The sequence below is a fragment of the Streptomyces sp. NBC_00016 genome (genome assembly GCF_045040885.1).
GTDB classification, from domain to species: domain Bacteria; phylum Actinomycetota; class Actinomycetes; order Streptomycetales; family Streptomycetaceae; genus Streptomyces; species Streptomyces coriariae.
On the sequence record NZ_CP108304.1, the window covers coordinates 7,723,555 to 7,780,453 of the forward strand.

Genomic DNA, 56,899 nt, shown 5'->3' on the forward strand with positions numbered 1-56,899 from the left:
TCATGGGCCCATCCAAGCAGGCCCGCCCCCGGCGCCGGCGGCTACTGGGGCTGGAGGTCCGGCACCCGTTCGCGCGGCGCCGTGCCGCGCGGCATCGCCGGGTGCAGCCCGAGGAGCACGATGCCCGCCACGATCGCCGCGAGCCCCGCCGCCTCCCAGGCCAGCGCGCCGGTGTCGGTGCGCAACTGGTCGCCGAGGAAGCCGACCCCGCAGATGATCCCCGCGAGGGGCTGCGCCGCGGTCAGCGCGGGCAGCGACATCCGCAGGGGTGCCGTCTCGAACGCGCTCTGGACCAGCACGAGGCCGGTCACGCCGAGCGCGAGCACCGCGTACGGCTGCCAGCCGGTCATCAGCTCGCCGAGGCCACCGGCGGAGAAACGCTGCCCGCTGACCCGGGTCAGCGCGTCCTGGACGCCGTACAGCAGGCCGGCCGCGAGGGCCAGCAGCACCGGGCCGGAGCTGAGCCGGGAGTGTTTGGCGTAGGTGGTGAGCAGCAGCGCAAGCCCGACCATCACCCCGATGATCAGCCAGTGCCGCAGCGGATCCGTGACCGCGGTGCCGCCGCGCGGCTCGCCCGCCACGATGAAGGTGGTCACCCCGCCGGCGAGCAGGAGCAGGCCCGCCCAGCCCTGGCGGCCGAGGGGCTGTTTCGTCTGGTGCCGGGAGAGCGCGAGGGCGAACAGCAGATTGGTCGCGAGCAGCGGCTCCACCAGGGAGATCTCGCCCTGTCCGAGCGCGATCGCACCCAGCGCCATGCCCGCCACCATGAGACCGATGCCGCCCAGCCAGCGCGGCACCTTCATCAGGTCGAGCAGCAACCGCGGCGAGAGGAAGTCGCCGAGCGGCGCACGCTGGGCCGCGTTCTGCTGGAGGACGAACCCGAAGCCCAGGCAGCAGGCGGCGCTCACGGCGAGAACCAGAACCAGAACCGACACGCTGCCTACCTCGATCATCCGGTCGGACCACGGACGGGATGCGTAGTGGCCGACTGTAGCGTCCCAGCGCCCTCGGCGCCCCGAGTACCCGGAACCGGGCGGTTGACCCGACCGCGGCACCCGGGAACGGGGTCGGGGATGCGGGGCGGCCCTACGGCCATGGTGTGGGCTCCGGCCGGGCCGCGCCATGGCGTACGCCACACCGGCCGCCGGGACACCCGGCGGCGGGGGGTCCCACCAGCGGCGCTCCCCCACCGGATTCCCTGCCACCGGGGAGCGGCCGGCGCCTGTGGCACCTCTTCGTCCCTCCCCGACCCTTGACGGTGAGTGTTCCCTAGGGATTGGCTGTGCGTGATCGGCCGATCGCGGGCCGATGTCGGATCCGCCGCCGAGGAGTATGAGGAAGTCCCGCGGTGCCCTTACCCCCGCCCCCTCCCGGCCGTGATCACGAGCGCGTTCGCCGGACCCCCGACCCGGCCCTGGACGACACCGAGCTCGGCCTCGCCCGCGCCGCGCTGGCCCAGGGCCGCAGACAGCCCGTCCGCTCCCTGCTGGCCCGTACCGGCGCCGACTGGGACCGCCGCGCCCACCGCACGGCGGTCCTCGCCCTCGAGCCCTGCGCGGTCGCCCGGGCCCACGAATGGCTGCTCGCCGAACCGGGCAGCGCCGACGCCGCCGTGCTGCTCGCCCTGGCCCAGGTCCGCCGGACCCTGCGCGGCAAGGAGGACGCGGCAGTCGCCCGGCCGCCTGCCGGTCCGCCGCGGCGCTCGCGCCCGCCGACCCCACCCCCTGGCTCGGCCTGCTCCAGCTGGAACGGGACGGCGGGGCGGCGGCCGTGCGGATCTTCGAGGAGATCCGGTCCCGGCACCGCGACCACCATCACGCGCACCACCTCATGGTCGCCCGGCTCGCCGAGCGCCGGGCGGACGGCGGCCCGGACCCGCTGCACGAGGTCCACGACTTCGCCGCCTGGGCCGCCGAACAGGCGCCCGCCGACTCCCCGCTGGCGATCCTCCCGGTCGTCGCGCACGCCGAGCGCTACCGCGTCCTGGCCGCCCACGGTTTCGCGCCCGCCGACCCCGCCGCCTCCGGGCACTGGCGGGACGGCCGGGCCCGGGGCGTGACGAAGGCCGCCTTCGACTGGTGGCTGGAGTGGGAGCACGACGACCACCCCCGCCACCTGATCGACCTGAACTTCCTCGCCCACGCCAAAGTTCTGGAGGGACAGGGCGCCGAGGCCGCCGCCCTCTTCCACCGCATCGGCCGGCACGCCACCTCCGAGCCCTGGTCCTACCCGGACCGCGACCCCCACCAGGCCTTCCACAGGGCCCGTGCCGCCGCGCTCGGTCTGAGAGGCGGGTAAGAAGTGATGACGGAAGTCTGACGGCCGCCCGGGATCCCTGGCCCCGGCAGGCCCCCGAGTGCTCGAATGGAAGGGTGAACCCCGAACCATCCGAGCCGGCCGAACCATCCGAGGCAGCCGGCCCGGACGCAGCGCCCGCGGAACGCGGCACACCCGTCGGCCGCCGGGTCTTCCTCGGCACGCTCGCCCTCGGCGCCCTGGGGGTCGTCGCGGCGCCCCCGCTCCAGCGCGGTATGGAGGCCTTCCTCGGCAGCGCCGCCGACAAGGACCCCACCGGCCTCACCGGTCTGCTCCCGAACGGCGGCGGCTTCCGCTACTACTCGGTGACGTCCTCGGTCCCGCACAGGAACGCCACGAACTACCGCCTCACCGTGGACGGCCTGGTCGACCGGCCCGCCACCTACACGCTGGCCGACCTCAGGGCCCTGCCCCAGACCCGGATGGTCAAGGACGTCCAGTGCGTCACCGGCTGGCGGGTGCCGGGCACGCCCTTCGAGGGCGTCCGGCTGTCCGCCCTCCTCGACGCGGCCGGAGTCCGCGCCGAGGCCGGCGCGATCCGCTTCACCTGTTTCGACGGTGCCTACACCGAGAGCCTCACCCTCGCCCAGGCCCGCCGCGCCGACGTCCTGGTCGCGCTGCGCATGCAGGACAAGGACCTCGGCCACGACCACGGCGGCCCCGTCCGCCTCTACGTGGCGCCCATGTACTTCTACAAGTCCGCCAAGTGGCTCTCCGGCATCACCGTCACCGAGAAGGTGAGGCCCGGCTACTGGGAGGAGCGTGGCTACGACGTCGACGCCTGGGTCGGCCGCTCGAACGGACGGGACGATGAGCCTACGAGCTGAGGCGCCACCGGCGACCACGCAGATCCCCCGCTTCACCCGCGCCGAGCGATGGGTGCACCGCACCACGGCCCTGCTGATGGGCGTGTGCGTGGTGACGGCGGCCTTCCTGTACATCCCCGAGTTCGCCCAGCTCGTGGGCCGGCGCGAGCTGGTGGTCCGGGTCCACGAATGGGCCGGCCTGGCCCTGCCCGTCCCGGTCCTGGCGGGCCTCGCCTCCCGCGCGTTCCGCGCCGACCTGCGCCACCTCAACCGCTTCGGCCCGCACGACCGTCGCTGGCTCGGGGCCGCCCTGCGCCGGGACAAGCGCCGGCAGTCGCGTCCGGCGGCCAAGTTCAACGCCGGACAGAAGATCTACGCGGCCTGGATCGCCGGGGCGACCCTCGTGATGGTCGGCACCGGACTGCTCATGTGGTTCACCCACCTCACCCCGATCATGTGGCGCACCAGCGCGACCTTCGTCCACGACTGGCTCGCCCTGACGATCGGCGTCGTCCTGGCCGGCCACATCGGCATGGCCCTGGGCAACCCGGAGGCCCGCCGAGGGATGCGCACGGGCTCGGTGAGCCGGGAATGGGCCCGCCGGGAACACCGCCTGTGGCGCCCCTGACCGACCCCCTCAACCGCTCTCCTCACCCGGCCTCTCGGCTCCCGAAGTCCAGCAGCACCTTGCAGGAGCGGTCCCGGTCCGCGGCGAGCGCGAACGCCGACTCCGCTTCCCGCACCGGGACCACCGCGCTGATCAGCGCGTCGAAGGCGGGCTCGGCCGCGAGCAGGCGCAGCGCCGCGTCGAACTCCGTGTCGAAGCGGAACGCCCCGCGCAGCTCGATCTCCCGGCTGACCACCAGGTTCCCGGCGAACGGGCTCTGCCCCGGCGGCAGCATGCCCAGCTGCACGACGACCCCGCCACGGCGCACCAGCCGCAGGCAGCTGTCGAGACCGGCGGCCACCCCGGACGCCTCGACGGCCACGTCCACCTCCGACGGCCACCCGGGATCCGCCGGATCGTCGGCCCGTACGACGGTGTCGGCGCCCATGGCGCGGGCATGGCCGAGGGCGGTGGGCAGCAGGTCGGTCGCGGTCACCCGGGCCGCGCCGGCCGCCTTCGCCGCCGCGACCACCAGAGCGCCGATCGGTCCGGCACCGGTGACCAGGACGTGCCGCCCGGACACCGCCCCGGCCCGCCGCACCGCGTGCAACGCCACCGACAGCGGCTCGGCGAGCGCGGCCCGACGCGGCCGAAGCCCTTCCGGGAGCGGCCGCACCTGCCCGACGGGGACGACGATCTCGCCCGCGAACCCGCCCTGCACGTGCGGCGTCCGGGCCGCGCTGCCGAGGTAGCGGGTGTCCCGGCAGACATGGCGCCGCCCGTCCGCGCACTCCGGGCACACCCCGCACGCGGTGGCCGGGTGCACGGCGACCGGCGTACCGGCAGCGGGACCCGCGGGGGAGGGGGAGCCGTACGCGACGACCGTCCCCACCACCTCGTGTCCCAGCACCATCGGCTCCTTCAGGCGGAAGTCACCGACCCCGCCGTGCCGCCAGTAGTGCAGGTCGGAGCCGCAGACCCCGCCGTAGCGGACGGCGACGAGGACCTCGCCCGGTCCGGGCACCGGCGACGCCAGCTCCTCGACGCGCAGGTCGCCCCGACCGTGGATCACACAACCGAGCATCCCTCGTCACGCCCCTTCAGAGCACACTCGTCATACCGCCGTCGACGTACAGCACCTGTCCGCCGACGAAGTCCGCCGCGGGAGAGGCGAGGAACAGCACCCCGCCCACCAGGTCCTCGGTGCGGCCCCACCGCCCGGCCGGGGTACGGCGCCGCACCCACGCGCTGAACTCCTCGTCCCGGACCAGGGGCTCGGTCAGCTCGGTCTCGATGTAGCCCGGACCGAGCCCGTTGACCTGGACGCCGTAGGGCCCCCAGTCCGCGCACATGCCCTTGGTGAGCATCTTCAGCGCGCCCTTGGTGGCCGCGTAGGGCGCGATGCCCGGGCGGACCACCTCGCTCTGGAGCGAGCAGATGTTGATGATCTTTCCGTGGCCGCGTTCCGTCATCCCGCGGGCGGCCGCCCGGCCCACCAGGAACGCGCTGGTGAGGTTGGTGTCCAGCAGCCGGTGCCAGTCGGAGTCGGCGAACTCCAGGAGCGGGGCGCGCAGTTGCACACCCGCGTCGTTGACCAGGATGTCGAGCGGACCGACCCGGTCCTCGATCCCGGCGATCCCGGCATCCACGGAGGAGCCGTCGGTGACGTCGAACACGCTCGTGTGCACCTCGCCGGGCAGTGAGGCGGCCGCCCGCTCGAGACGGCCCGCGTCCCGCCCGTTGAGGACCACCGTGCAGCCGGCCTCCGCGAGGCCCCGGGCCAGGGCCAGCCCGATGCCCCGGCTGGAGCCGGTGACCAGGGCGGTCCGGCCGCTGATGTCGAACAGGGGATGACTCATGCCCGTACTCCTTCTCCTTCCCCTCCCGGCGTACCGCTATATGACCAGGGAGAGGAGCAGGACCAGGCCACCGGCGACCACGGAGATGATGGTCTCCATGACCGACCAGGTCTTGATGTTCTGGCCGACGGTGAGCCCGAAGTACTCCTTCACCAGCCAGAATCCCGCGTCGTTGACATGGCTGAAGAACAGCGAGCCGGCGCCGATGGCCAGGACCAGCAGGGCGGTGTGCGTGGTCGACATGTCGGCCGCGAGCGGCGCGACCAGGCCGGCCGCCGAGATCGTCGCCACGGTCGCCGAACCGGTCGCCAGCCGGATGGTCACCGCGATCAGCCAGGCCAGCAGCAGCGCCGGGATCGACCAGTCCTTGGAGATGTCCAGGACCATCTGGCCCACGCCGCAGTCGATCAGCGTCTGCTTGAAGCCGCCGCCCGCGCCGACGATCAGCAGGATGCCCGCGATGGGCGCGAGGCCCTTCTCGACCAGCCCGGAGACCCGGTCCTTGGCGAACCCGGCGGGCCGGAGCAGGGTGAAGATGCCGACGAGTACGGCGGTGAGCAGCGCGATCAGCGGGGATCCGACGACGTCGAAGACGCGCTGCACGGTGTGCTCGGGGTCGTCCACCACGATGTCGACCAGCGCCTTGGACAGCATGAGGACGACGGGCAGCAGGATCGTCGCGAGCGTGGCGCCGAAGCCGGGCCGCTTCTCCAGGTCCTCGGAGGGCCGCTGCGGAATCATGCGGTCGGGAGCGGGGACGTCGACCCAGCGGGCGGCGACCCGCGAGAACAGCGGACCCGCGACGACGACCGTCGGGATGGCGATGAGCACGCCGAGCGCCAGGGTGACGCCCAGGTTGGCGCCGACCGCGTCGATCGCGACCAGCGGGCCGGGGTGCGGCGGGACGAGACCGTGCATCACCGACAGACCGGCCAGCGCCGGGATGCCGATCCGCATGAGCGAGTAGTTGCCCCGCTTGGCGACCATCAGCACGACGGGGATCAGCAGCACCACGCCGACCTCGAAGAACAGCGGCAGACCGATCACGGAGGCGATCAGCACCATCGCCCACGGCATCGAGCGGCCGCCCGCCTTGGCGAGGATCGTGTCCACGATCTGATCGGCGCCGCCGGAGTCCGCGAGCATCTTGCCGAGGATCGCGCCCAGCGCGATCAGCACACCCACCCCGGCGACGGTGGCGCCGAGTCCGGTGGTGAACGAGGCGATGGCCTCGTCCAGCGGCGCCCCGGCGAACGCGCCCAGCGCGAGCGAGCCGATGGTCAGCGCCAGGAAGGCGTGGAGCTTGAACTGGGTGATGAGCAGGACGATCACGGCGATGCCCGCCAGAACGGCGATGCCCAGCTGCGCGTGGCCGGCCGAGGTGATCGGCTCGACGGTGTCCGCTGCCAGCATCTCGACACTGAGTCTGGTCACGGGTGATTCCCTTGCAGGTGACGGGGACGGGGGAGGGAAGTACGGGGTGGAACTGGAAGGTCAGGCAGGCTGAGGGAGCGCGTCGAGCGCGGTCACGGCCCGCCCGGTGATGGCCTCCGGGCTGCCGGAGACGTCGACGACGACGCCCGTCTCGTCCGCCTGGAGGGGCTGGAGCGTGGCGAACTGGGAGTCGAGCAGCGCGGTCGGCATGAAGTGGCCCTGCCGGTGCGCCATGCGGTCCTCGATCAGCGCGCGGTCGCCCGCGAGATGCACGAAGACGACCCCGGGGGCCGTCGCCCGCAGCCGGTCGCGGTACGACCGCTTCAGTGCCGAGCAGCTGACGACCCCGCCGAGTCCGGCGCGCGCGTCCGCCCAGCCGCCGATGGCGTCGAGCCACGGCCACCGGTCGTCGTCGTCGAGCGGGGTGCCGGCCGACATCTTGTCGATGTTGGCCTGCGGGTGGAAGTCGTCGCCCTCGGCGTACGGAACGCCCAACCGGGCGGCGAGCAGGGGACCGATGGTGGTCTTGCCCGTGCCGGCGACGCCCATCACCACGACGACATGGGGGGTACGCATCTCTGCCTCGCTGTCTGCTTCGACGTCTGACGCCAACGGACGCCGACGACACTGAAACCGATTAGGTACGACGAATTCAAGAGTGTGTGACAAATAAGTCTGACTTTTTGGCTCCGTGATCTACCCCGTACTCTGAGTGCATGACCACTCCGGGCCGGGGTCTGCACGGCCAAGTACTGGACGCCCTGGGCCCCGCCATCACCGCGGGTGAGTACCCGCCGGGCAGTGTTCTGCGCACCGACGAACTGGCCCAGCGCTTCGACGTCTCCCGCTCGGTGATGCGCGAGGCGGTCCGCGTCCTGGAGTCCATGCATCTGGTCGAGTCCCGCCGCCGCGTCGGCGTGACGGTCCGCCCCCGGGCCGCGTGGAACGTCTACGACCCGCAGGTCATCCGCTGGCGGCTGGCCGGTGCCGACCGCCCGCACCAGCTGCGCTCCCTCACCGTCCTGCGCTCGGCGATCGAGCCGGTCGCGGCGGCCCTGGCGGCGAAACACGCCACGGCGGAGCAGTGCGCCGAACTGACCAGGTGCGCGCTCGGCATGGTGGCCAACTCACGCGGCCACCGGCTGGAGGGGTACCTCGTCCACGACGTCGCCTTCCACCGGGTGATCCTCGCCGCCTCGGGCAACGAGATGTTCGCCCGCCTCGGCGACGTCGTCGCGGAGGTCCTGGCGGGCCGCACCCATCACGAGGTCATGTTCGAGGACCCCGACCCGACCGCCGTCACCCTCCACGTCCAGGTCGCGGAGGCGGTCCGCGAGGGCGACGCGGCCCGCGCGGAACGACTGACCCGGGAGATCACGGTCGGCGCCCTCCAGGAACTGGACATCCTGGCGCCCTAGCGGGTCATGCCGAGCCCTCCGGGAACTCCCCGTCCACGTACACCCACGCCCCGGCCACCCGCTCGAAGCGGCTGCGCTCGTGCAGCGTGCCGCCCCGGTAGGAGGCCCGGAACTCCACGGTCCCGGTCGGGTGGAAGGCGCTCCCGTCCGCCGTCCCGAGGATCTCCAGGCCCGTCCACCGCATCCCCGGATCGAGCTCGAGCCGCTCCGGCCGCGTCCGCGGATGCCATGTCCGCAGCAGATACCCCACGTCACCCCGGACGAAGGCGCTGTACCGCGACCGCATCAGCGCCTCGGCGCCGGGCGCGGCTTCGGTGCCCGCGTGGTAGCGACCGCAGCAGGCTTCATAGGCGGCGGGCAGCCCGCACGGGCAGCCGGCGGGCACGGCGGGGGAGGTACGGACGGCGGCGGAGGCACGCTGTCGCGGGCGGGCGGTACGTCGGGCCATGACCCCATTGTGCCCGCCCCACGGATCGAGCCCCTTGAGGGGTCGCGCCCCCGAAGGGGCGCTGGGAACTGCCCGATCAACCCCCACCGGCCCGCGGGCTCAACACCGTGCCGGCTCATCACCGCAGGCACAGCGGAGCGCTTACGCCGACTCCGCGCCCCGGCCCACCGACGCAACCGGCAGCGGCGGCAGCACCGTGCCGTACACCCACGCGTCGAACAGGTCGTCAAGGGGCTCAGGTGCGAACCGTGCCACGTGCGCGGTGAGCGTCGACGTCGTCACCGAACCGCCCCGGTGCAGCCCGAGCCAGGCGCGCAGCATCCGGAAGAACGCGTCGTCGCCGAGCGCGCAGCGCAGCGCGTGCACGGTGAGCCCGCCGCGCTCGTAGAGCCGGTCGTCGAACATCGACTTGCGGCCCGGATCGGCGAGGCGCAGGTCCTGCGGCTGCGAGGCCAGCGACCGGTGCGCGACCGCGGCGAGCTGCTGCGCGCTGCGCCCGCCCGACCGCTCCGACCACAGCCACTCCGCGTACTTCGCGAACCCCTCGTTCAGCCAGATGTGCCGCCAGTCGGCGATGGACACACTGTTGCCGAACCACTGGTGCGCCAGCTCGTGCGCCACCAGCCGCTCCGAACCCCGCCCGCCGTCCACGTGGTTGGCGCCGAACAGCGACAACCCCTGGGCCTCGACCGGGACATCGAGTGCCTCCTCGGTCACCACGACGGCGTACTCGTCGAACGGGTAGGGCCCGAAGAGCTGTTGGAAGAGGTGCATCATCCCGGGCTGGCGCGCGAAGTCCCGCGAGAACTCCGCCAGCAGCTCCGCCGGGAGGTGCCCGTGCTGGGGGATGCCCCCGAGCCCCGGGTCGCCCAGCAGGACGGTCTGGTACTTCCCGATCGACAGGCCGACCAGATAGCTCGACGTCGGCGCCGCCTGCTCGTACACCCACGTGGTCGTCGAAGCCTTCGTGGTCCGCGTCAGCAGCCGGCCGCCCGCCACCACCGAGTACGCCGACGGTGTCGTGACCGATATCAGGTACGACGCCTTGTCCGCGGGCCGGTCGTTGCACGGGTACCAGGAGGGCGCCCCGACGGGCTGGCTCGCCACCAGCGCCCCGTCGCCCAGCTCCTCCCAGCCGATCCCGCCCCAGGGGCTGCTCACCGGCTTGGGATTGCCCGACCAGTGCACCTCGACGGTGAAGGCCGCCCCGGCGCGCAGCGGCTTGGCCGGCCGCACGCGCAGCCGGCCGCCGCGGTGGGTGTAGTGCGTGGGCCGGCCGTCCACCCGGACCCGGCCGATCTTGAAGTCGGCCAGGTTCAGCTGGAACTCCGGCAGCGCCGAGCGTCCCACGATGGCGTTGATCCGCGCCGCGCCCGACAGCCGGTTCGGGGCGGGCCGGTAGTCCAGCGTGAGCTCGTAGCGGTGCACCCGGTAACGGGAATCACCGTTCGCCGGGAAATACGGATCCGGCCCGACCGCCTGCTGAACTGCCACGTCCCCGTCCGCTCCCTGACCTGTGCTCGAACCACCCGCCGCCGGTGCACCGCCCACCGACTGCGAGTAGCCCCTTCTCAGGGACGCCATGCCTCGATCGGATTGCCGAGCCAGCGGGTGTCGTCCGGGACGGACTCCGCGGCCATGACGAGCGACGCGGGACCCAGGGTCGTCCGGGCCCCGATCGTGCTGCCGGGCAGCACGATCCCGCCAGGGCCCAGCGTGGCACCCTCACGGAGGACCACAGTATCCGTCCGCAAGATCCGGTCGTGGAAGAGGTGAGTCTGCAGGACGCACCCACGGTTGACCGTCGCCCCGTCCTCGAGGGTCACCAGGTCCGACTCGGGCAGCCAGTAGCTCTCCACCCACACGCCCCTGCCGATCCGAGCGCCGAGCCCGCGCAGCCACGCCGTCATCACCGGTGTGCCCGGCACGGCGCCCGCCAGCCACGGCACCGCCACGACCTCCACGAACGTGTCCGCCAGCTCGTTGCGCCACACGAAGCCGGACCACAGCGGGTGCTCCCCGCTGCGATGCCGTCCGACGAGCAGCCACTTGGCGACGATCGAGACGACGGCCGCCGCGCCGCCCGCCCCGAGCAGGACGAGCCCGGACAGCAGCGGCGCCCAGACGCCCAGCGTGCACAGCGCCGCCACCGTCAGCACGGCCAGCCCCGCCGAGCAGAACACCGGCACGATCCGGCACAGCTCCACCAGGGCACGCGCCCACAGCAGCCGCGCGGGCGGCTCGTACGTCCGGCTCTGGTCGCCCCCGGTCGTGTTCCGCGGCAGCTTCACCGGCGGAAGACCCAGGTAGGAACTGCCCTTCTTCGCCTTCTTCGGCGTCGCCGACAGCACCCCCACCAGGCCGCCGTCCGGCACGCTCCGCCCCGGCGCGGTCATCCCCGAGTTGCCGAGGAAGGCCCGCCGCCCGATCTCCGCCCGCCCGATCCGCATCCAGCCGCCGCCGAGCTCGTACGGCGCGGTCAGGGTGTCGTCGGCGAGGAACGCGCCCTCACCGACCGTGGTCAGGCTGGGCAGCGCGAGCACGGTCGAGACTTCGGCGCCCTTGCCGATCCGCATCCCCAGCAACCGCAGCCACACCGGCGTGACCAGCCCCGCGTAGAGCGGGAAGAGGGTCTCGCGCGAGTGGTCCATGAGCTGCGTGACGGTCCACGCCTGCCAGCCGATCCTGCTGTGCGTGGGATGCGTGCCCTCACGCAGACCGATGCTCAGCAGCCGTACGGCGATCAGCAGCAGCACCGCGTACGCCAGACCGAAGGCGAGCGTGGCCGGGACCAGGGCGAGCGCGGCGCCCCGCAGGGCCTCACCGAGCCCGCCGCCGGGGGTCACGAAGCGGCTCGCCACCAGCAGGGCCGCCCCGGCCGCCAGCACCGGCAGCGCGGTCAGCGCGAGACCGGACAGCCCGTACAGCACCCGCCAGGACGTGCCGCGGGCCGGCCGCTCCTTGGGCCAGTTGCGCTTGGCCTTGCCGAGCTTGACCGCGGGCGCGCCCGCCCACCGCTGACCGGTGGGAACCTGACCGGTGACCGCCGAACCCGGCGCCACCTCGGCCCGCTTGCCGACCCGGGCGCCCGGGAAGAGCATGCTGCGCGTGCCGACGACGGCGTGCGCGCCCACCTTGACCGTGCCGAGCTCCAGCCGGTCGCCGTCCAGCCACCAGCCGGACAGATCCACCTCGGACTCCACGGCCGCGCCCCGGCCCAGCTTCAGCATGCCGGTCACCGGCGGAAGCGAGTGCAGGTCCACGTCCGGCCCGACCTTGGCCCCCAGGGCCCGCGCGTAGCGCTCCAGCCAGGACCCGGTCAGCGAGGTCGCCCCGCTGAACTCGGCCAGCCGCTCCGCCGTCCACAGCCGCAGATGGACGCCGCCACCGCGCGCGTACCGTCCCGGCTGCACACCGCGCAGCAGCAGCCGCGCCCCGCCCGCGGCGATCGCGAGCCGTCCGGGCGGGCTGAACAGCAGCAGCGCGGCGGACCCGACCAGCCACCACGGGGCGGTCGGCAGCCAGCCGTACGCGGGCAGCAGGTTGCCGAGCGCGGCCAGCGGCACCGTCCAGCGCAGCCCCAGCAGGGTGAACAGCGGTACGAGCAGCAGCGTCTGGATCACCTTGGCGCGCGCGGGCACCGGGGCGACGACGCGGGTCGACCCGTCGTCCTGCGCGGACCTCTCCAGATGCCGGGCCAGCTTGCGCAGGGTGGGCTGCTGGTAGATGTCGAGGACGGCAGCGCTGGGGTAGCGGGTGCGCAGCCGTGTCGTCAGCTGGGCGGCGGCGAGACTGCTGCCGCCGATCGCGAAGAAGTCGTCACGGGCACTGCCCACGGGGATGCCGAGGACCTCGGTCCACTGCTCCGCCAGCCAGGCCTCGGTGCCGTAGAGCTGCTCGGCCGGGCCGCCCGTCTCCACGCCCTCCAGGGGCCAGGGCAGGGCGTTGCGGTCGACCTTGCCCGAGGTACGGGTCGGCAGGTCGGCCACCGGCGCGAGCAACGGCACGAGGGCGGCCGGCAGCTCGGCGCGCAGCCGCTGCACGGCCGCCGCCTGGTCCCAGCCGTCCTGCGTCACGACGTACCCGACCAGGAGCTGGTTGCCGCTGCGGGCGGTCCGCACGGCGGCGGCGGCCCCCGCGACACCCGGCAGCGCCTGGAGTGCCGCGTCCACCTCGCCCAGCTCGATCCGCCGCCCGCCGAGCTTGATCTGCTCGTCGGCCCGCCCGAGGAAGACGAGCCCCTCGGCGTCGGCGCGCACCAGGTCACCGCTGCGGTACGCCCGCTCCCAGCCCAGCGACTTCAGCGGCGCGTACTTCTCCGCGTCCTTCTCGGCGTCGAGATACCGTGCGAGCCCGACCCCGCCGATCACCAGCTGCCCGCTGCCGCCCAGCGGCACCGGCTCCCCGGCCTCGTCCACGACGGCCAGCTCCCAGCCCCTGAGCGGCAGCCCGATCCTGATCGGCTCCGCGCCGGACATCAGCGAGGCGCAGGCGACGACGGTGGCCTCGGTCGGCCCGTACGTGTTCCAGACCTCCCGCCCCTCCGTCACCAGCCGCTGCACCAGCTCGGGCGGGCAGGCCTCGCCGCCGAAGATCAGCAGCCGTACGTCGTTGAGGGTCTCGGGCTCCCACAGCGCGGCCAGCGTAGGCACCGTGGAGACGACCGTGATCTCCTGCTCGACCAGCCAGGGCCCCAGATCGGCGCCGCTGCGGACCTGGGAGCGGGGCACGGGCACGAGACAGGCCCCGTAGCGCCAGGCCAGCCACATCTCCTCGCAGGAGGCGTCGAAGGCCACGGAGAGCCCGGCCATGACCCGGTCGACGGGTCCGATCGGCTCTTCGGTGAGGAACAGCGCGGCCTCGGCGTCCACGAAGGCGGCGGCGCTGCGATGACTGACGGCGACGCCCTTGGGCTTACCGGTGGAGCCGGAGGTGAAGATGATCCAGGCGTCGTGCTCGATGCCGGGCCGGGCGGCGGCCGACGTCGGCGTGCCGTGGACGGTGATCTCGTGCCCGGCGCCGACGACGGCCCGGACGTCCGCCTCCCCGAAGACCAGCTCGGCCCGCTCGTCGGGGTCCTCGGCGTCCACCGGGACGTAGGCCGCGCCGGCGGCGAGGACGGCGAGGATCGCCACGTAGAGGTCGTTGGTGCCGGAGGGGACACGGATGCCCACCCGGTCGCCGAGTCCGACCCCGGCGGCGGAGAGCCGGCGCCGGAGGTTCTCCACCTCGACGGCGAGGGCGCGGTAGGTGAGGGTCGTGCTGCCGTCGTCCAGGGCGAGCTCGTCCGGGAACGACCGCACGGACGCGTCGAAGATGTCGACGAGGGTGCGGGGGGAGGCGGCGGGGCCGCCGGAGAAGCGGGCGGTGTCGCCGAGTTGTGCGCGGATTTCTTCGTCGAGCAGGCCGAGAGCACTGCTCTCGTCGATGGCTGCCATCGGTCCTCGCGTCTCGATCCGGAAGCCTCCGGGGAGCCGGCGGGCCCGCAGGTCTGCCTGGGGTTGTCCGGTCCAGCTCCGTAACAAGCCGGAAATTTTAGTACGACGCTAGGCTCGCCGCGGTGGCGAGGCCACTCGGGGAGGCCGTCCGGGGCGCCGAGGAAGATCAACGACACCGCTCTGACCTGGAATCTTCGCGCTGCGGCGAGACTTGCCCCACATCGGCGGGAAGGTCGCCTCTGCCGACCTGATGTCCCGGTTTGCGGTGCGCGCGCCGAGGGCGGGAACGGGGAGGAACACGGAGAGGCCGGCCCGGCCGATCGGCCGGAACTCCCGAAACCCGAAACCGCGCGGCGCCTCGGCGGGCGATCCCCCTGGTCCAGGACCGGTACCGGGACCGGCGCCGGATCCGGCGCCGCGCCCCGTGCGCCACGCGCCGCAGCGACGTCGTGCACATCGAGCGCGGTCGGCGCCGTCCTTTCTCCCGCGTGGCTCCGGCAGTCGTATGGTTTGTGGTGATCCATGGTGAATCGAGGACTATGCCCCTACCGGAGGTGCAATGATGCGCGCCGCGGCAGCGATCGGTTCTCTGGCTGTCGGCGTGGCGCTCATCGTCGCGACATCGGCTTGTGACCGGGACGGGTCGCAGTCGCCGAATGTCCGCTACGGCGACTGCCCGATCTCGGGACATTACGGGGAGTTCCACCTGTCGCCCGAGACGGCGGGCGCCCTCACGGTCAGAACGACCCTGCCCGCGCCCGGCTGGTGGAACGGCGACACGCCGGACTCCATCAAGAGCGGCTACGAGTACTGCATGGCCGCCAACATCGCCTATCGATCCGGACTCGACCGGGTGAAGGTCGAGAACGCCCCCTTCCCGGAGGTCGTGTCCGGCCGGACCAAGGACTTCGACCTGGCCCTGGCGCAGATCACGATCACCCCGGAACGGAGCAAGGTGGCCGAGTTCTCCCCGCCCTACCTCTCCTCGACCCTGGGAGTGCTGATCAGGGACGAGGAGAAGATCGACGAAACCAACATCCGTGACGTCCGCATCGGAGTGGCCGAGGGCACCACGGGCGAGGAGTTCGTCAAGAAGCGCCTCGAGCCGACCAAGCCCGTCACCGCCTTCCCCAACGACCCGGAGATGGTCACGGCGCTGGAGGAGGGACGCATCGACGCGGTCGTCCACGACACGACGATTCTGCTGGCGTATCCCCAGAAGCGGGAGGGCAAGGTGCGTCTCGTGGGCCAGTACAGGACCGACCAGGGTTACGGCGCCCTTTACCCGAAGGGGTCAGCCGACAAGGACGAGCTGGACCGGATCATCAGGCAGCTGATCGACGACGGAACGCTCACCAAACTGTCGGCCGTCTATCTCGGGGCCGCTTTCGGCCAGGACCCGGCCAAGATCCCGTACTTCACGGTCGGCGACAGCTCCTGAACGCTGCGGGCCTCACAGGTCCGCCATCAGCAGGCCGCTCAGGTCCCCGGCGGCTCCGGCGTCGAGCGCCTGCTCAGCCCAGATGATCTTGCCTCGGTCGGTGTACCGGGTCCCCCAGCGGCGGGACATCTGCGCGACGAGGAACAGCCCACGACCCCCCTCGTCGGTGAAGGCCGCGCGGCGCAGGTGCGGGGAGGTGCTGGTGCCGTCGGCGACCTCGCAGATCAGACTGTCGCGGTCGCGCAGCAGCCGCAGGCTGATGGGGCTCGCTCCGTACCGGATGGCGTTCGTGACGAGTTCGCTGAGGATCAGCTCGGTGGTGAAGGCGGCCTCGCCGAGCCCCCAGGATTCCAGCCTGCGGGTGGCCTCGGCGCGGATCCCGGAGACGGCCGCGGGGTCGTCGGGCACCTCCCACTCCTCGACCTGCTCCGGGTCGAGCAGCCGGGTGCGTGCGACGAGCAGGGCGACATCGTCACTCGACCTGGTGCGCAGCATCGCGTCGAGCACCGCCCGGCAGGTGTCGTCCGGGGTGGTGCCGTCCGTATGGGCGAGCGCCTGCCTCAGCATGCCGAGCCCGGTGTCGATGTCACGGCCGCGGGCCTCGACCAGGCCGTCGGTGTAGAGGACCAGCCGGCTGTCGGCCGCCAGTCGGAGTACGGCCGTCTCGACCGGCAGACCTCCGCCCACACCGAGTGGCGGGGCGACGGGAATGTCGGGGAAGGTCACGGAGCCGTCGGGCGAGACCAGCGCCGGACCGGGATGACCGGCCCGGGCGAGAACACACCGCCCGGAGACCGGATCGTAGACCGCGTACAGGCAGGTGGCACCGGTGACGGCCTCGGTGTTGCCCTCGGCCGCCGCGTCCTGGTCGATCCGGGTGATCAGGTCGTCAAGGTGCGCGAGAAGCTCGTCCGGAGGCAGGTCCAGGGCGGCGAAGTTGTGCACCGCGGTCCTCAGACGACCCATCGTCGCGGCGGCGTGCAGACCGTGTCCGACGACGTCGCCGACCACCAGGGCCACCCGGGCCCCCGGGAGCGGGATGACGTCGTACCAGTCGCCGCCCACCCCCGCCTTGGCGGGCAGGTACCGGTGCCCGACCTCCAGGGCGGACAGCTCGGGGAGTGCGCCGGGCAGCAGGCTGCGTTGGAGGGTGACGGCCGTGGTGTGCTCGCGGGTGTACCGCCGCGCGTTGTCGATGCACACGGCCGCCCGGGCGGCGAGTTCCTCGGCGGGGGACAGGTCGTCCGGCTCGAAGGGGTCCTGCTCCGAACGCCAGAACTCCACGACACCCAGCAACTGGCCTCGGGCCTGGAGCGGCACCGAGATCATGGAGTGGATACCGAATTCGATGACCTTCCGGGCCCGCTCCGGGTTCTGGACCCGCCATCCGTCGGCCATGGCGAGGTCCGCCACCAGGACCGGTCGGCCGGTGGTCATACCGATGGCCACCGGGTTGCCGGGCGCGTAGCGCATACGCCTCCCGACGGGGTAGAGGGGCACGTCGTCCCGGATGCCCTCGGCTGCGATGCGGCGCATTTCCCTGCTCGCCCCCGTCGGTTCACCCCCTTGCAGCACGGGCTCCAGCAACTCGACGGTGGCGAAGTCGGCGAAGCGCGGGACCGCCACCTCGGTCAGTTCCTCGGCGGTGCGCTTCATGTCGAGGGTGGTGCCGATCCGCGTGCTGGCCTCGTAGAGCAGTTGCAGGCGCCCGCCCGCCACGTCCGCCCGGCCCGCGAGGGCGCGCAGCTCCGTGGTGTCCCGCAGGGTGGCCACGCTGCCCCCCTGCGAGCCCACCTGCCGCACGCTGACCGCGAGCAGGATGTCCCCGGCCAGGAAGACCTTGTCCGTGGCCGCCCGGCCCGATGCCAGCAGTCCGGCCAGGGCCGGGCTCAGCCCGAGTCCGGTGACCGGCCTGCCCTCGGCCTCCGGCGGCAGTGCGAGCAGCCGGCGCGCCTCGTCGTTGACCAGCAGCAGCCTTGCCTCACCGTCCAGAATGATCACGCCTTCGCGGACCGCGTGCAGCACCGCGTCGTGGTGCTCGTACATGCGGGTCATCTCCACCGGTCCGAGGCCCCGGGTCTGGCGCCGCAATCGCCCGCTGACCAGTGCCGACCCGCCCGCGGCCAGCAGCAGTGCGACACCGCCGGCGGCGAAGATCACCGGCAGTTGGTGCTGCACCACACTGGTCACCTTGTCCACCGTGACTCCCACGGTGACGAGGCCGACCGCGGTCCCCTTCTCGTCGAAGACGGCCACCGTCGAGTCGACCGCCTTCCCCAGACTGCTGTCGAACGTGGTCTGGTGGGGCTCGCCTTCGAGCGCCTGGCCGTAGGACGTGGAGACGTGCTTCCCGATCTGGTCCGGGTCCGGGTGGGTCCACCGGAAGCCGTAGGGGCTCAGTGCCACGACGTAGTCGACGCCGGTCCTCTTGCGCACCGCCTCGGCATGGGGCTGGAGTGCCGCCGTCGGGTCGTCGCTCTTCATCGCCTCCGCGGTGCCCGGGGCGTTCGCGAACGACTCGGCGGCCACCAGTGACCGGTCGCCGGCTTCCTGGATCGCGCGGTTGCGGTCCTGGATCACGAGCACCACCACGGCCGTGGCGATGAGCAGGAGGACGACCACCAGTTGCAGCAGGAAGACCTGACCGGCGACGCTGCGCGGTTTCCGCAACGACAGCAGACGTCGGCCGGCCGAAGGGTGACGGGCCTTCGGGCCGGCCTCCGGCGGCCCGCCCTTCGGTGGCACGTGGTCGGTCCGTCGGCTCGCTGGGACAGATTGCCCAAGTTTGCCCATTTTTCCAGTATCAGTGACCGGATCGGCGGGCGCGGCTCAGGACGGCCCCGGGCCGACACGGTCGGGCCGGGGCCGCAGCGATCGGGGAGCCCGAAGGCTCCAGGAACGAAAAATTGCCGGTGAGTCATGTGACTCACCGGCAAATTCGCCAACCAGCCGGGACGATCTCGCGAACGTCCCGGCTGGTTCTGCTTCTGTGTCCGAGGGGGGACTTGAACCCCCACGCCCGATAAAGGGCACTAGCACCTCAAGCTAGCGCGTCTGCCATTCCGCCACCCGGACAAGGTGTCTGTCGTGCGGGGTTTCCCCCGCGGCGACGTCGTAAACATTACCAGGCTTTCCGGGGTGCCCGATCACAGGCAGTCGCCCCGCCGGATGCCGCGTCCCGCGTGAACGGCGTGTGTCGGGCCGGGACCGGCCTTGGGCGGGGAGCGGGGGAGAGGGAGGATGAAGGGGACCCACCAGCAGTGACAGCGGGAGGAACCAGCGTGAGCGCGACCGACGGCACGGCCAGGAGCGTCACCGGCGAGGACGAGGTCGTGGACCTCTGCCGCGAGCTGATCCGGATCGACACCAGCAACTACGGCGACCACTCGGGCCCGGGTGAACGCAAGGCGGCCGAGTGGGTCGCCGAGAAGCTCGCCGAAGTGGGACTCGAACCGAAGATCTTCGAGTCGCACCCGGGCCGCGCCTCCACGGTGGCCCGTATCGAGGGCGAGGACTCTTCGAGGCCCGCGCTGCTCATCCACGGTCACCTCGACGTCGTACCGGCGAACGCGGTCGACTGGACCCACCACCCCTTCTCCGGCGAGGTCGCCGACGGATGCGTGTGGGGCCGGGGCGCGGTCGACATGAAGGACATGGACGCGATGACGCTGGCGGTCGTCCGCGACCGGCTGCGCTCCGGGCGCAGGCCGCCCCGCGACATCGTGCTCGCGTTCCTCGCCGACGAGGAGGCGGGCGGCACCTACGGCGCCCGGCACCTCGTCGACAACCACCCCGACCTGTTCGAGGGCGTCACCGAGGCGATCAGCGAGGTGGGCGGGTTCTCGTTCACCGTGAGCGAGGAGCGGCGGCTCTACCTCATCCAGACGGCCGAGAAGGGCATGCACTGGATGAAGCTGACCGTGGCCGGCACCGCCGGACACGGGTCGATGATCCACCGGGACAACGCCATCACCGAACTCTCCGAGGCGGTCGCACGGCTCGGCCGGCACACCTTCCCGGTACGGGTCACCAAGACGACCCGCGCCTTCCTCGACGAGCTCGGCGACGCGCTCGGCACCGAGCTGGACCCCGAGGACATGCAGTCGACCCTCGCCAGGCTGGGCGGGATCGCCAAGCTGATCGGCGCGACGCTGAGCAACACCGCCAACCCGACCCAGCTGGGCGCCGGCTACAAGGTCAACGTCATCCCGGGCGAGGCCACCGCGCACGTCGACGGGCGGTTCCTGCCCGGGCACGAGGACGAGTTCCTGGGCGACCTCGACCGGATCCTCGGCCCGAAGGTGCGCCGCGAGGACGTGCACTCCGACAAGGCGCTGGAGACCTCCTTCGACGGGCCGCTGGTCGAGGCGATGCAGGCCGCGCTGCTCGCCGAGGACCCGACCGCCAAGGCCATCCCGTACATGCTGTCCGGCGGCACGGACGCCAAGTCCTTCGACGACCTCGGTATCCGCGGCTTCGGCTTCGCCCCGCTCAAGCTGCCGCCGGAGCTGGACTTCGCCGGGATGTTCCACGGCGTGGACGAGCGGGTCCCGGTGGACGGGCTCCAGTTCGGCGTGCGCGTGCTCGACCGATTCATCGACGCGTCCTGAATTGTCCCGGTGAAACGAGAATCCACCGGGCGGAGAACGGGCGAAGATAATCGGCCGCCTGTGCGGGCGGGACTGGGAAGAGTGAATGCGCCGATAAGCGCGTAGCCTCATTAATTCCCCCTCGTTACTGGTGATGCGATCCGCTGCTTGGGATCGCATTGCCAACAAGGAGGAATAATGATCAAGAAGGTCGTCGCTGCTGCGGCTGCCACTGGTGGGCTGGTTCTCGCGGGCGCGGGTCTGGCTGTTGCCGATGCCGGTGCCCAGGGTGCTGCCGTGCACTCCCCGGGTGTCGCCTCGGGCAACGTGATCCAGGTGCCCGTGCACGTCCCGGTGAACGTCTGCGGTAACACGATCTCGGTGATCGGGCTGCTGAACCCCGCCTTCGGCAACACCTGCATCAACAAGTGACGTCGCCCCGCTGAGGGGTCGTCCGTCCACACCGTCGGCCCCGGAGCGCGCGCCATGCGCTCCGGGGCCGACCGGTCTTTTTCCGAAGGAAAAGCCGAAGAAGTCGAAGAGCCCGAAATGAATCGAACAGCTGCCATGATGCGAGCGCATTCGGGACGAATGACGAGATCGAAAGCAGGGATTCAGCAATGCGACAGGTCACCCGCAAAAGCCTCATGACCGTGGCGGCGGCGACGGGGGTGATCGCCGCCGCGGGCGGCTACGCCCACGCCGACTCCGGCGCGAACGGCGGCGCCACGGACTCGCCCGGCGTGCTGTCGGGCAACTCCGTGCAGGCGCCGGTCAACGTTCCGGTGAACGTCTGCGGCAACACCGTCGACGTCGTCGGGGCGCTCAACCCGACCTTCGGCAACTCCTGCGCCAACAAGGGCGGCGGTGCGCGGTCGGGCGGCTACGGCGACCACCGGGGCGGTGGTCACGGCGACCACCGGGGCGGTGGCTACGGCGACCACCAGGGTGGTGGCTACGGCGACCACCAGGGCGGCGGTGGCGGCCGGGGCGGAAGCCACGGTGGAGGCCACGGCGGGAACCACGGCGGCGGCCACGGCGGCTCCGGCACGCAAGCAGGCTCCGGGGGCGCGCACGCGGGCGGGCACACCGGCGGATCGCCCGGTGTCGGCTCCGGCAACCACGTCCAGGCGCCGATCGACGTGCCGGTCAACGTGTGCGGCAACAGCATCGACGTCGTCGGGATCCTCAACCCGTCCTTCGGCAACGACTGCGCCAACGACAGCGGTACCGGCCCCCACACGCCCCCCTCGCGAGGCCACGAGACGCCGGGCAAGCCCGGAGGGCACGGCCCCGGCAAGCCGGGCGGGCACGGACAGTCCAACCCGTCCCGGCCCGGGGGTGTGCCGTCCACCTCGGACCACGTGACCCCGGCCGGCGCCTCCGCCGTCCACCGGCCCGCCGCCCACGCCGCGCAGCTCGCGCACACCGGCAGCGAGCTGCCGATGGGCCTCGCCCTGCCGGCCGGCGTGGGCGCGCTGCTCGCGGGCGCGGTGCTCTACCGCAAGGCGCGCCCCTCCGCGTAAGCCCGCGGGGTGCCCACGACGGAGCGGGCCCCGCCTCGGCGGGGCCCGCTCCGTACCCGTGGGATCACCTCACCACGTGGCCCGCACCTGGCGGATGATCCGCCGGCGCAACCGCACCCTGCGGCTGCCGTCACGCAGCAGGCTCAGGCGGTCCAACTCCCAGTGTCCGTACTCGGCATGGTCGGTCAGCAGTCGGGTCGCGTCCTTGCGGGAGACCCCGCGCGGTACGTAGACGTCGACAAATTCGTATTCCGGCATCGCATCTATTGTGCGGTCTGGGGTCCGGTACGGATAGCGTCTGCACTATGTCTGATGCTGCGCAGCCCACCGCTGCCGAGGTACGCGCCGCCGCCGAGGCGGTCAAGACCGCGCTCGACCGCCACCTGGCCGCGGTCGAACGCAGGACGGGGGAGGACGACCCGGCCGTCTACGAGGCGTTCAACGAGCTGGCCGCGGCCGCCGAGGTCTACGACGAACTGCTCTACGACCGATATGACGAGGTCACGCCCTTCGAGATCCCCGGCGCGGAGGACTCCCTGCCGCCGTACGCGGGTCCCGAGGAGCCGAACGCGCTGAGTGTGCTGATCCGCCGCGACTACGCCGTCGCGGAGCCACAGCGGCTGCTGGCGCAGGCCCAGCGGATCGAGGCGGCGGACGACGAGGGAGCGGGCGGGGCGGTCTCGGACACGGTGCACGGGGCGTTGGGCATCCTGTTCGGCGAGTTCGAGGCGGACGAGATCGCCTCCCGGCACAAGGAGTTCGGCCTGGAGGAGGGCGACTCCACGCTGTGGGTGCTGGCGGCCGACGAACCGGCCGAGCCGGGCGAGTGGCTGGAGACACCCTTCGAGCAGGCCGACCCCGGGCGGGTGGTCTGCCGCTTCGACGTGAGCGCGGTGTTCGACGAACTAGACGACGGCGACGACGGCGACGACGAGGATCTCGTGGACGACATCGAGGACGAGGAACTGGAGCCGCTGGACGCCGACCGCCGCTGACCGGCAGCCGGCAGCGGCGGTCGGGAACCGGGCGGCGGGCAGCGGAGGCCTCCGGGTCCGCATGACGGCGGGTCTGCATTACGGCGGGTCTGCATGACGGCGGCGGTCCCGAGGGGGAGACCCTCGGGACCGCCGCCGTTGGCGCTACTCGGCCGCCGGGACCTGGGTGCGCAACAGCACCGGAAGCCGGGTCGTGCGGGGCTTCGCCGGGACCTCGGCGACGGCCTTCGGCAGGGCCTGCTCCACGCCGTGCACCACGGACAGATGGCGCTCCCCCCGGCCGAACGCCGTGTACACCCAGGGGCGTGAGAGCGCCTGCCCGGCGTCCCCGGGCAGCACCACGACCGCCGCGGGCCACCGGCTGCCCACGGCCTGGTGCGCCGTCAGCGCCCACCCGTGCCGTACGGCCTGCTCCACCCGTTCCCTCGGCACGACCACCGGGCCGTCGGCGCAGGACAGGTGCAGCCCCTCCGCGTCGGCCGTCACCACCCGGCCGGGCACCGTACGGCCCGGCGCGGGCGAGTAGGCGATCCGGTCGCCGGGGTCGAAGCCGCCGAACCGGCCGGGGCCGGGATTGAGCCGTTCCTTGAGGGCGGCGTTCAGCGCGCGCGTGCCGGCCGCGCCGCCGTGCCCCGGGGTGATCGCCACCGTCTCCTCGGGGGTGATCCCGAAGGCCCGCGGCACCGAGTCGGCGACGAGCTGCACGGTCCGGTGCACGGCCTCGCCCGCGTCCCGCACCGGCACGATCACGATCTCCTTGCCGGGCGCGTCCACCTGGTTCAGCTCGCCGATGCCGACGCCGGAGACGAGTTCACCGATCGGCCCCGGGTCGGGCGTGCGCGAGGCGACCTGCGGGCAGGCGCGCGCCGCGAGCAGATCGGCGAAGACCCGGCCCGGGCCGGCCGACCACAGCACCGCCGGATCACCGCTGAGCACCAGCCGCGCCCCGTCCGGCAGCGACTCCACCAGCATCGCGGCGCTCTCCACGTCCAGTTGCGGCGCGTCGAGCAGGACCAGCAGGTCGAGGGCGAAGGCCCCGTCGGCGTCCCGCCCGGGACCCTCGGTGCCGGCGAGCAGCCCGGGGACGGTCACGACGGCGCCTTCCTCTGCCCGCTCGCCGAGCAGAGCAGCGAACCGCTGCCGCCCGTCCGGTGTGTGGCAGGCCGCGACCGCGCGCAGGCCCAGGGTCCGGGCCGCGCTGAGCAGCGCCGCCGGTTCGGCCCGGGAGGCGTCGCCGCCGGTGTGCAGCACCAGGCCGTGTCCGGCGACGGCGCGCAGCAGTTCGGCCGTGCTGCCGGACGCGCCGGCCGTCACCGACTCCCACCGCGCGGAGGTCTCCTTGGCCAGGGAGTTGACCACCCGGGCCAGGGCGTCGGCGAGGCTCTCCTCGGCCAGCGCGTACCGCTCCAGGCCCACCAGGACACGGACCGGCCGGGACTCCTCGCCGTCTTCCCCGCTCTCGTCCCCGCCGTTCGTGCCGCTCGCGCTGTTCTCGGCGGGTCCCTCGGACTGACCTGACCGGGCGGCGTCCACGGAGTCCAGGGCGTCCTGGAAGACGAGGGCCTCGCCCTCGGCCAGCGCGCTCTGCACGGCCGCCTCGGCGTCCGGGACGGCCTGCCGGCCGAGGGCGGCGGTGAGCGTCGGCAACTCCAGGGCGGTGTGCCCGGCCAGGGCGGCCTGTTCCAGCAGCCAGACCGTCACCGCGCGGCCGCGCCGTTCGTCGTCGGGGGCGCACTGCGGGCCGAGCAGCGCCCGCGCGAACCCGTCGGCCTGCTCGGGACGCACAGCGGGGACGCGCAGCAGTTGCCACGGGTCCTCGCGCAGCAACTCCTCGGCGCCCTCACCGAGCGCGGCGGCGGTCTGCGGCGCGAGTGTCTCGGGTGCGCCGCCGTCGGCGAGCACGCGACGCACGCCCTCGACGGCCTCCGCCGCGGGTGCCGGTGCGGCGACTGCCGCCGGTACGGGGGCCACCGGCTGGGGACGGCGGACCGGCTCCGGGGCGGGGCGGCGCGGGGCGGGCGCCGGCTCGGCGAACACGGTGGCCGGGGGCTTCGCCCCGCCCTCCACCGCGCGCACCGCCGCCAGCAGGTCGGCGGCCTTCCCGCTCAGCTTGGTCCCGCTGGCGATCGGCTCCGCCTTCTCGGCCCGGCGCCGCTCGATCCGCTCCCGCTCGAGCTTCTGCGCGGCGAGTTCGGCCTGCGCCTCGGAGAGCTGCGCGGCCGCTTCGGCGGCGTCCTCGGCCTTGCCCGCTTCCGTCCCTGCTTCTTCTTCTGCTTCTGTCTTTTCTTCTGTCTCTGCTGCCGGGTTTGCGTCTGCGGCGAGTGTCTCGTCGCTCGGCGAAGCGCTGTCGGCCGGCGCCGGTTCGGGCTGCGCCGTCGCGGTGTCGTCCGGGGTCCCGGGCTCCTCGGCGGCGTCCGGCGTCGCCGGTCCGGCGTTCTCGGTGCTCTCCGGGGGAACCGACTCCGTGCTCACAGCGTGCTCCAGTCGTGATCGGGATAGCGGTGCACGGGCGCCGACACATCGTCGAGGGCCCGGCAGATCTCGTCAGGAAGACTAAGGGCCTCCACTGACAATGCGGCCGTGAGCTGCTGCGCGTTGCGCGCGCCGACGATCGGGGCGGCCACGCCGGGCCGGTCGCGGACCCAGGCGAGGGCGACCTGGAGCGGGGTCACCGCCAGCCCGTCCGCGGCGGTCGCGACGGCGTCCACGATGCGGCTCGCGGTGTCGTCGAGATACGGCTCCACGAAGAGCCCGAAGTGGTCCGAGGCGCCACGCGAGTCGGGCGGCAGGGCATCGCCCCGGTACTTGCCGGTGAGGACGCCGCGGCCCAGCGGAGAGGAGGGCAGCAGGCCGATGCCCAGATCCAGGGCGGCCGGCAGCACCTCGCGCTCGACGCCGCGTTGCAGCAGCGAGTACTCCATCTGGGTCGCCGCGAGGCGGGTCCGGGTGCCCGGAGCGGAGAGCTGCCAGGTGGCCGCCTTGGCGAGCTGCCAGCCGCAGAAGTTGGAGACCCCGGCGTATCTGGCGCGGCCGCTGGTGACAGCGATGTCGAGGGCCTGGAGGGTCTCCTCCAGCGGAGTGTCGGGGTCGAAGGCGTGCACCTGCCACAGGTCGACGTGATCCGTGCCCAGCCGGGCCAGCGAGGCGTCCAGGGCGGCGAGGAGGTGCCCCCGGGAGCCGTCGTAGCGGCGGTCCGGGTCGGGGACGCTGCCCGCCTTGGTCGAGATGATCAGGTCCCGGCGCGGCACCAGGCCCTCCATCAGCCGTCCGAGCAGATACTCGGCGTCCCCGTCGCCGTACACGTCGGCCGTGTCGACGAGGGTCCCGCCCGCCTCCCAGAACGTCTTCATGACGTCCGCGGCGTCGTGCTCGTCGGTGTCGCGGCCCCAGGTCAGGGTGCCGAGCCCGATGCGGGACACACGCAGGCCGGTGCGGCCGAGATGCCTCTGCTCCATGGATGCCGAGATTACTGGCCAGAGATGGGCAGTGGGTTGCCTGTGGATAACCGAATTTCCGGGAGGGGGAGCCGAGTTCCGCAGGCCGGGACCCCGGCTCCGGTCGGCGCGACCCGCGCCACACCGCCCTCCCGGGCCCCCGGCCCCCGCGCTAAGGTCTCCGCAACAGCGTCGTTACTGATCAGTAAGGGGATCGGCCATGCAGCTCGGGATCAACCTCGGCTACTGGGGTGCCGGAATGGACGGCGACAACCTCGCCGTCGCCCAGGAGGCCGACCGCCTCGGATACGCCGTCTGCTGGGCCGCCGAGGCCTACGGCTCCGACGCGGCAACCGTCCTCACCTGGGTGGCCGCGCAGACCGAGCGCATCGACGTCGGCTCGGCGATCTTCCAGATCCCGGCCCGCCAGCCGGCGATGACCGCGATGACCGCCGCCACCCTCGACTCGCTCTCCGGCGGCCGTTTCCGCCTCGGCCTCGGTGTCTCGGGACCGCAGGTCTCCGAGGGCTGGTACGGCGTCAAGTTCGACAAGCCGCTGTCCCGCACCCGCGAGTACGTGGAGATCGTCCGCAAGGCGATGACGCGGGAGCGGCTGTCGTACGACGGCGAGCACTGGACGCTGCCGCTGCCGGGCGGCCCGGGCAAGCCGATCAAGCTGACCGTGCACCCGGAGCGCGAGCACATCCCGCTGTACATCGCCGCGATCGGCCCGAAGAACCTGGAGCAGACCGGCGAGATCGCCGACGGCGCCCTGCTCATCTTCCCGTCCGCCGAGCACCTCGAGGACACCGCGATCAAGCACCTGCGGGCCGGGCGCGAGAAGGCCGGCAAGACCCTGGAGGGCTTCGACGTCTGCCCGACGCTGCCGCTGGCCCTCGGCGACGACAAGGACGTCGAGCGGCTCGCCGACACCTTCCGTCCCTACACCGCGCTGTACGTCGGCGGCATGGGCAGCCGCAAGCAGAACTTCTACAACCAGCTCGCGCGCCGCATGGGCTACGAGGCCGCGGCCGACGAGATCCAGGACAAGTACCTGTCCGGTGACAAGCAGGGCGCCGCGGCCGCCGTGCCGCACGAGCTGATCGACCGGACCACTCTGCTGGGTTCGGTGGAGCGGATCGCCGACCGGATGAAGGCCTACGCGGCGGCCGGCGTCACGACGCTCACCCTCGCCCCCGCGGGCTTCACCCTGGACGAGCGCCTCGCCTCGCTGCGGGCCGGCGCGCAGGCCGTCGAGCTCGCCGGCCTGAGCTAGCCGGGTCGGGGACTTCCGGGAATTTCAGCGGCCGTGGTGGGGGCTCGGGGGTCTTCCCCGCCACGGCCGTCACGCGGAACAACGCGCCACCCGGCGCGTGGTTACGCTCCCGGACCGACTCCTCGGGTCCCCCTTTCGGCGGAGTTGTCGGACACAGCTGTTGCACCGCCTCCCGTGCCGCATTTGACTCGTTCCTTGCGGAATGCTGCGGAATCCTGCGCGACGCGGAGAGGTGCCCCACGATGCTTTCGGCCAAGAGTCTGTTCCAGGAGATCATCGACAACGACGAGTCCTTCGCGCTCTTCTGTTCCATCGCCGCCGGCGGGGAGTCGCAGGGCGGCTGGGAGAACGCCCGGATCGCCGCGCTCGTCCCGCAGAGCGAACACCACCTCGCTCCCAAGATCGCCCGGCACGGCGCCGACGAGGACAAGCACGGGCGGATCTTCAACGCCCTGATGCGCAAGCGCGGGCTCGCCCCCGTGCCCGTCCCGCGCGACACCGACTACACGATGCTTCTGGAGCGCGCCGGCATCGGCCTCGCGCACGACCGGCTCCGCGCCGACCATCCGCTGACCGTGCGCGACATCGTCACCTACCTCGCCCACAGCCGGGTCACCGAACAGCGGGCCGCCGAGCAGATGGAGCTGCTGCGCAAGCACTTCGCCGGCCACCCCGACCTCGGCCGCGCGGTGAAGATGATCTCGAACGACGAGGACAACCACCTCGCCTACTGCCACGAGGAACTGCTGCGGCTCGCCCGCGCGGGGCACGGCCGAGCCATCCAGCAGACGCTCCGCCGGTGCGCGCTCGCCGAGATCCGCATCTACCGCGACGTGAGCCTGGCCGTCATGGCCCACATGGGAGACATCCTCGGCTGGCCGAGGGCCAGGTCGGCGCTCCTCGCGGCCGGCATCCACGCCGTGTACGCGTGGGAGCGGTTCGCGGGCTGGCGGCGGATGGTCCGCCTGGAGATGCCCGAGCGCCGCGACGCGCTCGGCGGTCCGGCGGTCCCGGCTCCCGAGTACGCCTGACCCCCGAGCGCGCCGGCCGGCCCCGCAGCCGTCCCTAGAGCCATCCCCGATGCTTGAACAGCCGGTACAGCAGCACCTCGAGCCCGGCCATCAGCGCGATCACCGCCGGATACGACCACACCCACCGCAGCTCCGGCATGTGCTCGAAGTTCATGCCGTAGATCCCCGCGATCATCGTGGGGATCGCGGCCATCGCCGCCCACGCCGAGATCTTCCGCATGTCGTCGTTCTGCCGGACGCTCATCTGCGCCAGATGTGCTGAGAGGATGTCCGTGACCAGCCGGTCCAGCCCCTCCACGGACTCGTTCACCCGCATGAGATGGTCGCTGACGTCGCGGAAGAAGGGCCGCGCCCGGTCGTCCACGAAGGGCACCCCCGCGCCGGACATGCTGGTGCCCGCCAGCCGGGTCAGCGGTGGCCCCAGCGGGCCGGTGGCCCGGCGGAACTCCAGGATCTGCCGCTTGAACCGGTAGATCCGCGACGCGGTGTGCCGTGAGCCGCCGCCGTCCGGCGAGAACACCTCCGCCTCCAGCTCCTCCAGGTCCGTCTGGAGTTCCGTCGCCACGTCCAGGTAGTGGTCCACGGTGGCGTCGGCGATCGCGTACACCACCGCCGTGGGGCCCTTGGCGAGCAGCTGCGGCTCGTGCTCCAGACGGTGCCGTACGGCGGCCAGCGGAGAGCCCTCGCCGTGCCGGACGGTCACCACGAAGCCGTCACCGAGGAAGACCATCACCTCACCGGAGGAGACCGCGTCGCTCTCGGTCTCGTAGACGACCGGTTTGAACACCAGGAAGAGCGAGTCGTCGTAGATCTCCAGCTTGGGCCGCTGGTGGGCTTTCAGGGCGTCCTCGACGGCGAGCGGGTGCAGGCCGAACTCGTGCGTGACGTGGTCGAACTCCTTCTCCGTCGGCTCGTGCAGCCCGATCCACACGAAACCGCCCGCGGCCCGTGCCTCGGCCAGGGCGTCCGAGAAGTCCTCCGGGCCCTCCGTACGGTGCCCGTCGCGATAGACAGCGCAGTCGACGATCACTCGGCGCATTCTCCCTTCGGACGTTCACCGGCGCACTCCCGCGTGCGCCTACCCTGGGCCGCATGCCCACGTTGATCCTCGTCCGGCACGGCCGGTCCACCGCCAACACCTCCGGACTGCTCGCCGGCTGGACGCCCGGCGTCGCCCTCGACGAGCGGGGAGCCGCGCAGGCGGCAGCCCTGCCCGGACGGCTCGACGCGCTGCCGATCGCCGAGGTCGTCGCGAGTCCCCTCCAGCGCTGCCAGGAGACGATCCGGCCGCTCCTCGACGCCCGCCCCGGGCTGCGCGCCCACACCGACGAGCGGATCGGGGAGTGCCACTACGGCGACTGGTCCGGACGCAAGCTGGCCGAGCTGATGGACGAGCCCCTGATGGAGGTCGTGCAGGCGCACCCCTCCGCCGCCGCGTTCCCCGGCGGCGAGTCCATGCGGGCCATGCAGACCCGCGCCGCCGAGGCGGTGCGGGAGTGGAACGCGCGCGTGGAGCGCGACCACGGCGCCGACGCCGTCTATCTGATGTGCTCGCACGGCGACATCATCAAGTCGCTCGTGGCGGACGCCCTCGGGCTTCATCTCGACCTCTTCCAGCGGATCTCTGTGGAACCGTGTTCCGTCACCGCGATCCGTTACACCCGGCTGCGCCCCTTTCTCGTGCGCCTCGGCGACACCGGCGACTTCGCGTCGCTCGCCCCGCGCGAGGAGCCGCCGGCCGGGGACGCGACGGTCGGGGGTGGTGCGGGCGCACCGTGATCGTCGGCCGCAGTAGGGTGAAGCGGTCCGCAAACGCGCGCGTACCCGCAGGGACGTTCCCCCACTCGTTCCCCGGCCCACGATGACCCACGATTCCCATGGAGACAGGACGTGTCCCGTCAGGTGTTCCTCTACGACCCCCCGGACCGCTTCGTGGCCGGTACGGTCGGACTGCCCGGGCGCCGTACCTTCTTCCTCCAGGCCACCGCCGGCTCCCGAGTGACCAGCGTGGCCCTGGAGAAGACCCAGGTCGCCGCGCTCGCCGAGCGCATGGACGAACTGCTGGACGAGGTCGTACGCCGGACCGGCGGCAGCGCCCCCGTGCCCGCGATGTCGCCCGCCGAGAACACCGACACGGCCCCCCTCGACACACCGATCGAGGAGGAGTTCCGGGTCGGCACCATGGCCCTCGCCTGGGACGGCGAGGAACAGCGCATGATCGTCGAGGCGCAGGCTCTCGTGGAACTCGACGCGGACTCCGAGGAGGACCTCGCCGAGGCCGAGGAGAAACTTCTCCAGGACGAGGAGAACGGGCCCCCGATGCTGCGGGTCCGGCTCAGCGGCGCGCAGGCGAGGGCCTTCGCCAAGCGTGCCCTCGACGTCGTCAACGCGGGCCGGCCGCCGTGCCCGCTGTGCAGCCTGCCGCTCGATCCGGAAGGACACGTATGTCCGCGCCAGAACGGATACCGCCGGGGGGCGTGACGACCACCGACCCGGCCGCCGCCGAGCTCCTCGCGCGCGGCGAGCTCACCGTCCGCGGGCGCATCCGCGACGCCTCCAACGCGGCCCTGTACTGCACCGTCGCGCACGAGGGCCGCGAGGCCGCCTGCGTCTACAAGCCCGTTGCCGGGGAGCGGCCGCTGTGGGACTTCCCCGACGGCACCCTCGCCCAGCGCGAGGTCGCCGCCTACGAGGTCTCCGAGGCGACCGGCTGGGGCCTCGTGCCGCCCACCGTGCTGCGCGAGGGGCCGTACGGCGAGGGCATGTGCCAGCTGTGGATCGAGACGGCCCAGGAGGCCGACCTGCTCGCCCTGGTGGACGCGCAGGAGCCCGAGCCGGGCTGGAGGGCGATCGGCTTCGCCGAGGTCGGCGAGGGCCGCACCGCGCTGCTCGTGCACGCCGACGACGAACGGCTGCGCCGGCTCGCCGTCCTCGACGCGGTGATCAACAACGCCGACCGCAAGGGCGGCCACCTGTTGCCCACCGCCGACGGCCGGCTGTACGGCATCGACCACGGGGTCACCTTCAACGCCGAGAACAAGCTGCGTACGCTCCTGTGGGGCTGGGCGGGGGAGCCCCTGACCGGCGAGGCCGTCGACGTGCTCAAGGGCCTCAGAGGGGCCCTGGAGCCCGGCGGGCGGCTGGCGGTCACCCTGGCCGCGCTCATCACCCCCGCCGAGGTCGACGCCACGCGCGCGCGTGCCGACGCGCTGCTGGAGGCCGGGAAGCATCCGGAGCCGAGCGGCGACTGGCCGGCCATCCCCTGGCCCCCGGTCTGAACCGTCCGGCATGCCGGACGCCCGCACCGGCCGACACGCATGCCGGACGGGATCACACAAGAGGGCCTTCCCGGCCATCTGGCCTGCTCCGGTTCGTATACGCAACTTCCGTCCGGTTAGGCTCATGACATGCATGCCTGGCCCGCTTCCGAGGTCCCCGCCCTGCCTGGTCAGGGCCGCGACCTGAGGATCCACGACACCGCGACCGGCGGCTTGGTCTCCCTCGACCCCGGTCCCGTCGCCCGTATCTACGTCTGCGGCATCACGCCGTACGACGCGACCCACATCGGTCACGCGGCGACCTACAACGCGTTCGACCTCGTTCAGCGCGTGTGGCTCGACACCAAGCGGCAGGTTCACTACGTCCAGAACGTCACCGACGTCGACGACCCGCTCCTGGAGCGGGCCGAACGCGACGGCGTCGACTGGGTCGCCCTCGCCGAGAAGGAGACGGCGCTCTTCCGCGAGGACATGACGGCCCTGCGGATGCTGCCGCCGCGGCACTACATAGGCGCCGTCGAGGCGATACCCGGCATCGTCCCGCTCGTCGAGCGGCTGCGGGACGCGGGCGCCGCCTACGAGCTCGAAGGCGACGTCTACTTCTCCGTCGAGTCCGACCCGAACTTCGGCCGGGTCTCGGGCCTGGACGCGGCCGCCATGCGGCTGCTCTCCGCCGAGCGCGGCGGCGACCCCGACCGCCCCGGCAAGAAGAACCCGCTCGACCCGATGCTCTGGATGGCGGCCCGTGAGGGCGAGCCCAGCTGGGACGGCGGCTCGCTCGGCCGCGGCCGGCCGGGCTGGCACATCGAGTGCGTGGCCATCGCCCTTGACCACCTCGGGATGGGCTTCGACGTGCAGGGCGGCGGCTCCGACCTCGCCTTCCCGCACCACGAGATGGGCGCCTCCCACGCCCAGGCGCTGACCGGCGAGTTCCCCATGGCCCAGGCGTACGTCCACGCCGGCATGGTCGCCCTGGACGGCGAGAAGATGTCCAAGTCCCGGGGCAACCTCGTCTTCGTCTCGAAGCTGCGCCAGGACGGCGTCGACCCCGCCGCCATCCGCCTCACCCTCCTCGCCCACCACTACCGGGCCGACTGGGAGTGGACCGACCAGGTCCTCGTCGACGCCGAGGCCCGGCTCGGACGCTGGCGTGCCGCCGTCTCCCGGCCCGACGGGCCGCCCGCCGAGGCGCTCGTCGAGGAGATCCGCGAGGCGCTCGGCAACGACCTCGACGCCCCGGCCGCGCTCGCCGCCGTCGACCGCTGGGCGGCGCTCCAGCAGGAGCACGGCGGTACGGACATCGGTGCCCCCGGCGTCGTCTCGCGGGCCGTGGACGCGCTGCTGGGCGTGGCGCTGTAGCCGAAGGCGCCCGTACACCGGGCGCCCGTACACCGGGTACGACGAGGGGCGGTGCGCCGATGCGCACCGCCCCTCTCGGTCCTGCGTCCTGCCCGGTGTCCTAGTCCTCCGAGGAATCGCTGTCGTCGGAGGCGTCGCCGCTCGGCTTCGGCGGTTTCGGGGGCCGGGTCCGCTCCCCGGGGTCCGGCGGACCGCCGCCGTCCCGGCGCCGCAGATAGCGCTCGAACTCGCGGGCGATCGCCTCGCCCGACGCCTCCGGCAGCTCCGCGGTGTCCCGCGCCTCCTCCAGCGTCTGCACGTACTCGGCGACCTCGGTGTCCTCCGCGGCCAGCTGGTCCACTCCCACCTGCCAGGCGCGCGCGTCCTCGGGCAGCTCGCCCAGCGGGATGCGCACGTCGATCAGGTCCTCCAGGCGGTTGAGGAGGGCCAGCGTCGCCTTCGGGTTCGGCGGCTGCGAGACGTAGTGCGGCACGGCCGCCCAGAGGCTCACCGCGGGCACCCCCGCGTGCGTGCACGCCTCCTGGAGGACGCCGACGATGCCCGTGGGGCCCTCGTACTTGGTCTCCTCCAGGTCCATCCGCTGCGCCAGGTCCGCGTCGGACGTGGTCCCGCTGATCGGCACCGGACGCGTGTGCGGGGTGTCACCGAGCAGGGCGCCCAGGATGACCACCAGCTCCACACCCAACTCGTGCGCGAAGCCCAGCAGCTCGTTGCAGAACGAGCGCCAGCGCATGGACGGTTCGATGCCGCGGACGAGCACCAGGTCGCGCGGCTTGTCGCCGCCGACGCGGACGACCGACAACCTTGTCGTCGGCCACGTGATCTTGCGCACGCCGGCGTCCATCCACACCGTGGGGCGGTTCACCTGGAAGTCGTAGTAGTCCTCGGCGTCCAGCGCCGCGAACACCTCGCCCTTCCACTCCCGCTCCAGGTGCCCGACCGCGGTGGAGGCGGCGTCGCCGGCGTCGTTCCAGCCCTCGAACGCGGCCACCATGACCGGGTCGATCAGCTCGGGAACCCCCTCGAGCTCGATCACCCAGCGCCTCCTTCCGACGTGCCCTCGCTTGACCACCCAACCTTACGGCGTTCCGCGGGGGCGCTCGCAGCCCCCTTGCACGGGGGAGTGAACGGATCACTGCCCCGTTCGCCACCCCCGAACACCCCTTGCCGGACCCGACTCACGGCGTCGACGCACAGGCGGCGCACAGGGCGGGCGCGCGCCGCGGACTCACAGCGTCGAGCGCAGCCACTGCTCCACGCTCGCGATGTGCACCGTCGCCCACGACCGCGCCGCCTCCGCGTCCCGGTCGCGCAGCGCCGCCAGGATCGCCCGGTGTTCGCGCAGCGTGCCGGCCACCGCGTCCTCCTGCGTCAGGCCGCGCCAGATGCGCGCCCGGGTGGTCGGCCCGGACAGTCCGTCGAGCAGTGAGCACAGCACCGAGTTGCCGGCGCTCTGCACGATGCCCCGGTGGAACTCCAGGTCGCCAGCGACCAGTTCCTCCACCGAGGGCTCGGCCCCGAGCTTGTCCAACTGGGCGTCGAGCGCGTCCAGTTGCTGCTCACTGATGCGCAGGGCGGCCATCGCGGTGGCGGCCGGCTCCAGGATGCGGCGCACGGCCAGGAACTCCAGGACCGTGTCGTCGCGGTGGAAGTCGACGACGAAACTCAGCGCCTCGAGGAGCAGTTGCGGATCGAGACTGGTGACGTAGGTGCCGTCGCCCTGTCGCACGTCCAGGATCCGGATCAGCGACAGGGCGCGCACCGCCTCGCGCAGGGAGTTGCGGGACAGACCGAGATCGGCGGCCAGCTCGCTCTCCTTGGGCAGCCGGTCCCCGGGGCGCAGCGCACCCGAGACGATCATGCCCTTGATCTTCTCGATCGCCTCGTCGGTGACTGCCATGCCGGCCTCCCTGTGGTTCCTCGCCCGGACATCGGATCCGGACATCGGATCCAGACGTCACATCCAGACGTCACATCCAGACATCGGATGTCTCAGCGCCATTATGGGGGCAGATCAGAGCAGTGCCTCCAGGTCTGCGATCACCGCCCGCTCGTCGACCGTGGTCAGCCCACGATCACGCATCAGCACCCGGCCGTCGACGACGGTGTCCCGCACGTCCGACGGGTGCGCCGCGTACGCCAGCGTCGACCACGGGTCGTGGCGCGGCCGCAGATGCGGTGCGTCCAGGTCGAGGACGATCAGGTCGGCCCGCTTGCCCGCCTCCAGCGAACCGAGCTGCCCGCCGAGCCCGAGCGCCCGCGCACCCTCGATCGTCGCCATCCGTACGGCCTGCTCGGCGCCGACCGCCGTCGGATCGCCGGCCGCCTTGTGCACCAGCGCCGCCTGCCGGACGGCCCCCAGCACGTCCAGCGAGTTGGAGCTGACGGCGCCGTCCGTGCCCAGCCCCACCGTCACGCCCGCGCTCAGCAGCCGCGGCACGGGCGCGATGCCGCAGCCCAGCTTCAGGTTCGACACCGGACAGTGGGCGACGCCCGTGCCCGTCCGGGCCAGCGCCGCGATCTCGGGCCCGGTGAGGTCGACGGCGTGCGCGAGCAGCACGTCGGGGCCGAGCAGCCCGAGGGAGTCCAGCAGCTCCACCGGCCGCTTCCCGTGCTGCACCTCGACGGTGGCGACCTCGGTGGCGTTCTCGGCCGCGTGGATGTGCACCAGCGCCCCGAACTCCCGGGCCAGTGCGAAGACTTCGGTGAGCTGCCCGGGGGAGAGGGTGTACGTCGAGTGCGCGAAGACGACCGGCCGGTGTCCGGGCCGGGCGGGCCCGCGCGCCTCGAGGTCGCGTCGCGCCCACCCGAGCCGCTCCTCGTACGCGATGCCGTCCGGCGGGCCGGGCACGTCCATGAACGTGGGCCCGGTGTGCAGCCGCCAGCCCGCCTCGCGGGCCGCCTGCTCGGCCGCCTCGTGGAACCAGTACATGTCCAGCGCCGAGGTCACCCCGGCGCGCAGGCTCTCCGCGACCGCCAGCCGCACCGCCGCCGCCACGTTCTGCGGCGCCAGCAGTTCCGCCTCCCACTTCAGCACCCGCTCCAGGAAACCCTGGAGGGTGACGTCGTCGGCGCGCCCGCGCAGCAGGGTCATCGCGAGATGGGTGTGCGTGTTGATCAGCCCGGGGAGGACGAGACAGCCGGCGGCGTCGATCTCCTCGGCCGCGGTGTGGCGCTCGCGCAGCTCCTGGGCCGGTCCCACGGCGAGGACGGCGCCCTCATGGACCGCGACCGCCCCGCCCCGGACGACGGTTCCGGCGTCGTCCATCGTCAGGACGTCGCCGCCGTGCACCAGCAGGTCGATGCTCACGCCTGCTCACCTTCCGCTTCCGCTTCCGCGAGCAGCCGCAGCGCTTCCAGGGACACCACCGCGCCCCGTTCGACGCCGGCCGCGACGACTTCCCGGTGCGGGTCGTAGCCGCCGGTCGCCTGCTCGTCGACCAGCTCGTCGGCGTTCGCCCCGTCGATCACCAGCACACCGCCCGCGACCAGGCCGCGCAGCGAAGCCGTGACCAGCAGCGCGGACAGTTCCATCTCGATGGCGGCGAGCCCGGCGCCGGCGTAGGAGAAGAGCGGGAGCAGGCCCGGCTGGAAGGCCGCCCGGGTCCACACGACGCCCCGGTGGTGCGGGGCGCCGGCCCGGCGGGCCGCGCGCTGGAGGGCGAGCACCGCCTCGGGCGCGGACACCGCCGGGTACTCCGGGGGCAGCAGCTGATGGGTGACGCCGTCGTCGCGCACGGCCGCCTCCGCGATGACCAGGTCGCCGTCCCCGATGCCCGGCTTCATCGCGCCCGCCGTACCGAACCGCACGCAGGTGCGCACGCCCGCGTCCGCCAGCTCCTGGAACAGCAGGATCGCGCCGGGCGCGCCCACTCCGTGCGAGGCGACGACGACCGGCACGCCCTTCCAACTGCCGCTGAACACCCGGTACTCGCGGTGGTACGAGACCTCCTCGGCGCCGTCGAGGAGCGCGGCGACGGCCGCGGCGCGGGCCGGGTCGCCGACGACCACGGCGTGCGCCGGGAGACCGGTGCGCGGAATGCGGGTGACGGGCAGCAGGTCCTGCGTCATTGGACGGCTCCGGTGGTACGGGGGCGGCGACGGCGGCGGGCCGTCGTGAGGAACAGGGCGCCGAGCGTGACGACGTAGGGCGCGGCGTCGGTCGCCTGCTGCGGCAGGCCGAGACCCTGGAGGCGGAACCCGGCCGCTTCGGCGAGCCCGAACAGCAGCGCGGCGAGCAGGACGCCCAGGGGCGCGGCGCGGCCCAGCATGACGGCCACGACAGCGATCCAACCACGGCCGGCCGTCATGTTCTCCGTGAACAACGTGACGTTGCCGAGGGCGAGCTGGGCGCCCGCCAGACCGCACAGCACTCCGGACAGCAGGATCGCGCCGTACTGGTACTTCGCCGGGCTCACCCCGAGGGTGGCCGCCGCGTCGGGCGCCTCGCCGACCCCGCGCAGCCGGAGCCCCCACACATGGCGCGACAGCAGCAGGGCGGCGACCGCGACCGCCGCCCACGACAGGTATGCGAGCGGGGTGAAGCCACCGATCAGCGGCAGCCCGGCGAGGGAGGGATCGTCGAAGGTGCCCTGCACGCCGAAGACGGTGCGCAGCAGGAAGCTGGTCAGGCCGACGGCCAGGAGGTTCATGGCGATGCCGAGGACCACCGCGTCCCCGCGCAGGGTGACCGCCCCCACGGCCAGGATCAGCGAGTACGCGGCCGCCGCGAGGGCCGCCGCCAGGACGCCGAGCCAGGGGCTGCCGGTGAACCAGCTGGTCGCCACGGAGGTGAAGCAGCCCATCAGCATCATGCCCTCGAGGCCGATGTTGAAGACCCCGGCACGCTCGCACAGGGCGCCGCCGAGCGCCGCCAGCAGGATCGGGGTGAGGGCGCGCAGCGCCGACATGAGGAGATCGGAGTCGAGGAACATCACACCGCCTCGCTTTCCCGGGTGCGACGGCCGAACCAGCGGCTGGGGAAGCGCAGCCGGGCCGCGAGGAACACGATCACGATCGCCTGGAGCACCTGGGTCAGTTCGCGCGGCACCTCGGTGGTGCGCTCCATCGCCAGTCCGCCGACCTGGAGGACGGCGAAGAAGAACGCGGCGACCACCGTGCCCAGCGGAGCCGCGGCGGCGAGCAGGGCCGCCGTCAGGCCGGTCCAGGTGTAGCCGGGGGCGGTGAGCGAGCCGTCCACGAAGCGGTAGGGGAAGCTCAGCACCCCGATGGCGCCCACGAGTCCGGCGAGGCCGCCGGAGAGCGCCATCAACTTCAGGGTCAGGCCTCGGCGTTCGACGCCCGCGTACGCGGAGAAGCGGGGGTTGAGGCCCGTCATGCGGATCTCGTAGCCGACGGCGGTGCGTTTGTCGGTGAACCAGTACGCGGCGGCGGCGATCGCGACGAGGACGAGCCCGAGGGTGACCGTGGAGTCGCCGAACGCGGGCAGTGCCACCCCGTCCGGCAGCGCACGGGTCTGGGGCAGGCTGGAGCCCGGCTCCTTGAGCGGGTAGCGCGCCAGGTAGGAGGCGAGCGACACCGCCGGATAGCTGAGCAGCAGGCTGCTGACCAGCAGCGGGACCCCGAGGTGGTTCTCGCACAGGGCGGCCAGGACGGCGTACCCGGCACCCGCCGCCATCCCGGCGAGCAGCGCCAGGACCACGGTCAGGGGCGCGGGGAGCGGCGAGTAGAGACCGGTGACGGCGGCCGTGATCCCGCCGAGCACCATCTGCCCGTCACCGCCGAGGTTGATCAGCCCGGCCCGCAGCGGGATCGCCAGCGCGAGCGCCAGACCGAGCACGCTGGTGCCGGTGGTGAGGGTCGAGCCGATGCCGTCGGCGCCGAGCGCGCCGGTCACGACGGCTCGGTACGCCGTGACCGGGTCCGCGCCGGTGCCGAGCAGGAACAGCGCGCCGATGACGAGGCCCGCGAGGACGGAGAAGGTGAGGGGGGAGCGCAGGGCTCCGGATATGCGTGTCATGTCAGTGGGTTCATGTCGGTGGCCTCCACGGGGGCGCCCGCCATCGCGAGGCCCAGCGTCCGCTCGTCCGCCTCTTCCTTGGTGTACGAGGCCGCGACCCGGCCCTCGTACATGACGAGCACACGGTCCGCGAGGCCGCGGATCTCGCTGAGTTCGGCCGAGACGAGGAGGACGGCGTGACCGGCGTCGCGGTAGGCGATCAGTTGGTCGTGGATGTTCTGGATGGCGCCGATGTCGACGCCCCGGGTCGGCTGCTCGACCAGCAACAGCGGTGCGTCATGCGCGAGTTCGCGTCCGATGAGCAGCTTCTGGAGATTGCCGCCGGACAGCGCGGAGGCCGGGACCTCGGTGGTCGCCGCCTTGATGCCGAAGCGCTCGACGAGCCGCCGGGCGTGCGCGCGGACGGCCGTCGGCGGCAGCAGGCCACGGGCGGAGAGGGTGGTGCGGTGGTGTCCCATCGCCAGGTTGTCCGCGACCGAGGCGGCGGGGGCCGTACCGACCGCGTGCCGGTCCTCGGGGACGTAGGCGAGCCCCTTCACACGGCGCTCGGTGGCCGAGGCGTGCGTGACGTCGTCGCCCTGGAGCGTGACCTGTCCGGCGGCGACGGGCCGCAGCCCGGCCAGCGCCTCGACCAGCTCGCTCTGGCCGTTCCCGGCGACGCCCGCGATACCGACGATCTCACCGGCGCGGACGGTGAGGTCCACATCGTGGACGGAATCCGTGCTGAACCCGGTGACCCGCAGCACTGCCTCACCGGGCGTGCCCGGTGCGTGGACACGGTCCAGTTCCACCGCGCGGCCGGTCATCGCGGCGGCGATCTCGTCGGCCGTCGTGTCGGAGGTGACCAGCCGGGCGGCGACCCGGCCGTCCCGCAGGACGGTCACCCGGTCGCTGCCCTCCAGCACCTCGCGCAGCTTGTGGGTGACGAGGACGACCGTACGGCCCTGTGCCGTCAGCGACTTGAGCACGCCGAACAGGGTGTCCGCCTCGGCCGGGGTGAGTACGGCGGTCGGCTCGTCGAGGATGAGCGTACGGGCGCCGCGATGCAGCAGCTTGAGGATCTCCACGCGCTGCCGCAGCCCGACCGGCAGGTCGCCGACCCGGGCGTCGGGGTCGACGGCCAGCCCGTGCTCCTCGGCGAGCGCACGTACCCGGCGGCGGGCCGCGGCCCGGTCCACCAGGCCGAAGCGGCGCGGTTCGGCCGCGTAGACGACGTTCTCGGCGACCGTCAGCGAGTCGAACAGCTTGAAGCTCTGGTGGACCATGCCGAGTCCCGCGGCCATGGCGTCGGAGGGGCTCGTGAAGCGCACCTCCCGCCCGTCGATCCGGATCGACCCGGCGTCGGCGCGCTCCATGCCGTACAGGACCGACATCAGCGTGGACTTGCCCGCGCCGTTCTCGCCCATCAGGGCGTGGATCTCACCGTGACGGACGGTCAGGTCGACGGCGTCGTTGGCGAGCGTGCCGGGGAACCGCTTGGTGATTCCCCGGAGCTCGACAGCGACGCCGCTCTCGCCCGCGCCGCTCTCGCCCGCGCCGCTCTCGCCCGCGCCGCTCTCGGCCGCGTAGCTCTCGCCCGCGCCGCTCTCCGGTTCAGCTGGCGGCGGGGTCATCGACCTTCAGCTCTCCGGAGACGATCTGGTCGCGCAGCGCCTCGACCTTCGTCAGGACGTCCTTGTGGTCGGCGATCACGCACTTCGACGTGTCCACGCCGTCCTCCAGGCCGGTCAGGCTGATGCCGCCCTCCTTGAGGCCGTACGAGACGGTCGTGCCGGTCGTGCCGCCGAGGACCGACTCGATGCCCTTCTCGACGGCGATGTCCGTGCGCTTGATCACGTTGTCGACGACCGTGCCCGGCGCCGAGGAGCACTGGTTGACGTCGACGCCGTACGCGAACGCGCCCTTGGCCTTCGCGGCCTCGAAGACGCCGTAGTTGCCGGCCGCCGCGGCCGCCATGATCTGGTCGTAGCCCTTGGCCAGCAGGGTGTTCGCCTGCTCCTTGGCGCGGGCCGAGTCGTCGAACGGGGACTGGCCGCCGACGAAGCGGGTGGACGTCTCCGTCTTGGCGGCGACCTTCTTGGCGCCGGCCGCGAACGGGTCGCTGTAGCGGCGGAACTGGGGCGTGTCGAGCACGTCGACCGCGCCGACCTTGCCGGACTTGCTCAGCAGGCCCGCCTCGGCGCCGGCGAGGTAGACGCCCTCGTGCTCACGGAAGACCGCGCAGCTGACGTTCTTGAAGGTCTTGGTGGTGCACGCGTCGATGATCAGGAACTGCTGGCCCGGGTTCTTCTCGGCCTGCTGGGCGACGAGGTCGGCGAACTCGAAGCCGACGAGGACGATGACGTCCGGCTTGGCGTCCACCGCGGCCTGCACGTTCTGCTGCTGGGAGGCGGTGTCGGTGGACTCGTAGACCTTCTGGGTCCCGTCGTGCTGCTTCGCCGCGCTCTTGATGCCGGTCACCGCGAGCTTGAGGAACTCGTTCTGGCCGACGGCGTCGGGGGTGACGAGGGTGAAGGACTTGCCGCTGCCGCCGCTCGCGCCCGTGGCGGAGTCGTCCTTCTTCGCGGCGGCGTTGCAGGCGGTGGCGAGGAGCACGGTGCCGGTCGCGAGGGCGGCGAGCTGCACGGAACGGCGGTGTCTGCGGGGCATCGGGGAACCTTCCGGGTATGCCGAGAGGCGCATCACGATGCTGAGGTGCGCGCGTACGGCGGGGTGAGGTGAGCGACGGTGCTCGGTGCGGCAGAGACCGCGGGGGAGGGCCGAGGGGACGGACTCAGCCGCGACAGCCGTCGCCGGCGCAGCGGCCGAAGTCGAGGAAGCGGCGCCTGGTGAGCAGCGGCATGCGTTTCCCCCTTCGTCTCGTTCTGCGGGATGCTGGTATCGCCCTGCGGATGCAGGTGCTGGACTCTAACACTCGTTTCCGGACACCCGACGGGGTGTCTCGAACTGTGGTTCGCTCACCGTCCATCGGGGGTTCTTCGAGGTCATGTACGGTGTCGAACACCATTGGAACATCAGGAGCGTCCCGTTATGTCCCAGGAACTGCGCGCCGTCGAGTGGACCGGAACCGGCCTCGCGCTGATCGACCAGACCGCTCTCCCGCATCGCACCACGACCGTCGATGTCCACGATGTGGACACCCTGGTCGACGCGATCCAGCGGCTGGTCGTGCGCGGTGCCCCCGCGATCGGCGCGGCGGGCGCCTACGGCGTCGCGATCGCGCTCATGGAGGGCGAGCGCGAGGGCTGGACGGACGACGAGATACGCAAGGCCGTCGCCCGCGTCCGCGAGGCCCGCCCGACCGCCGTGAACCTCATGGTGTGCGTGGACCGGGTCATGACCCGCTTCGACGAGGGGCTCGACGCGGTCCTGGCGGAGGCGGCCGCGGTGCAGCGCGAGGACGTCGAGGCCAACCGTGCGATGGGTGCGTTCGGCGCGGACTGGCTGCTGGAGCGGGTCGGCGCGGACCGCCCGCTGCGGATCCTGACGCACTGCAACACCGGCGCGCTGGCCACCGCCGGCTGGGGCACCGCCCTCGGGGTCATCCGCGAACTGCACGCGCGCGGACGCCTCGAGGTCGTCTACGCCGACGAGACCCGCCCGCTGCTCCAGGGGTCGCGCCTGACCGCCTGGGAGCTGGTCCAGGAGGGCATCGCGCACTTCGTCCAGGCCGACGGGGCCGCCGCCGGCACCATCCTGCGCGGCGAGGTCGACGCGGCGATCGTGGGCGCCGACCGCATCGCGGCCAACGGCGACACCGCCAACAAGGTCGGCACCGTGGGGGTCGCCCTCGCCTGCGCCGACGCGGGCATCCCGTTCCTGGTGGCGGCGCCCACCACCACGGTCGATCTCTCGACGCCGGACGGCGCCGCCATCCACATCGAACTGCGCGGCGAGGACGAGGTGCTGGAGTGGGCCGGGGTGCGGACGGCGCCCGCCGAGTCGCGCGGCCACAACCCGGCGTTCGACGTCACGCCGGGCCGGCTGGTGACGGGCCTGGTGACCGAGCGGGGCGTACTGGAGGTGTCCGCGGGGGAGTTGCCCGGGGACCGGCTGCGCTGAGCTGCGCCGAGTACACACCGGCTGCGCCGGACACACCGAAGGCCACGGTCGAGGGACCGTGGCCTTTCGCGTGTCTCGGGTGTCTCTCGCGTCCCGCGTGTCTCTCGTGGTCAGCGCCGCGTCAGCTCCAGCTCCAGGAGCCATTCGACGACCTCGGTGTGGTGACGGGCCTGGCGCGGGGTGTCGCCCCACACGTACAGGCCGTGCCCGGCCACGACCACCGCGGGCATCCGGGGTTCGCGGGCCGCCTCCAGCCGGTCGCCGAGGATCTTCATGTCCTGGCTGTTGGCGATGACCGGCAGGGTCACCTCGACGTCGTGCGCGGGCTGGCCGACGCCCTTGAGCATCTCGATGTCCTTGAAGACGATCCCGCCCGGGTGCCGGTGGCCGAGCGCCACGGAGGCCACCGTGTGCACGTGCACGACCGCGCCCGCACCGGTCAGCGCGGCCACGCGCGCGTGCAGTTCGGCCTCGGCGGACGGCTTGCCCTCGTGCACGGCGGCGCCGTTCCCGTCGACCAGCACCACGTCCGCGGGGGTCAGTTCACCCTTGTCGTGGCCGCTCGCGGTGACCGCGAGCCGCAGCGGGTCGCGGGTGAGCACCACCGACAGGTTGCCCGAGGTGCCGCGCATCCAGCCGAAGGAGGCGAAGCGGGCGGACTCGGCGGCGAGGACCGCCCCGGCCTCCTCCAGGTCGAGTGCGGTGAGGTCGGCGGTCATGAAGTGCTCCTGGAGTTGCTTACGGTGATCTCGTCGAACGTCCCCGCCTGCGCGTGGTCGCCGACTCCCTGCTCGAAATACGGTTCCCCCGGCCGCCGGACGCCGACCGCGTGCCAGCCGGCCTCGCGGGCCGCGTCCAGCTCGCCGGGCCGGTCGGAGAGGAACAGCAGCCGGTCGGCCGCCACCGCGGTCGACCCGGCGATACGGCGGTACGACTCCGGCTCCTGCTTGGGGCCGGCGTTCTCGGTGTCGTACAGCCCGGACAGGAGCGAGGTGAGGTCGCCCGCCGGGCTGTTGGTGAACCACGCCCGCTGGGCGGACACCGCGCCCGACGAGTAGACGTACAGCCGCAGCCCCGCCGCGTGCCAGGCGCGCAGCCGCGGCACGACGTCGTCGTAGAAGTGCGAGACGAGGTCGCCGCGCGCGAAGCCCTCGGACCACAGGACGCCCTGCAGGCTCTTCAGCGGGGTCGCCTTGCGGTCCTCGTCGAGCCAGGCGTTCAGCGTCTTCTCGATCGCGGCCGCGTCGGCGTCCGGCTCGCCCGTCAGCTCACGTACCTGCGCGATCGCCCGTGCCACCGCGGGCTCCTCGGCCCGCTCGGTGAGCAGCTCGGCGAAGCGGGCGCGGGAGTACGGGTACAGCACGTCCACGACGAAGCCCGTGGCGCTCGTGGTGCCCTCGATGTCGAGCACCACGGCGTCCACGTCGTACGCCGGGCCCGGCACGCTCACGCGGCGGCCCGGTCGGCCTCGTAGCCGGCCGCGATCGTGTCGTAGTCCGGGAAGCGGCCGGCGATGGTGGAGCCGGTGAAGCTGCCGATCCAGCCGTCCTCCTCGTGGAAGAAGCGGATCGCCGTGAACGAGGGGTTGGTGCCCATGTCGAACCAGTGGGTGGTGCCGCGCGGCACGCCCAGCAGGTCGCCCTTCTCGCAGAAGACCGCGTGCACCTCGCCGTTCACGTGCAGGTAGAAGATGCCGGAGCCGGAGACGAAGAAGCGGACCTCGTCATCGTCGTCGTGGGTGTGCTCCTGGAGGAACTTCTCGCGGGCCGCCTTCGCCTTCGCCGGGAACTCCGGGTCCTCGCTCGGGTGCAGACCGAGGACGTCGACGGTGGTGAAGCCCTCCTCCGCGTTCAGCTTCTCGATCTCCGGGCCGTACGCCGCGAACACCGTCTCGCTGTCGGCGTCGAACGGCACGTCCGCGCGCACCGGCCACTGTTCGTAGCGCACGCCCAGCGGCGCGAGGGCCGCAGCGATCTCGACGGGGTCGGAGGTGCGGCGGACCAGGGTCTCCGGGCCGGACTCGGACCAGGTCGTCAGCAGCGTCATGGAAGCAACTCCAGGCTTCTGGAAGGGGTGTCCGGATACCGAGACGGATCGGACGGGGAGGTGAGAGGGAGAGGCGGGCGGCGGGGACGGTCACTCAGCCGCGACACGGCGCGCCGGGACAGCGCCGCATGCGGGGCATGCGCAGCGCGTTCGCGCGATGTCTGGTCATCGGGGCCTCACTGTGCCGGGTCGGATGCCGGTTCCGTGATGGTAACTCCCGGCGGCACGTCCCCCGCCTGTGACGTAATCGTTGTCTCGAATATTGAGATGCGGTGTCCATTCCTTTGACGGGTGGCTGAAATCGTTCTCATGATCTGCATATGAAGACGCTGCTGCTCGTGCGGCGGCTGTACGTGGACTTGCTCCGGTCGACCACGGCCAGCTGTCGCTGACCCCTCCCGGAGCTTTGACGCGCCCCTGTTCCCGGGGCGCTCCCCGCCACACGCGATGGCTCGTTCCCGTCCTTCGCTCCGGGCTCACGCATCCCTGCTTCGCCTCCCCTGCGCCCCACCCCTCTGCGTCACCTTGCACCTGGAGCCCCTCATGTCCCGTGTCCGTCTGCCTCTCGCCGCGCTCTCGCTGGCCTCCGTCTCCGCCCTGGTCCTCTCCGGCTGCGCGCAGTCCACGGACGCCTCGAAGGGCACCGGCAACGCCGCCGCCTCGGCCTCCGCCGCCACCGGCAAGAAGCCCGCCCCCTTCAGCGCGGGCGCGGTCAAGGTGGCCCTGGTCCGGCAGAGCGGCGCCGGCGACTACTTCGAGCAGTGGGGCAACGGCGCGAAGGCCCAGGCCAAGGCGCTCGGTATCGACCTGACCGTGTACGACGCCCAGGCCGACAACGCCAAGCAGGCCACCGACCTGTCCTCGGCGATCAACTCCGGGGCGAAGGCGATCATCATCGACCACGGCTTCCCGGCGACCATCCAGCCGGAGATCGACAAGGCCGTGAAGAAGGGCATCAAGGTCGTCGTCTACGACGTCGAGACCGCCACCGAGGGTGTCGTCTCCACCAAGCAGGACGACGCGAGCATGGCCCAGGCGGTCCTCGACGTGATGGCCAAGGAGGTCGGCAAGAACGCCAAGGTCGGCTACGTCAACGTGGCCGGCTACGCGGCCCTCGACAAGCGCGACAGCGTCTGGAAGTCGACGGTGACCTCGCAGGCCTGGAAGCAGCAGTTCAAGGTCGGCAAGGTCACCGACTCCACGGCCACCGACAACGTTCCCCTCGTCTCCGCCGCGCTCACCCAGCACTCCGACGTGGCCGGCGTCTTCGCGCCCTACGACGAGCTCGCCAAGGGCACCGTGCTCGCCGTCCAGAACAAGAAGCTCCAGGACAAGGTGAAGGTCTTCGGTGCCGACGTCTCCAACGCCGACATCCAGCAGATGACCGCCGCCGACAGCCCCTGGGTCGCCACCGCGGGCACCGACCCGTCCGCCGTCGGCGCGGCCGTCGTCCGCACCACGGCGCTGGAGCTGGCCGGTCAGCTGAACAAGACCTCCGTCGAGTTCCCGGCCGTCGCCATCACCCAGGACTTCCTGCGCGAGAAGAAGATCGCGAACATGGACCAGCTGCGGGAGGCGCTGCCCGCGCTGAACCTGTCGCAGGTCTCCACCGCGGACTGGATCTCGAATGTCGCCCACTGAGTCCGGCCCTTCGGGGACCGTCCCGGCGGTCGGTCTCACCGACGTCAGCATGGCCTTCGGCGGCAGGACGGTGCTCGCCTCCGTGACGCTGGACATCGCACCGGGCAGCGTGGTCGCGCTGCTCGGCGCGAACGGCGCCGGCAAGTCCACGCTGATCAAGATCCTCTCGGGCGTCCACACGGACCACGGGGGAGAGGTGCGCGTCGACGGCACCCCGGTCGCCCTCGCCTCGCCGCTGGCCGCCCGTCAGCTGGGCATCCAGACGGTGCACCAGCGGATCGGCGAGGGCATCGTGCCCGGCCTCACGGTCGCCGAGAACCTGGTCTTCGAGGAGCTCGCGCAAAAACGCGGCAACCCGTTCCTGAGCGGCCGCGGCACGCTCGCCCGGGCCCGCGAGATCCAGGCGGGCCTCGGCCTGGACTGGAGCGAGCAGGTGCTCAAGCAGGACGTCGGCGAACTCGGCATCTCCGACCGGCAGTTGCTGATCCTGGCCCGCGCGCTGGCGACCCGCCCCCGGCTGCTCATCCTCGACGAGCCGACCTCCGCGCTCTCCGCCGCCGAGGCACAGCGGCTGTTCGCGCTCGTCGAGCGGATGCGCCAGGACGGCATCGCCGTGCTCTACGTCTCCCACCGGCTCGGCGAGATCGACGCGCTCGCCGACCGGCTGGTCGTCCTGCGCGACGGTCTGCTCACCGAGGACCAGGCCAGGCCCTTCGACTGGGACGCGGCCCTGCGCGCGATGCTGGCCCAGCCCCAGGAGGTGACCACCGCCCGGCCCGTCAGGGAAGGAGCCGAAGGGGAGGTCGCCCTCTCGCTGCGCGGCGTCCGCCTCTTCGAGGGCCGCACCCCCCTCGACCTCGACCTGCGCGCCGGGGAGGTCACCGGCGTCGTGGGCCTGCTGGGCGCGGGCAAGACCGAGCTGGCGCGCGGCCTGTTCGGCGCGGAGCCCTTCGCCACCGGTGCCGTGGAACTGGACGGCACGGCCTACGCGCCCCGCCGCCCCTCCGACGCCATCCGCGCCGGCGTCCACCTCGTCCCCGAGGACCGGCACGCCGACGCCCTGGTGCCCGGCTGGTCGGTCGCGCGGAACGTCTCGCTGCCGTTCCTGAAGTCCTTCTCCCGGGCCGGTCTCATGAACCGGCCCAAGGAGGACGCCCTCGGCCGCGAGACGATCGACGCCCTCGGCGTCGTCACCCGCGACGAGCACAGCACCGTCGAGGAACTGTCCGGCGGCAACCAGCAGAAGGTCGTCGTCGGCCGCTGGCTCGCCCACACCCCGCGTGTCCTCATCCTGGACGAACCGTTCCGAGGTGTGGACATCGGCGCGCGGCGCGACATCGGCCGCCGGGCCCGCGCCCTCGCCGCCGAGGGCGCGGCCGTCCTCGTCCTGTCCGCCGACGTCGACGAGGTCCTGGAGGTGGCCGACCGGGTCGTCGTCCTCGCGGCCGGTGAGGTCCATCTCGACGCGTACGGCGAAGACGCGGAACGCGACCGCGTGATCCAGACCATCTCGGCGTCCGTCTGATGCCGGCCCGCCCCCACGAAGGCCCAGGAATCACCCCATGACCACCACCCAGAGCACCGAGGTCCCCACCAAGGCGGCGATCCGGCCGGCGGCCGGCACCGCGGTGCGCGTCCAGAACGCCGTGATCAAGTACGGCTTCATCTTCGTGACGGTCGCGCTGTTCCTGTACTTCGCGCTGAGCGAGGGCTCCTTCCGGGAGTCGGCCACCCTGCTCGACACCCTGCGGTACGTCTCCGTCGCCGCCATCCTCGGCCTCGGTGTCACCCTCACCATGGCCGTCGGCGGAATGGACATGTCCGTCGGGGCCGTCGCCGGCCTCGGCGTCTCCGTCGCCGCCCAGACGATGGTCGTCTTCAACCAGGTCGGCACGGTCGCGATCCTCGCGGTGCTGGTGGCGGGCGCGCTCGCCGGCCTGCTCAACGCCCTGCTGATCGTCGTACTGAAGATCCCCGACATGCTCGCCACGCTCGGCACGATGTTCGTCATCCAGGGCAGCAAGCTGATCCTCGTCGACGGCCAGTCGATCACTCCGGGCATGACGATGTCCGACGGGTCGACCGCGCCCGGCAGGTTCACCGACGGCTTCCTGAAGATCGACCGCGGCACGGTTCTCGGCATCCCGATCTCCGTGCTGATCTTCGGCGGTCTGACGATCGCCGCCTGGGTCTTCCTCGCCCGCACCCGCTGGGGCCGCGTCCTCTACGCCATCGGCGCCAACCCCGAGGCCTCCCGGCTGGCCGGCATCCGGGTCGGCGCCTACCGCGCCCTGGCCTACGTCATCTCCGGCGTCCTCGCCTCGGTGGGCGGCCTCATCCTGGCGTCCAGGATCGGCCAGGGCGACGTGTCGGCCGGTACCTCCCAGCTGCTGGAGGCGGTCGCGGTGGCACTCGTCGGCACCTCCGTCCTGGGCCGCGGCCGGCCGAACGTCTGGGGCACGGCCCTCGGCGCGGTGCTCATCGGCATCATCACCACCGGCCTGACCATCAAGGGCCTGCCGTACTACACGCAGGACGTCGTCGAGGGCGCGGTGCTGATCCTCGCCCTGGTCTTCAGCTTCACCCTGTCCAAGCGCCGCACCGCATAAGGGAGTTCACGACCATGGGCTACCGCATCCTGGAGACCGACGACATCCCCGCCTACCTCGGCGAGCGGGGCCACTGGGAGGACCTCGCGGACATCCGGGTCCGGGAGGTGTCGGACGGCAACATGAACCGGGTGTTCCTGGCCTCCTCCGCCGACGGCACCCGCAGCCTCGCCGTCAAGCAGGCCCTGCCCTGGGTCCGCGTCGCCGGTCCCTCCTGGCCGATGAACCCCGACCGCGCCGACGCCGAGGCCCGCGCCTACCAGCAGGTCGCCAGGGTCGCCCCCGACAAGATCCCGGCGGTGCACGGCTACGACCCCGAGAACTACGCCCTCGTCATGGAGGACATGTCCGACCTCGAGGTACTGCGCACACTGCTCAACGAGGGCGCGGCCTACGGCCCGCACACCTCGGCGAGGATCGGCGAGTTCGTCGCCCAGTTCTCCTTCGCCACCAGCGACTTCGGCATGCCGTCCGCCGAACGCAAGGCGCTGATCGCGGCCTCCGTCAGTCCGGAGCTGTGCAAGATCACCGAAGACGTCGTGCTGTCCGAGCCGTATGTCGAGCACGAACACAACCACTGGCACCCCGGCCTCGACGACCTGGCCGCGGCCTTCCGCGCCGACACCCGGCTGCGCACCGAGGTCGCCGACCTCCGCCACACCTTCATGACCAGCGCCCAGGCCCTCCTCCACGGTGACCTGCACACCGGCAGCGTGATGGTCGGCAGGCGCGAAGGCGCGCCCGTGGTCCGGGTCTTCGACCCCGAGTTCTCCTTCGTCGGCCCCATCGGCTACGACCTCGGCCTCTACTGGGCGAACGTGCTGGTCTCCGAGGAGCGGGCGCGCGCCCTGGGCACGCTGTCCGACCACGCCGACCAGCTCCGCCTGTCCTGGGAGGCGTTCGAGGCAGAGTTCCGCCGTCTGTGGCCGAACCGCGTCGACGCCTTCTTCGACGACGCCTATCTCGACCGGTTCCTGCGCCGCGTGTGGACCGACTCCGTCGGCTACGCGGGCACGGAGATCGTCCGCCGCATCATCGGCTTCGCCCACCTGACCGACCTGACGACCCTGCCGGACCCGGTGCCCGCCTCCCGGCGCGCACTGCTGCTGGGGCGCGAACTGATCGTCCGCCGCGATGAGCTGACGGACGTCGAGGCGGTACGGGCGCTCGTGGAGTCGCTCGGCTGACCGGCCTCGGGCGGCCTCAGGCGGCGTCGAACCACTCCTTGCCGGCCGCCCAGTGCGCCACCCAGCCCGCGAAGCCGGGCGCGCAGGTCGTGTGGCCGGACTCCGCCTCGAACGGCATGGCACCCACGTCGGTCACCAGCCATATCCGCCCCCGCTGGGGGCCGGTGACGACGAGATGCCAGTTCATCGCGCAGCCGTCCGTCCCCAGGACGACGGAACCGTGGTGGAGGACCTGCTCGACGACCGCCTCGGGGTCCTCGTCCTCGTAGGGCACGTCCTCCTCCTCCCACAGCCACTGCCGGGTGAGCGGGAACGGCTCGGCCAGGTTCCGCCGCGCGCCGTCGTCGCCCCAGTCCGAGGGCAGTTCGGCCAGCCCCACGAGGCCGTACGCCGGCGGCCCCTGGAACGACCCGTCGGTCACCTCCGCCACGAACGTGCGGTACGGCTCCGGCAGCACCACCTCGTGCTCCGCCTCGAAGGCGCGGACCGCCTCCCAGCCGAGCGCCGACTTCCCGCCGTCGTCCACGGCGAAGGCCTCCCGCAGCGCCGCCAGTTCGGCGGGATCCGCCTGATCGATGTTCATGTCCCCAGGAAAACATCCGGCACTGACAACCTGACCGCCACGAGGGCGGGCGGGCATGCGGAAGGGGCGGCTCCATAGGGGTGGAGCCGCCCCTTCCTGTTCCGGCCCCGGTACGGAGGGGCCGTCCCTGACACCGGCCCCGGTCAGGGGAGCGGGCCGGCGGAGGGTGTTCCGGAGGGTTTCCCGGGTGACCGGGAGGACCTACTTCTTGTCGAGCAGGTCCTGCACCTTGCCGCGGACGTCGTCGGTGGCGAGACCGCGGATCGTCAGCGTCGTACGGCGGCGCAGCACGTCGTCCGCCGTCTGTGCCCACTCGTTGTCGCGGGCGTAGACGACCTGCGCCCAGATCTCGGGGGCGTCCGGGTGGACGCGCGCGCCCAGCTCGGGGTTCTCGTTGGCCAGCCGCGCGATGTCGAAGGCCAGCGAGCCGTAGTGGGTGGCCAGGTGCCTGGCGGTGTCGGCCGCCATGCGCGGGCCGGGTGCCGGGTTGTCGACCAGCAGCCGGTGGGCGACCGCGCGCGGGTTGGCGACGCCGGGCAGCGGCAGCTTCTTCGGCAGCGAGGAGATCGGCTCGAAGTCGTCGCCCAGCGGGTGGCCGGGCAGCGCCTCCAGCTTCTGCATGACCGTACGGCCGATGTGCCGGAAGGTCGTCCACTTGCCGCCGGCGACGGACAGCATGCCGCCCCTGCCCTCGGTGACGACGGTCTCGCGCTTGGCCTTCGCCGTGCTGCCGGGGCCGCCGGGCAGCACGCGCAGACCCGCGAAGGCGTAGGTGATCAGGTCACGGTCGAGCTGCTGGTCGCGGATGGAGAACGCGGCCTCGTCGAGTATCTGGGCGGTGTCCTTCTCGGTGACCGAGACATCCGCCGGATCGCCCTCGAACTCCTCGTCGGTGGTGCCGAGCAGCAGCATGTCCTCCCAGGGGAGGGCGAAGGTGATGCGGTACTTGTCGATGGGGGTCGCGAGCGCGGCCTTCCAGGGGGCGGTGCGCTTCAGGACCAGGTGGGCGCCCTTGGACAGGCGGATGGACGGAGCCGCGTTCGGGTCCTCCATCCTGCGCAGGTGGTCGACCCACGGACCGGTCGCGTTGAGCACCAGCCGGGCGCTCACGCCGAACTCGTCACCGGAGAGCCGGTCGCGCAGCTCGGCGCCGGTGACCCGGCCCCTGGTGAAGCGCAGCCCGGAGACCTCGGCGTGGTTCAGGACGACGGCGCCCGCCTCGACGGCCGCGCGGACCGTCATCAGCGCCATGCGCGCGTCGTTCATCTGGTCGTCGCCGTACACGGCCACGGCCTTGAGGTTGTCGGTGCGCAGCTCGGGCACGTCCTGCGCGGCCTTGGCCGGGGACAGGAGGTGACCGACGCCGTCGCCGAACGCCGACAGCGCGGAGTAGGCGAAGACGCCCGCCCCGAGCTTCGCCGCGCCGTGCGGCCCGCCCTTGTACACGGGGAGGTAGAACGTGAGCGGGTTCGCCAGGTGGGGGGCCACCTGGCGGGAGACCGCACGGCGCTCGAAGTGGTTCTCCGCCACCAGCTTCACCGCGCCGGTCTGCAGGTAGCGCAGACCGCCGTGGAGAAGCTTGGAGGAGGCGGAGGAGGTGGCGCCGGCGAAGTCGCCGGCGTCGACCAGAGCCACCCTGAGCCCGGACTGCGCGGCGTGCCAGGCGGTGGAGATGCCCAGGATGCCGCCGCCGATGACGAGAAGGTCGAACGACGCCTTGGAGAGCTGTTCCCGGGTCTCGGCGCGGCTCGGGTTCGAGCCGGACGCCGGGTGCGTCCCCAGGGCAGGCACGGACTTCAGGGTGGTCTGACTGGTCATGTGGGGTTCTTACTCCTCGTCCTCGAGCCAGCCCATGGTCCGCTCGACGGCCTTGAGCCAGCTCTTGTACTCACGGTCGCGGGTCTCCGCGTCCATGCGGGGGGTCCACTCGGCGGCCCGGCGCCAGTTGGCACGCAGATCGTCGGTGCTGGTCCAGAAGCCGACGGCGAGGCCGGCGGCGTAGGCGGCGCCGAGGCAGGTGGTCTCGGCGACCATCGGGCGCACCACGGGGGCGTCCACGAAGTCCGAGAGCGTCTGCATCAGCAGGTTGTTGGAGGTCATGCCGCCGTCGACCTTGATCGCCGCGAGCTCGACGCCGGAGTCCTTCGTCATGGCGTCGGTGATCTCACGGGTCTGCCAGGCCGTGGCCTCCAGGACGGCGCGCGCGAGGTGCGCCTTGGTGACGTACCGGGTGAGGCCGGCGATCACACCGCGGGCGTCGGAGCGCCAGTACGGGGCGAACAGACCGGAGAAGGCCGGCACGAAGTAGGCGCCGCCGTTGTCCTCGACCGAGAGCGCGAGGGTCTCGATCTCGGCGGCGGTGGAGATCAGGCCCATCTGGTCGCGCATCCACTGCACCAGCGAACCGGTGACGGCGATCGATCCTTCGAGGGCGTAGACCGCCTTCTGGTCGCCGATGCGGTATCCGACCGTGGTCAGCAGGCCGTTGTAGGAGTTGACCGGCTTCTCACCGGTGTTCATCAGCAGGAAGGTGCCGGTGCCGTAGGTGGACTTGGCCTCGCCCTCCGCGAAACAGGTCTGGCCGAACAGGGCCGCCTGCTGGTCGCCGAGCGCGGAGGCGACGGGGATGCCGCCGAGCAGGTCGCCCAGCTTGCCGCCGGTGATCTCGCCGTACACCTCGGCGGAGGAGCGGATCTCCGGGAGCATCGCGAGCGGGACGCCGATGGACTCGGCGATCTTCTCGTCCCACTCCATGGTGTGCAGGTTCATCAGCATGGTGCGGGAGGCGTTGGTGACGTCGGTGACGTGCCGGCCGCCGTTCACACCGCCCGTCAGGTTCCAGATGACCCAGCTGTCCATGGTGCCGAAGAGGATGTCGCCCGCCTCGGCGCGCTCCCGCAGACCCTCGACGTTGTCGAGCAGCCAGCGGGCCTTGGGGCCGGCGAAGTACGAGGCCAGCGGCAGGCCGGTCTCGCGGCGGAAGCGGTCCTGGCCGACGTTGCGGCCCAGCTCCTTGCAGAGCGCGTCGGTGCGGGTGTCCTGCCAGACGATGGCGTTGTGGACGGGCTCACCGGTGTTCTTGTCCCACAGCAGCGTCGTCTCACGCTGGTTGGTGATGCCGATGGCCTTGATGTCGTCGCGGGTGATGCCGGCCTTCGCGATGGCGGAGGCGACGACCTCCTCGACGTTGGTCCAGATCTCGGTGGCGTTGTGCTCGACCCAGCCCGGCTTCGGGAAGATCTGCTCGTGCTCCTTCTGGTCGACGGAGACGATACGGCCGTCCCGGTCGAAGACGATGCAGCGCGAGGAGGTGGTGCCCTGGTCGATGGCGGCGATGAAGGGGCCGGCGGTGTGCGCGTCGGTCACGGTGTGCTCCTGGGTTTCCGTGGTGAGGGGCTGTCTGTACGGCGCTGCTGACTACGCGGTGTGGCTGGTGCTCTTAAGCAAAAGCGACGTTGTAGATACCCGCAGCGATCGCGCCGCCGATCAGCGGACCGACCACCGGGATCCAGGCGTAGCTCCAGTCGGAGCCGCCCTTGTTGGGCAGGGGCAGGAGGGCGTGCACGATGCGCGGACCGAGGTCACGGGCCGGGTTGATCGCGTAACCGGTCGGGCCACCGAGGGACAGACCGATCGAGACGACCACCAGCGCGGTGATCAGTGCGCCCAGGTTGCCGAGGCCGTTGCCCTTGTCGTTCAGGCCCTGCGTGAGCACGGCGAGGACGAGCACGATGGTGCCGATGATCTCCGTGGCGAGGTTCTGCCAGACGACCCGGACCTCCGGGCCGGTGGAGAAGACGCCCAGGACCGGGCCGGCGCCCTGTTCCCGCGCCTCGACCGACTTGGCGGCCGTGGTCTTTGCCGCCGGCTCGCCGACGATCTCCTTGTCGGTGAGGTGCGCGTGGAACTGGCCGTAGTAGGCGACCCAGACCAGGGTGGCGCCGATGGCGGCACCGAGCAGCTGCCCGGCCCAGTAGACCGGAACGTTGCTCCAGTCGTCGTCCTTGATCGCGAGTGCGAGGGTGACCGCCGGGTTGAGGTGGGCGCCCGAGAGGGGCGCCGAGGTGTAGACAGCCGTCAGAACGGCGAAACCCCACCCGAAGGTGATGGCGAGCCAGCCGGCGTTACGGGCCTTGGAGGCCTTCAGCGTGACGGCGGCGCAGACGCCACCGCCGAGCAGGATGAGTATGGCGGTACCGATGGTCTCGCCGATGAAGATGTCGGAGCTGGACACCCGCGACTCCTTTGTCCTTCGTCCAGGGAAGCCGAACCCCGGGTCCCGCCGGGGGTTCGAGCGCCCTCGGGGGTGAGAGCGATGCCGGCCTTTGGCGTTGTCACACTCTAGCGCGTATTGCCGTTAGGTGTTCGACAATGTCGACCGGTGGACGGGAGTCTTGCCGTGGCGTTACGTGCGCGTCAAGAGTGTTGTTGTCGAAAGTGCGATCGTTATTGATCGACGCAAGTTGTTGATCTTCGCGTCGGTGCGCACGCTCTCGCACTCTTTGACCGCTTCCTGCGGTTATCGTGCGGTTCTCCGGCGGTGGTCGAGCGTACGACAAAGGCCGGAACGTCATGTGACGTCCCGGCCCGCTCTTACGTACTTCTCAGAAGCGCCCGGCGCCCAGGTCGCGCGAGACCGCGCGGGCGCAGTCCCGTACCGCCGCGATCAGCTCGGGGCGCACCTCGCCGTCCCGGCCCAGCCGCTCCACCGCACCGGTGATGCCGACCGCGCCCACGGGCATGCGCCGCCGGTCGTGGATGGGCGCGGCGATGGAGGCGACGCCCTCCCAGGTCTCCTCGACGTCGGCCGCGTAGCCCCGCGCCCGGGTCAGGTCGAGGACCCGCTCGAAGGCCTCCGGTTCGCACACCGTGCGGTCCGTGAACGGCTTGCGCTCGGCCTCCAGGACCTCGCTGTGCGCGACCGGGTCGTAGGCCGACAGCACCTTGCCCAGGGCCGTGGAGTGCAGCGGCTGCATCGCCCCGATCTCCAGCACCTGCCGGCTGTCGTCGGGACGGAAGACGTGGTGCACGATCAGCACGCCCTGCTGGTGCAGGACCCCCAGGTGGACGCTCTCACCGCTGGACCGGGCCAGGTCGTCCGTCCATACGAGCGCACGCGCGCGTAGCTCGTGCACGTCCAGGTAGGTGGTGCCCAGGCGCAGCAGCTCCGCGCCCAGCTGATACCGCCCGGAGGCGTCGTCCTGCTCGACGAAGCCCTCCTGCTGGAGGGTGCGCAGGATGCCGTGGGCGGTGGCCTTGGCCAGGCCGGTGGACGAGGCGATGTCCGACAGGCCCAGTCGCCGCTCGCCACCGGCGAGCAGCCGCAGCATCGCGGCCGCACGTTCGACCGACTGGATGTTCCGTGCCATCGCCGTCCTGCCTCCGTCCCCTGGACCGTCCACGCACGGCATCTACTGCCGCCGTTCGGCAATGTCGAACACTACCGGTCGATGCCGACCTCTCGCTAATGTTCGGTCGATACGTGTTACGCCATTCGCCTCCACGGAGTGACGCGGCCGTCGCACGCTCGTGCCCC

The 56,899-nt window shown here is 72.2% G+C and carries 49 protein-coding genes, 1 tRNA gene and 1 pseudogene (1 of these 51 cut by a window edge); 20 read left to right on the forward strand and 31 right to left on the reverse strand.

Annotation, left to right across the window (positions count from 1 at the left end; genetic code table 11):
* Together OG933_RS34175 and OG933_RS34180 are read right to left on the reverse strand one after the other, a co-directional pair.
* Nucleotides 1–4, reverse strand: the 5' end (the start) of a protein-coding gene (locus OG933_RS34175; RefSeq protein WP_362528430.1) for an NUDIX domain-containing protein. It extends 512 nt beyond the left edge of the window; 4 of the gene's 516 nt are visible here — the first part of the coding sequence; it begins with the start codon at nt 2–4; its stop codon lies off the left edge, out of view.
* A gap of 37 nt (nt 5–41) precedes the next feature.
* On the reverse strand, nt 42–935 hold the full coding sequence (locus OG933_RS34180) for a DMT family transporter (protein ID WP_405630699.1): 894 nt from the start codon (nt 933–935) through the stop codon (nt 42–44).
* A gap of 413 nt (nt 936–1,348) precedes the next feature.
* Between OG933_RS34180 and OG933_RS34185 the strand changes: the two are divergent.
* The 3 genes and pseudogenes from OG933_RS34185 to OG933_RS34195 all read left to right on the forward strand — a co-directional run bounded on the left by OG933_RS34185 (nt 1,349) and on the right by OG933_RS34195 (nt 3,750).
* A pseudogene (locus OG933_RS34185) lies at nt 1,349–2,298 on the forward strand (hypothetical protein).
* Between the two features lie 74 nt (nt 2,299–2,372).
* The gene (locus OG933_RS34190; protein WP_362272089.1) at nt 2,373–3,143 is read left to right on the forward strand and encodes a molybdopterin-dependent oxidoreductase; all 771 of its coding nucleotides are present in this window, start codon (nt 2,373–2,375) and stop codon (nt 3,141–3,143) included.
* Nucleotides 3,127–3,750 carry a cytochrome b/b6 domain-containing protein gene (locus OG933_RS34195; protein WP_405630702.1) on the forward strand — a complete coding sequence of 208 codons (624 nt, stop codon included), beginning with the start codon at nt 3,127–3,129 and terminating at the stop codon, nt 3,748–3,750. Before OG933_RS34190 ends, OG933_RS34195 begins: the two co-directional genes overlap by 17 nt.
* 22 nt (nt 3,751–3,772) lie before the next feature.
* Here the strand turns inward: OG933_RS34195 and OG933_RS34200 are convergent, their stop codons facing one another.
* Genes OG933_RS34200 through OG933_RS34215 form a run of 4 tightly spaced genes read right to left on the reverse strand, consistent with a single transcriptional unit; the run spans nt 3,773 to nt 7,598 of the window.
* On the reverse strand, nt 3,773–4,813 hold the full coding sequence (locus OG933_RS34200; protein WP_405630703.1) for an L-idonate 5-dehydrogenase: 1,041 nt from the start codon (nt 4,811–4,813) through the stop codon (nt 3,773–3,775).
* 16 nt (nt 4,814–4,829) lie between these two features.
* Nucleotides 4,830–5,588: an SDR family oxidoreductase gene (locus OG933_RS34205; protein ID WP_405630705.1), complete on the reverse strand. Its 759-nt coding sequence runs from the start codon at nt 5,586–5,588 to the stop codon at nt 4,830–4,832.
* A 36-nt stretch (nt 5,589–5,624) separates the two neighbouring features.
* The gene (locus tag OG933_RS34210; protein ID WP_405630707.1) at nt 5,625–7,022 is read right to left on the reverse strand and encodes a gluconate:H+ symporter; all 1,398 of its coding nucleotides are present in this window, start codon (nt 7,020–7,022) and stop codon (nt 5,625–5,627) included.
* A 60-nt stretch (nt 7,023–7,082) separates the two neighbouring features.
* On the reverse strand, nt 7,083–7,598 hold the full coding sequence (locus tag OG933_RS34215; RefSeq protein ID WP_362528448.1) for a gluconokinase: 516 nt from the start codon (nt 7,596–7,598) through the stop codon (nt 7,083–7,085).
* A gap of 140 nt (nt 7,599–7,738) precedes the next feature.
* Between OG933_RS34215 and OG933_RS34220 the strand changes: the two genes are divergently transcribed.
* Nucleotides 7,739–8,440 carry a FadR/GntR family transcriptional regulator gene (locus OG933_RS34220; protein ID WP_405630710.1) on the forward strand — a complete coding sequence of 234 codons (702 nt, stop codon included), beginning with the start codon at nt 7,739–7,741 and terminating at the stop codon, nt 8,438–8,440.
* A gap of 4 nt (nt 8,441–8,444) precedes the next feature.
* Here OG933_RS34220 and OG933_RS34225 read toward each other — a convergent pair whose 3' ends face one another.
* The 3 genes from OG933_RS34225 to OG933_RS34235 all read right to left on the reverse strand — a co-directional run bounded on the left by OG933_RS34225 (nt 8,445) and on the right by OG933_RS34235 (nt 14,326).
* Entirely contained in the window at nt 8,445–8,888 is a 444-nt protein-coding gene (locus OG933_RS34225) for a YchJ family protein (RefSeq protein WP_405630713.1), read from the reverse strand.
* A gap of 141 nt (nt 8,889–9,029) precedes the next feature.
* Nucleotides 9,030–10,382: a M1 family metallopeptidase gene (locus tag OG933_RS34230; RefSeq protein WP_362528456.1), complete on the reverse strand. Its 1,353-nt coding sequence runs from the start codon at nt 10,380–10,382 to the stop codon at nt 9,030–9,032.
* 77 nt (nt 10,383–10,459) lie between these two features.
* Complete coding sequence (locus tag OG933_RS34235) at nt 10,460–14,326, reverse strand: Pls/PosA family non-ribosomal peptide synthetase (RefSeq protein ID WP_405630717.1); 3,867 nt, start codon at nt 14,324–14,326, stop codon at nt 10,460–10,462.
* Between the two features lie 601 nt (nt 14,327–14,927).
* On the opposite strand from OG933_RS34235, the gene OG933_RS34240 reads away from it, so the two are divergent.
* Nucleotides 14,928–15,767 carry an ABC transporter substrate-binding protein gene (locus OG933_RS34240; protein WP_362528462.1) on the forward strand — a complete coding sequence of 280 codons (840 nt, stop codon included), beginning with the start codon at nt 14,928–14,930 and terminating at the stop codon, nt 15,765–15,767.
* A 12-nt stretch (nt 15,768–15,779) separates the two neighbouring features.
* On the opposite strand, the gene OG933_RS34245 is transcribed toward OG933_RS34240, so the two are convergent.
* A complete protein-coding gene (locus OG933_RS34245; protein ID WP_405630720.1) occupies nt 15,780–18,512 on the reverse strand; it encodes a SpoIIE family protein phosphatase in 2,733 nt (910 codons plus the stop codon).
* A gap of 245 nt (nt 18,513–18,757) precedes the next feature.
* A tRNA-Leu gene (locus OG933_RS34250) sits at nt 18,758–18,842 on the reverse strand.
* Between the two features lie 206 nt (nt 18,843–19,048).
* Here OG933_RS34250 and OG933_RS34255 point away from each other — a divergent pair.
* From OG933_RS34255 to OG933_RS34265, 3 genes are all read left to right on the forward strand, one after another.
* Nucleotides 19,049–20,377 (forward strand): M20/M25/M40 family metallo-hydrolase, encoded by a 1,329-nt coding sequence (locus tag OG933_RS34255; protein WP_405630722.1) that lies wholly within the window; start codon nt 19,049–19,051, stop codon nt 20,375–20,377.
* Between the two features lie 177 nt (nt 20,378–20,554).
* Complete coding sequence (chpH, locus tag OG933_RS34260; protein WP_028806602.1) at nt 20,555–20,788, forward strand: chaplin ChpH; 234 nt, start codon at nt 20,555–20,557, stop codon at nt 20,786–20,788.
* Between the two features lie 188 nt (nt 20,789–20,976).
* Complete coding sequence (locus OG933_RS34265; protein ID WP_405630725.1) at nt 20,977–21,882, forward strand: chaplin; 906 nt, start codon at nt 20,977–20,979, stop codon at nt 21,880–21,882.
* A gap of 69 nt (nt 21,883–21,951) precedes the next feature.
* On the opposite strand, the gene OG933_RS34270 is transcribed toward OG933_RS34265, so the two are convergent.
* Nucleotides 21,952–22,140 carry a DUF5703 family protein gene (locus OG933_RS34270; RefSeq protein WP_005485166.1) on the reverse strand — a complete coding sequence of 63 codons (189 nt, stop codon included), beginning with the start codon at nt 22,138–22,140 and terminating at the stop codon, nt 21,952–21,954.
* Between the two features lie 47 nt (nt 22,141–22,187).
* Here OG933_RS34270 and OG933_RS34275 point away from each other — a divergent pair, with 47 nt between their 5' ends.
* A complete protein-coding gene (locus tag OG933_RS34275) occupies nt 22,188–22,877 on the forward strand; it encodes a hypothetical protein (protein ID WP_267020745.1) in 690 nt (229 codons plus the stop codon).
* A gap of 144 nt (nt 22,878–23,021) precedes the next feature.
* Here OG933_RS34275 and OG933_RS34280 read toward each other — a convergent pair whose 3' ends face one another.
* Together OG933_RS34280 and OG933_RS34285 are read right to left on the reverse strand one after the other, a co-directional pair.
* The gene (locus OG933_RS34280) at nt 23,022–25,349 is read right to left on the reverse strand and encodes a helix-hairpin-helix domain-containing protein (protein WP_405630728.1); all 2,328 of its coding nucleotides are present in this window, start codon (nt 25,347–25,349) and stop codon (nt 23,022–23,024) included.
* A complete protein-coding gene (locus OG933_RS34285; RefSeq protein WP_267020747.1) occupies nt 25,346–26,332 on the reverse strand; it encodes an aldo/keto reductase in 987 nt (328 codons plus the stop codon). Before OG933_RS34285 ends, OG933_RS34280 begins: the two co-directional genes overlap by 4 nt.
* 199 nt (nt 26,333–26,531) lie before the next feature.
* Between OG933_RS34285 and OG933_RS34290 the strand changes: the two genes are divergently transcribed.
* Together OG933_RS34290 and OG933_RS34295 are read left to right on the forward strand one after the other, a co-directional pair.
* A complete protein-coding gene (locus OG933_RS34290) occupies nt 26,532–27,587 on the forward strand; it encodes an LLM class F420-dependent oxidoreductase (protein ID WP_362535862.1) in 1,056 nt (351 codons plus the stop codon).
* A gap of 242 nt (nt 27,588–27,829) precedes the next feature.
* Nucleotides 27,830–28,618 (forward strand): ferritin-like domain-containing protein, encoded by a 789-nt coding sequence (locus OG933_RS34295; protein WP_362535864.1) that lies wholly within the window; start codon nt 27,830–27,832, stop codon nt 28,616–28,618.
* A gap of 34 nt (nt 28,619–28,652) precedes the next feature.
* On the opposite strand, the gene corA is transcribed toward OG933_RS34295, so the two are convergent.
* Entirely contained in the window at nt 28,653–29,648 is a 996-nt protein-coding gene (gene corA, locus OG933_RS34300; protein ID WP_362535866.1) for a magnesium/cobalt transporter CorA, read from the reverse strand.
* 62 nt (nt 29,649–29,710) lie between these two features.
* Here corA and OG933_RS34305 point away from each other — a divergent pair, with 62 nt between their 5' ends.
* From OG933_RS34305 to mshC, 4 genes are all read left to right on the forward strand, one after another.
* The gene (locus tag OG933_RS34305) at nt 29,711–30,397 is read left to right on the forward strand and encodes a histidine phosphatase family protein (protein ID WP_054239366.1); all 687 of its coding nucleotides are present in this window, start codon (nt 29,711–29,713) and stop codon (nt 30,395–30,397) included.
* Between the two features lie 111 nt (nt 30,398–30,508).
* On the forward strand, nt 30,509–31,099 hold the full coding sequence (locus OG933_RS34310; RefSeq protein WP_020128287.1) for a DUF3090 domain-containing protein: 591 nt from the start codon (nt 30,509–30,511) through the stop codon (nt 31,097–31,099).
* Complete coding sequence (locus tag OG933_RS34315; RefSeq protein WP_405630730.1) at nt 31,063–31,896, forward strand: SCO1664 family protein; 834 nt, start codon at nt 31,063–31,065, stop codon at nt 31,894–31,896. The genes OG933_RS34310 and OG933_RS34315 overlap by 37 nt, the downstream gene beginning before the upstream one ends.
* A gap of 129 nt (nt 31,897–32,025) precedes the next feature.
* Nucleotides 32,026–33,255 (forward strand): cysteine--1-D-myo-inosityl 2-amino-2-deoxy-alpha-D-glucopyranoside ligase, encoded by a 1,230-nt coding sequence (gene mshC / locus OG933_RS34320; protein WP_020128289.1) that lies wholly within the window; start codon nt 32,026–32,028, stop codon nt 33,253–33,255.
* A gap of 100 nt (nt 33,256–33,355) precedes the next feature.
* Here mshC and OG933_RS34325 read toward each other — a convergent pair whose 3' ends face one another.
* From OG933_RS34325 to OG933_RS34360, 8 genes are all read right to left on the reverse strand, one after another.
* The gene (locus OG933_RS34325; protein WP_142269503.1) at nt 33,356–34,291 is read right to left on the reverse strand and encodes a PAC2 family protein; all 936 of its coding nucleotides are present in this window, start codon (nt 34,289–34,291) and stop codon (nt 33,356–33,358) included.
* Nucleotides 34,292–34,483: 192 nt separating this feature from the next.
* Nucleotides 34,484–35,155: a FadR/GntR family transcriptional regulator gene (locus OG933_RS34330; protein WP_020128291.1), complete on the reverse strand. Its 672-nt coding sequence runs from the start codon at nt 35,153–35,155 to the stop codon at nt 34,484–34,486.
* A 114-nt stretch (nt 35,156–35,269) separates the two neighbouring features.
* Complete coding sequence (locus OG933_RS34335; protein WP_362535872.1) at nt 35,270–36,565, reverse strand: amidohydrolase; 1,296 nt, start codon at nt 36,563–36,565, stop codon at nt 35,270–35,272.
* Entirely contained in the window at nt 36,562–37,326 is a 765-nt protein-coding gene (locus OG933_RS34340) for a nucleoside phosphorylase (protein ID WP_405630733.1), read from the reverse strand. The genes OG933_RS34335 and OG933_RS34340 overlap by 4 nt, the downstream gene beginning before the upstream one ends.
* Nucleotides 37,323–38,189 carry an ABC transporter permease gene (locus tag OG933_RS34345; RefSeq protein ID WP_082412605.1) on the reverse strand — a complete coding sequence of 289 codons (867 nt, stop codon included), beginning with the start codon at nt 38,187–38,189 and terminating at the stop codon, nt 37,323–37,325. The genes OG933_RS34340 and OG933_RS34345 overlap by 4 nt, the downstream gene beginning before the upstream one ends.
* The gene (locus tag OG933_RS34350; RefSeq protein WP_362535876.1) at nt 38,189–39,235 is read right to left on the reverse strand and encodes an ABC transporter permease subunit; all 1,047 of its coding nucleotides are present in this window, start codon (nt 39,233–39,235) and stop codon (nt 38,189–38,191) included. The genes OG933_RS34345 and OG933_RS34350 overlap by 1 nt, the downstream gene beginning before the upstream one ends.
* Nucleotides 39,232–40,848: an ABC transporter ATP-binding protein gene (locus OG933_RS34355; RefSeq protein ID WP_405630736.1), complete on the reverse strand. Its 1,617-nt coding sequence runs from the start codon at nt 40,846–40,848 to the stop codon at nt 39,232–39,234. Before OG933_RS34355 ends, OG933_RS34350 begins: the two co-directional genes overlap by 4 nt.
* Nucleotides 40,829–41,884: a BMP family ABC transporter substrate-binding protein gene (locus OG933_RS34360; RefSeq protein ID WP_405630738.1), complete on the reverse strand. Its 1,056-nt coding sequence runs from the start codon at nt 41,882–41,884 to the stop codon at nt 40,829–40,831. Before OG933_RS34360 ends, OG933_RS34355 begins: the two co-directional genes overlap by 20 nt.
* A 381-nt stretch (nt 41,885–42,265) precedes the next feature.
* Here OG933_RS34360 and mtnA point away from each other — a divergent pair, with 381 nt between their 5' ends.
* Complete coding sequence (gene mtnA, locus OG933_RS34365; RefSeq protein WP_362535882.1) at nt 42,266–43,297, forward strand: S-methyl-5-thioribose-1-phosphate isomerase; 1,032 nt, start codon at nt 42,266–42,268, stop codon at nt 43,295–43,297.
* A gap of 110 nt (nt 43,298–43,407) precedes the next feature.
* Here the strand turns inward: mtnA and mtnB are convergent, their stop codons facing one another.
* Genes mtnB through OG933_RS34380 form a run of 3 tightly spaced genes read right to left on the reverse strand, consistent with a single transcriptional unit; the run spans nt 43,408 to nt 45,343 of the window.
* Entirely contained in the window at nt 43,408–44,016 is a 609-nt protein-coding gene (gene mtnB / locus OG933_RS34370; RefSeq protein WP_405630741.1) for a methylthioribulose 1-phosphate dehydratase, read from the reverse strand.
* Nucleotides 44,013–44,747, reverse strand: coding sequence for an acireductone synthase (gene mtnC / locus OG933_RS34375; RefSeq protein WP_362535885.1), 735 nt, complete (start codon nt 44,745–44,747; stop codon nt 44,013–44,015). Before mtnC ends, mtnB begins: the two co-directional genes overlap by 4 nt.
* Entirely contained in the window at nt 44,744–45,343 is a 600-nt protein-coding gene (locus OG933_RS34380) for a cupin (protein WP_362535887.1), read from the reverse strand. The genes mtnC and OG933_RS34380 overlap by 4 nt, the downstream gene beginning before the upstream one ends.
* Before the next feature lie 543 nt (nt 45,344–45,886).
* Between OG933_RS34380 and OG933_RS34385 the strand changes: the two genes are divergently transcribed.
* The 4 genes from OG933_RS34385 to mtnK are packed head-to-tail and all read left to right on the forward strand — an operon-like array spanning nt 45,887 to nt 50,780.
* Nucleotides 45,887–46,984, forward strand: coding sequence for a substrate-binding domain-containing protein (locus tag OG933_RS34385; protein ID WP_362535889.1), 1,098 nt, complete (start codon nt 45,887–45,889; stop codon nt 46,982–46,984).
* Nucleotides 46,971–48,509: a sugar ABC transporter ATP-binding protein gene (locus tag OG933_RS34390; protein ID WP_405630745.1), complete on the forward strand. Its 1,539-nt coding sequence runs from the start codon at nt 46,971–46,973 to the stop codon at nt 48,507–48,509. The genes OG933_RS34385 and OG933_RS34390 overlap by 14 nt, the downstream gene beginning before the upstream one ends.
* Nucleotides 48,510–48,546: 37 nt before the next feature.
* Entirely contained in the window at nt 48,547–49,593 is a 1,047-nt protein-coding gene (locus OG933_RS34395) for an ABC transporter permease (RefSeq protein ID WP_362535894.1), read from the forward strand.
* 14 nt (nt 49,594–49,607) lie between these two features.
* Entirely contained in the window at nt 49,608–50,780 is a 1,173-nt protein-coding gene (gene mtnK / locus OG933_RS34400) for an S-methyl-5-thioribose kinase (protein ID WP_405630747.1), read from the forward strand.
* Between the two features lie 16 nt (nt 50,781–50,796).
* Here the strand turns inward: mtnK and OG933_RS34405 are convergent, their stop codons facing one another.
* From OG933_RS34405 to OG933_RS34425, 5 genes are all read right to left on the reverse strand, one after another.
* Nucleotides 50,797–51,363: an SMI1/KNR4 family protein gene (locus tag OG933_RS34405; RefSeq protein WP_405630749.1), complete on the reverse strand. Its 567-nt coding sequence runs from the start codon at nt 51,361–51,363 to the stop codon at nt 50,797–50,799.
* Nucleotides 51,364–51,564: 201 nt separating this feature from the next.
* Nucleotides 51,565–53,181, reverse strand: a complete 1,617-nt coding sequence (locus tag OG933_RS34410) for a glycerol-3-phosphate dehydrogenase/oxidase (protein ID WP_054239384.1) — start codon at nt 53,179–53,181, stop codon at nt 51,565–51,567.
* A 9-nt stretch (nt 53,182–53,190) separates the two neighbouring features.
* Nucleotides 53,191–54,729, reverse strand: a complete 1,539-nt coding sequence (glpK, locus tag OG933_RS34415; RefSeq protein ID WP_020128308.1) for a glycerol kinase GlpK — start codon at nt 54,727–54,729, stop codon at nt 53,191–53,193.
* A 73-nt stretch (nt 54,730–54,802) separates the two neighbouring features.
* Nucleotides 54,803–55,597: an MIP/aquaporin family protein gene (locus tag OG933_RS34420; protein WP_362535901.1), complete on the reverse strand. Its 795-nt coding sequence runs from the start codon at nt 55,595–55,597 to the stop codon at nt 54,803–54,805.
* 370 nt (nt 55,598–55,967) lie between these two features.
* A complete protein-coding gene (locus OG933_RS34425) occupies nt 55,968–56,732 on the reverse strand; it encodes an IclR family transcriptional regulator (protein WP_020128310.1) in 765 nt (254 codons plus the stop codon).
* Nucleotides 56,733–56,899: the final 167 nt, after the last annotated feature.

Excerpts from the sequence above, each read along its gene's own strand:
- OG933_RS34270 (WP_005485166.1), bottom strand. The coding sequence starts at position 22,140 with ATGCCGGAATACGAATTTGTCGACGTCTACGTACCGCGCGGGGTCTCC.
- OG933_RS34305 (WP_054239366.1), top strand. The coding sequence starts at position 29,711 with ATGCCCACGTTGATCCTCGTCCGGCACGGCCGGTCCACCGCCAACACC.
- OG933_RS34380 (WP_362535887.1), bottom strand. The coding sequence starts at position 45,343 with ATGACGCTGCTGACGACCTGGTCCGAGTCCGGCCCGGAGACCCTGGTC.
- mtnK (WP_405630747.1), top strand. The coding sequence starts at position 49,608 with ATGGGCTACCGCATCCTGGAGACCGACGACATCCCCGCCTACCTCGGC.
- OG933_RS34315 (WP_405630730.1), top strand. The coding sequence starts at position 31,063 with ATGTCCGCGCCAGAACGGATACCGCCGGGGGGCGTGACGACCACCGAC.
- OG933_RS34390 (WP_405630745.1), top strand. The coding sequence starts at position 46,971 with ATGTCGCCCACTGAGTCCGGCCCTTCGGGGACCGTCCCGGCGGTCGGT.
- OG933_RS34410 (WP_054239384.1), bottom strand. The coding sequence starts at position 53,181 with ATGACCAGTCAGACCACCCTGAAGTCCGTGCCTGCCCTGGGGACGCAC.
- OG933_RS34200 (WP_405630703.1), bottom strand. The coding sequence starts at position 4,813 with ATGCTCGGTTGTGTGATCCACGGTCGGGGCGACCTGCGCGTCGAGGAG.
- OG933_RS34355 (WP_405630736.1), bottom strand. The coding sequence starts at position 40,848 with ATGACCCCGCCGCCAGCTGAACCGGAGAGCGGCGCGGGCGAGAGCTAC.
- mtnA (WP_362535882.1), top strand. The coding sequence starts at position 42,266 with ATGTCCCAGGAACTGCGCGCCGTCGAGTGGACCGGAACCGGCCTCGCG.
- OG933_RS34405 (WP_405630749.1), bottom strand. The coding sequence starts at position 51,363 with ATGAACATCGATCAGGCGGATCCCGCCGAACTGGCGGCGCTGCGGGAG.
- mtnB (WP_405630741.1), bottom strand. The coding sequence starts at position 44,016 with ATGACCGCCGACCTCACCGCACTCGACCTGGAGGAGGCCGGGGCGGTC.
- OG933_RS34265 (WP_405630725.1), top strand. The coding sequence starts at position 20,977 with ATGCGACAGGTCACCCGCAAAAGCCTCATGACCGTGGCGGCGGCGACG.
- OG933_RS34195 (WP_405630702.1), top strand. The coding sequence starts at position 3,127 with ATGAGCCTACGAGCTGAGGCGCCACCGGCGACCACGCAGATCCCCCGC.
- OG933_RS34295 (WP_362535864.1), top strand. The coding sequence starts at position 27,830 with ATGCTTTCGGCCAAGAGTCTGTTCCAGGAGATCATCGACAACGACGAG.
- OG933_RS34350 (WP_362535876.1), bottom strand. The coding sequence starts at position 39,235 with ATGACACGCATATCCGGAGCCCTGCGCTCCCCCCTCACCTTCTCCGTC.
- OG933_RS34215 (WP_362528448.1), bottom strand. The coding sequence starts at position 7,598 with ATGCGTACCCCCCATGTCGTCGTGGTGATGGGCGTCGCCGGCACGGGC.
- OG933_RS34330 (WP_020128291.1), bottom strand. The coding sequence starts at position 35,155 with ATGGCAGTCACCGACGAGGCGATCGAGAAGATCAAGGGCATGATCGTC.
- OG933_RS34225 (WP_405630713.1), bottom strand. The coding sequence starts at position 8,888 with ATGGCCCGACGTACCGCCCGCCCGCGACAGCGTGCCTCCGCCGCCGTC.
- chpH (WP_028806602.1), top strand. The coding sequence starts at position 20,555 with ATGATCAAGAAGGTCGTCGCTGCTGCGGCTGCCACTGGTGGGCTGGTT.
- OG933_RS34290 (WP_362535862.1), top strand. The coding sequence starts at position 26,532 with ATGCAGCTCGGGATCAACCTCGGCTACTGGGGTGCCGGAATGGACGGC.
- OG933_RS34285 (WP_267020747.1), bottom strand. The coding sequence starts at position 26,332 with ATGGAGCAGAGGCATCTCGGCCGCACCGGCCTGCGTGTGTCCCGCATC.
- mshC (WP_020128289.1), top strand. The coding sequence starts at position 32,026 with ATGCATGCCTGGCCCGCTTCCGAGGTCCCCGCCCTGCCTGGTCAGGGC.
- OG933_RS34395 (WP_362535894.1), top strand. The coding sequence starts at position 48,547 with ATGACCACCACCCAGAGCACCGAGGTCCCCACCAAGGCGGCGATCCGG.
- OG933_RS34425 (WP_020128310.1), bottom strand. The coding sequence starts at position 56,732 with ATGGCACGGAACATCCAGTCGGTCGAACGTGCGGCCGCGATGCTGCGG.
- OG933_RS34235 (WP_405630717.1), bottom strand. The coding sequence starts at position 14,326 with ATGGCAGCCATCGACGAGAGCAGTGCTCTCGGCCTGCTCGACGAAGAA.
- OG933_RS34275 (WP_267020745.1), top strand. The coding sequence starts at position 22,188 with ATGTCTGATGCTGCGCAGCCCACCGCTGCCGAGGTACGCGCCGCCGCC.
- OG933_RS34360 (WP_405630738.1), bottom strand. The coding sequence starts at position 41,884 with ATGCCCCGCAGACACCGCCGTTCCGTGCAGCTCGCCGCCCTCGCGACC.
- OG933_RS34385 (WP_362535889.1), top strand. The coding sequence starts at position 45,887 with ATGTCCCGTGTCCGTCTGCCTCTCGCCGCGCTCTCGCTGGCCTCCGTC.
- OG933_RS34220 (WP_405630710.1), top strand. The coding sequence starts at position 7,739 with ATGACCACTCCGGGCCGGGGTCTGCACGGCCAAGTACTGGACGCCCTG.
- OG933_RS34340 (WP_405630733.1), bottom strand. The coding sequence starts at position 37,326 with ATGACGCAGGACCTGCTGCCCGTCACCCGCATTCCGCGCACCGGTCTC.
- OG933_RS34205 (WP_405630705.1), bottom strand. The coding sequence starts at position 5,588 with ATGAGTCATCCCCTGTTCGACATCAGCGGCCGGACCGCCCTGGTCACC.
- OG933_RS34345 (WP_082412605.1), bottom strand. The coding sequence starts at position 38,189 with ATGTTCCTCGACTCCGATCTCCTCATGTCGGCGCTGCGCGCCCTCACC.